General features: G+C 66.0%; 54 protein-coding genes and 2 tRNA genes (1 of these 56 only partly in view). 20 read left to right on the forward strand and 36 right to left on the reverse strand.

Features of this window, described 5'->3' with window-relative positions; translation table 11 throughout:
* The 7 genes from ACW7G2_RS02045 to ACW7G2_RS02075 form a co-directional block, all read left to right on the forward strand.
* The coding region (locus ACW7G2_RS02045) for a catalase-related domain-containing protein (protein WP_456972229.1) at positions 1-187 on the forward strand (187 nt) is incomplete at its 5' end.
* A gap of 76 nt (positions 188-263) precedes the next feature.
* Positions 264-395 carry a hypothetical protein gene (locus ACW7G2_RS02050; RefSeq protein ID WP_456972231.1) on the forward strand — a complete coding sequence of 44 codons (132 nt, stop codon included), beginning with the start codon at positions 264-266 and terminating at the stop codon, positions 393-395.
* Positions 371-922 (forward strand): pirin family protein, encoded by a 552-nt coding sequence (locus tag ACW7G2_RS02055; RefSeq protein ID WP_456972233.1) that lies wholly within the window; start codon positions 371-373, stop codon positions 920-922. Before ACW7G2_RS02050 ends, ACW7G2_RS02055 begins: the two co-directional genes overlap by 25 nt.
* A 103-nt stretch (positions 923-1,025) precedes the next feature.
* Positions 1,026-1,101, forward strand: a tRNA-Ala gene (locus tag ACW7G2_RS02060).
* Between the two features lie 52 nt (positions 1,102-1,153).
* Positions 1,154-1,229 (forward strand) — tRNA-Glu (locus ACW7G2_RS02065).
* A gap of 228 nt (positions 1,230-1,457) precedes the next feature.
* Positions 1,458-2,822 carry an APC family permease gene (locus ACW7G2_RS02070; RefSeq protein WP_456972235.1) on the forward strand — a complete coding sequence of 455 codons (1,365 nt, stop codon included), beginning with the start codon at positions 1,458-1,460 and terminating at the stop codon, positions 2,820-2,822.
* Entirely contained in the window at positions 2,819-3,475 is a 657-nt protein-coding gene (locus ACW7G2_RS02075) for an SAM-dependent methyltransferase (protein WP_456972237.1), read from the forward strand. Before ACW7G2_RS02070 ends, ACW7G2_RS02075 begins: the two co-directional genes overlap by 4 nt.
* Here the strand turns inward: ACW7G2_RS02075 and ACW7G2_RS02080 are convergent.
* Positions 3,448-3,957 (reverse strand): DUF1249 domain-containing protein, encoded by a 510-nt coding sequence (locus tag ACW7G2_RS02080; RefSeq protein WP_456972239.1) that lies wholly within the window; start codon positions 3,955-3,957, stop codon positions 3,448-3,450. The two genes, ACW7G2_RS02075 and ACW7G2_RS02080, sit on opposite strands and share 28 nt — an antisense overlap.
* Before the next feature lie 18 nt (positions 3,958-3,975).
* Complete coding sequence (ppsR, locus tag ACW7G2_RS02085; RefSeq protein WP_456972241.1) at positions 3,976-4,815, reverse strand: posphoenolpyruvate synthetase regulatory kinase/phosphorylase PpsR; 840 nt, start codon at positions 4,813-4,815, stop codon at positions 3,976-3,978.
* Between the two features lie 96 nt (positions 4,816-4,911).
* Here ppsR and ppsA point away from each other — a divergent pair, with 96 nt between their 5' ends.
* Positions 4,912-7,284 (forward strand): phosphoenolpyruvate synthase, encoded by a 2,373-nt coding sequence (gene ppsA / locus ACW7G2_RS02090; RefSeq protein WP_456972243.1) that lies wholly within the window; start codon positions 4,912-4,914, stop codon positions 7,282-7,284.
* Positions 7,285-7,296: 12 nt separating this feature from the next.
* A complete protein-coding gene (locus tag ACW7G2_RS02095; RefSeq protein ID WP_456972245.1) occupies positions 7,297-8,160 on the forward strand; it encodes a mechanosensitive ion channel family protein in 864 nt (287 codons plus the stop codon).
* Between the two features lie 159 nt (positions 8,161-8,319).
* On the opposite strand, the gene orn is transcribed toward ACW7G2_RS02095, so the two are convergent.
* The 6 genes from orn to ACW7G2_RS02125 form a co-directional block, all read right to left on the reverse strand.
* Entirely contained in the window at positions 8,320-8,886 is a 567-nt protein-coding gene (gene orn, locus ACW7G2_RS02100) for an oligoribonuclease (protein WP_456972814.1), read from the reverse strand.
* A gap of 69 nt (positions 8,887-8,955) precedes the next feature.
* Positions 8,956-9,465, reverse strand: coding sequence for a tRNA adenosine(34) deaminase TadA (tadA, locus tag ACW7G2_RS02105; RefSeq protein ID WP_456972247.1), 510 nt, complete (start codon positions 9,463-9,465; stop codon positions 8,956-8,958).
* Between the two features lie 36 nt (positions 9,466-9,501).
* Positions 9,502-10,305: an ABC transporter permease subunit gene (locus ACW7G2_RS02110; RefSeq protein WP_456972249.1), complete on the reverse strand. Its 804-nt coding sequence runs from the start codon at positions 10,303-10,305 to the stop codon at positions 9,502-9,504.
* Entirely contained in the window at positions 10,302-11,294 is a 993-nt protein-coding gene (locus ACW7G2_RS02115) for an ABC transporter permease subunit (protein ID WP_456972251.1), read from the reverse strand. The genes ACW7G2_RS02110 and ACW7G2_RS02115 overlap by 4 nt, the downstream gene beginning before the upstream one ends.
* Positions 11,291-12,448 carry an ABC transporter ATP-binding protein gene (locus ACW7G2_RS02120; protein WP_456972253.1) on the reverse strand — a complete coding sequence of 386 codons (1,158 nt, stop codon included), beginning with the start codon at positions 12,446-12,448 and terminating at the stop codon, positions 11,291-11,293. Before ACW7G2_RS02120 ends, ACW7G2_RS02115 begins: the two co-directional genes overlap by 4 nt.
* A 3-nt stretch (positions 12,449-12,451) precedes the next feature.
* The gene (locus ACW7G2_RS02125) at positions 12,452-13,597 is read right to left on the reverse strand and encodes a polyamine ABC transporter substrate-binding protein (protein WP_456972255.1); all 1,146 of its coding nucleotides are present in this window, start codon (positions 13,595-13,597) and stop codon (positions 12,452-12,454) included.
* A 129-nt stretch (positions 13,598-13,726) separates the two neighbouring features.
* Between ACW7G2_RS02125 and ACW7G2_RS02130 the strand changes: the two genes are divergently transcribed.
* The gene (locus ACW7G2_RS02130) at positions 13,727-14,467 is read left to right on the forward strand and encodes a TorF family putative porin (protein WP_456972257.1); all 741 of its coding nucleotides are present in this window, start codon (positions 13,727-13,729) and stop codon (positions 14,465-14,467) included.
* Positions 14,468-14,476: 9 nt separating this feature from the next.
* On the opposite strand, the gene ACW7G2_RS02135 is transcribed toward ACW7G2_RS02130, so the two are convergent.
* The 8 genes from ACW7G2_RS02135 to folD all read right to left on the reverse strand — a co-directional run bounded on the left by ACW7G2_RS02135 (position 14,477) and on the right by folD (position 21,138).
* Positions 14,477-15,091 (reverse strand): hypothetical protein, encoded by a 615-nt coding sequence (locus tag ACW7G2_RS02135; protein ID WP_456972259.1) that lies wholly within the window; start codon positions 15,089-15,091, stop codon positions 14,477-14,479.
* Positions 15,092-15,145: 54 nt separating this feature from the next.
* Positions 15,146-15,634, reverse strand: coding sequence for a CPBP family glutamic-type intramembrane protease (locus ACW7G2_RS02140; RefSeq protein WP_456972261.1), 489 nt, complete (start codon positions 15,632-15,634; stop codon positions 15,146-15,148).
* A gap of 37 nt (positions 15,635-15,671) precedes the next feature.
* Positions 15,672-15,869 (reverse strand): hypothetical protein, encoded by a 198-nt coding sequence (locus ACW7G2_RS02145; RefSeq protein ID WP_456972263.1) that lies wholly within the window; start codon positions 15,867-15,869, stop codon positions 15,672-15,674.
* A 351-nt stretch (positions 15,870-16,220) separates the two neighbouring features.
* A complete protein-coding gene (locus tag ACW7G2_RS02150) occupies positions 16,221-16,610 on the reverse strand; it encodes a PIN domain-containing protein (RefSeq protein WP_456972265.1) in 390 nt (129 codons plus the stop codon).
* Entirely contained in the window at positions 16,610-16,822 is a 213-nt protein-coding gene (locus ACW7G2_RS02155; RefSeq protein WP_456972267.1) for an AbrB/MazE/SpoVT family DNA-binding domain-containing protein, read from the reverse strand. Before ACW7G2_RS02155 ends, ACW7G2_RS02150 begins: the two co-directional genes overlap by 1 nt.
* 90 nt (positions 16,823-16,912) lie before the next feature.
* A complete protein-coding gene (gene guaA / locus ACW7G2_RS02160) occupies positions 16,913-18,481 on the reverse strand; it encodes a glutamine-hydrolyzing GMP synthase (RefSeq protein WP_456972269.1) in 1,569 nt (522 codons plus the stop codon).
* Between the two features lie 235 nt (positions 18,482-18,716).
* Positions 18,717-20,174 (reverse strand): IMP dehydrogenase, encoded by a 1,458-nt coding sequence (guaB, locus tag ACW7G2_RS02165; protein WP_456972271.1) that lies wholly within the window; start codon positions 20,172-20,174, stop codon positions 18,717-18,719.
* Positions 20,175-20,247: 73 nt separating this feature from the next.
* Positions 20,248-21,138 carry a bifunctional methylenetetrahydrofolate dehydrogenase/methenyltetrahydrofolate cyclohydrolase FolD gene (gene folD, locus ACW7G2_RS02170; protein ID WP_456972273.1) on the reverse strand — a complete coding sequence of 297 codons (891 nt, stop codon included), beginning with the start codon at positions 21,136-21,138 and terminating at the stop codon, positions 20,248-20,250.
* Positions 21,139-21,223: 85 nt separating this feature from the next.
* On the opposite strand from folD, the gene ACW7G2_RS02175 reads away from it, so the two are divergent.
* Together ACW7G2_RS02175 and ACW7G2_RS02180 are read left to right on the forward strand one after the other, a co-directional pair.
* Complete coding sequence (locus tag ACW7G2_RS02175; RefSeq protein WP_456972275.1) at positions 21,224-21,538, forward strand: DUF1244 domain-containing protein; 315 nt, start codon at positions 21,224-21,226, stop codon at positions 21,536-21,538.
* Positions 21,539-21,542: 4 nt separating this feature from the next.
* Positions 21,543-22,319: an alpha/beta hydrolase gene (locus tag ACW7G2_RS02180; RefSeq protein WP_456972278.1), complete on the forward strand. Its 777-nt coding sequence runs from the start codon at positions 21,543-21,545 to the stop codon at positions 22,317-22,319.
* Positions 22,320-22,350: 31 nt separating this feature from the next.
* On the opposite strand, the gene moeB is transcribed toward ACW7G2_RS02180, so the two are convergent.
* The 10 genes from moeB to ndk form a co-directional block, all read right to left on the reverse strand.
* Positions 22,351-23,484 (reverse strand): molybdopterin-synthase adenylyltransferase MoeB, encoded by a 1,134-nt coding sequence (gene moeB, locus ACW7G2_RS02185; protein ID WP_456972280.1) that lies wholly within the window; start codon positions 23,482-23,484, stop codon positions 22,351-22,353.
* Positions 23,485-23,537: 53 nt separating this feature from the next.
* Complete coding sequence (locus ACW7G2_RS02190) at positions 23,538-24,761, reverse strand: molybdopterin molybdotransferase MoeA (RefSeq protein ID WP_456972282.1); 1,224 nt, start codon at positions 24,759-24,761, stop codon at positions 23,538-23,540.
* Complete coding sequence (gene mobA, locus ACW7G2_RS02195; protein ID WP_456972284.1) at positions 24,758-25,327, reverse strand: molybdenum cofactor guanylyltransferase; 570 nt, start codon at positions 25,325-25,327, stop codon at positions 24,758-24,760. The genes ACW7G2_RS02190 and mobA overlap by 4 nt, the downstream gene beginning before the upstream one ends.
* Before the next feature lie 3 nt (positions 25,328-25,330).
* Complete coding sequence (gene der / locus ACW7G2_RS02200; protein WP_456972286.1) at positions 25,331-26,725, reverse strand: ribosome biogenesis GTPase Der; 1,395 nt, start codon at positions 26,723-26,725, stop codon at positions 25,331-25,333.
* A gap of 21 nt (positions 26,726-26,746) precedes the next feature.
* The gene (gene bamB, locus ACW7G2_RS02205) at positions 26,747-27,946 is read right to left on the reverse strand and encodes an outer membrane protein assembly factor BamB (RefSeq protein ID WP_456972288.1); all 1,200 of its coding nucleotides are present in this window, start codon (positions 27,944-27,946) and stop codon (positions 26,747-26,749) included.
* Positions 27,946-28,575: a YfgM family protein gene (locus ACW7G2_RS02210; protein ID WP_456972290.1), complete on the reverse strand. Its 630-nt coding sequence runs from the start codon at positions 28,573-28,575 to the stop codon at positions 27,946-27,948. The genes bamB and ACW7G2_RS02210 overlap by 1 nt, the downstream gene beginning before the upstream one ends.
* Positions 28,576-28,678: 103 nt before the next feature.
* Positions 28,679-29,527: a helix-turn-helix domain-containing protein gene (locus ACW7G2_RS02215; RefSeq protein WP_456972292.1), complete on the reverse strand. Its 849-nt coding sequence runs from the start codon at positions 29,525-29,527 to the stop codon at positions 28,679-28,681.
* Positions 29,528-29,535: 8 nt separating this feature from the next.
* Positions 29,536-30,342 carry a type IV pilus biogenesis/stability protein PilW gene (gene pilW, locus ACW7G2_RS02220; RefSeq protein ID WP_456972294.1) on the reverse strand — a complete coding sequence of 269 codons (807 nt, stop codon included), beginning with the start codon at positions 30,340-30,342 and terminating at the stop codon, positions 29,536-29,538.
* The gene (gene rlmN / locus ACW7G2_RS02225; RefSeq protein ID WP_456972296.1) at positions 30,342-31,520 is read right to left on the reverse strand and encodes a 23S rRNA (adenine(2503)-C(2))-methyltransferase RlmN; all 1,179 of its coding nucleotides are present in this window, start codon (positions 31,518-31,520) and stop codon (positions 30,342-30,344) included. The genes pilW and rlmN overlap by 1 nt, the downstream gene beginning before the upstream one ends.
* Before the next feature lie 28 nt (positions 31,521-31,548).
* Entirely contained in the window at positions 31,549-31,974 is a 426-nt protein-coding gene (ndk, locus tag ACW7G2_RS02230) for a nucleoside-diphosphate kinase (protein WP_456972298.1), read from the reverse strand.
* Between the two features lie 197 nt (positions 31,975-32,171).
* On the opposite strand from ndk, the gene ACW7G2_RS02235 reads away from it, so the two are divergent.
* The 3 genes from ACW7G2_RS02235 (at position 32,172) to ACW7G2_RS02245 (ending at position 36,500) form a co-directional block, all read left to right on the forward strand.
* On the forward strand, positions 32,172-32,822 hold the full coding sequence (locus ACW7G2_RS02235; RefSeq protein ID WP_456972300.1) for a TetR/AcrR family transcriptional regulator: 651 nt from the start codon (positions 32,172-32,174) through the stop codon (positions 32,820-32,822).
* A gap of 28 nt (positions 32,823-32,850) precedes the next feature.
* Positions 32,851-35,223 carry a 3-hydroxyacyl-CoA dehydrogenase/enoyl-CoA hydratase family protein gene (locus ACW7G2_RS02240; protein WP_456972302.1) on the forward strand — a complete coding sequence of 791 codons (2,373 nt, stop codon included), beginning with the start codon at positions 32,851-32,853 and terminating at the stop codon, positions 35,221-35,223.
* A gap of 71 nt (positions 35,224-35,294) precedes the next feature.
* Positions 35,295-36,500, forward strand: coding sequence for an acetyl-CoA C-acyltransferase (locus tag ACW7G2_RS02245; protein ID WP_456972304.1), 1,206 nt, complete (start codon positions 35,295-35,297; stop codon positions 36,498-36,500).
* 47 nt (positions 36,501-36,547) lie between these two features.
* Here the strand turns inward: ACW7G2_RS02245 and galU are convergent, their stop codons facing one another.
* From galU to cmk, 7 genes are all read right to left on the reverse strand, one after another.
* Positions 36,548-37,456: a UTP--glucose-1-phosphate uridylyltransferase GalU gene (gene galU, locus ACW7G2_RS02250; RefSeq protein WP_456972306.1), complete on the reverse strand. Its 909-nt coding sequence runs from the start codon at positions 37,454-37,456 to the stop codon at positions 36,548-36,550.
* The gene (locus ACW7G2_RS02255; RefSeq protein ID WP_456972816.1) at positions 37,453-39,360 is read right to left on the reverse strand and encodes a polysaccharide biosynthesis protein; all 1,908 of its coding nucleotides are present in this window, start codon (positions 39,358-39,360) and stop codon (positions 37,453-37,455) included. Before ACW7G2_RS02255 ends, galU begins: the two co-directional genes overlap by 4 nt.
* An 18-nt stretch (positions 39,361-39,378) precedes the next feature.
* Positions 39,379-40,389: a hypothetical protein gene (locus ACW7G2_RS02260; protein ID WP_456972308.1), complete on the reverse strand. Its 1,011-nt coding sequence runs from the start codon at positions 40,387-40,389 to the stop codon at positions 39,379-39,381.
* 1 nt (position 40,390) lies between these two features.
* Positions 40,391-41,575 carry a lipopolysaccharide assembly protein LapB gene (gene lapB, locus ACW7G2_RS02265; protein ID WP_456972310.1) on the reverse strand — a complete coding sequence of 395 codons (1,185 nt, stop codon included), beginning with the start codon at positions 41,573-41,575 and terminating at the stop codon, positions 40,391-40,393.
* A gap of 27 nt (positions 41,576-41,602) precedes the next feature.
* Positions 41,603-41,905 (reverse strand): integration host factor subunit beta, encoded by a 303-nt coding sequence (locus ACW7G2_RS02270; RefSeq protein ID WP_456972312.1) that lies wholly within the window; start codon positions 41,903-41,905, stop codon positions 41,603-41,605.
* Positions 41,906-41,970: 65 nt separating this feature from the next.
* A complete protein-coding gene (gene rpsA, locus ACW7G2_RS02275; RefSeq protein WP_456972314.1) occupies positions 41,971-43,659 on the reverse strand; it encodes a 30S ribosomal protein S1 in 1,689 nt (562 codons plus the stop codon).
* Between the two features lie 166 nt (positions 43,660-43,825).
* Positions 43,826-44,545, reverse strand: a complete 720-nt coding sequence (gene cmk / locus ACW7G2_RS02280) for a (d)CMP kinase (protein WP_456972316.1) — start codon at positions 44,543-44,545, stop codon at positions 43,826-43,828.
* A 210-nt stretch (positions 44,546-44,755) separates the two neighbouring features.
* On the opposite strand from cmk, the gene ykgO reads away from it, so the two are divergent.
* From ykgO to ACW7G2_RS02305, 5 genes are all read left to right on the forward strand, one after another.
* A complete protein-coding gene (ykgO, locus tag ACW7G2_RS02285; protein WP_333910734.1) occupies positions 44,756-44,881 on the forward strand; it encodes a type B 50S ribosomal protein L36 in 126 nt (41 codons plus the stop codon).
* Positions 44,882-45,117: 236 nt separating this feature from the next.
* Complete coding sequence (locus tag ACW7G2_RS02290; protein ID WP_456972818.1) at positions 45,118-45,402, forward strand: hypothetical protein; 285 nt, start codon at positions 45,118-45,120, stop codon at positions 45,400-45,402.
* 33 nt (positions 45,403-45,435) lie between these two features.
* Complete coding sequence (locus tag ACW7G2_RS02295; RefSeq protein WP_456972319.1) at positions 45,436-46,458, forward strand: agmatine deiminase family protein; 1,023 nt, start codon at positions 45,436-45,438, stop codon at positions 46,456-46,458.
* Between the two features lie 75 nt (positions 46,459-46,533).
* Positions 46,534-47,418, forward strand: coding sequence for a carbon-nitrogen hydrolase (locus tag ACW7G2_RS02300; RefSeq protein WP_456972321.1), 885 nt, complete (start codon positions 46,534-46,536; stop codon positions 47,416-47,418).
* 26 nt (positions 47,419-47,444) lie between these two features.
* Positions 47,445-48,653 (forward strand): TraB/GumN family protein, encoded by a 1,209-nt coding sequence (locus ACW7G2_RS02305; RefSeq protein ID WP_456972323.1) that lies wholly within the window; start codon positions 47,445-47,447, stop codon positions 48,651-48,653.
* Positions 48,654-48,799: 146 nt separating this feature from the next.
* Here ACW7G2_RS02305 and ACW7G2_RS02310 read toward each other — a convergent pair whose 3' ends face one another.
* The 3 genes in view from ACW7G2_RS02310 to ACW7G2_RS02320 are tightly spaced (each overlapping or abutting the next) and all read right to left on the reverse strand, a layout consistent with a single transcriptional unit that may run on beyond the window.
* The gene (locus tag ACW7G2_RS02310) at positions 48,800-51,880 is read right to left on the reverse strand and encodes an efflux RND transporter permease subunit (RefSeq protein WP_456972325.1); all 3,081 of its coding nucleotides are present in this window, start codon (positions 51,878-51,880) and stop codon (positions 48,800-48,802) included.
* The gene (locus ACW7G2_RS02315) at positions 51,877-55,320 is read right to left on the reverse strand and encodes an efflux RND transporter permease subunit (protein ID WP_456972327.1); all 3,444 of its coding nucleotides are present in this window, start codon (positions 55,318-55,320) and stop codon (positions 51,877-51,879) included. The genes ACW7G2_RS02310 and ACW7G2_RS02315 overlap by 4 nt, the downstream gene beginning before the upstream one ends.
* On the reverse strand, positions 55,317-55,941 hold the 3' portion of the coding sequence (locus ACW7G2_RS02320) for an efflux RND transporter periplasmic adaptor subunit (protein ID WP_456972329.1). It continues 506 nt past the right edge of the window; 625 of the gene's 1,131 nt are visible here — the last part of the coding sequence; its start codon lies off the right edge, out of view — the gene reads right to left on this strand; its stop codon occupies positions 55,317-55,319. The genes ACW7G2_RS02315 and ACW7G2_RS02320 overlap by 4 nt, the downstream gene beginning before the upstream one ends.

Below are 55,941 nucleotides of genomic sequence, written 5' to 3' on the forward strand. Positions count from 1 at the left end.
CGACGCCGATCGAGATGGCCTGGTGGAGACGGTGGCCGGTGCCCTGCTGGGCGGCGTGCGCAGTCCGGTGCTGGAACGCACGTTCGAATACTGGAAGTCGATCGATCCTGACGTGGGCCGCCGGATCGAGGAAAAGGTGCGTCACGGAAGCGCACCCGAGCCAGCCTCGGGCATGAGCGAAAGCTGATGCACCCTGCACCGCTGGCGGCTGTCGCCAGCGGTGCGCGGGCTGCCTTGATCGCCACGAGCACCGGAGGTTCGAGATGATCGAACTCATCATCCAGCAACGCCGTCGTGACCTGGGGGCGTTTGAAGTCGGGCGGGTGCTGCCGTTTGCCAAGCGCCGCATGATCGGTCCCTCGGCGGGCCCATGGATGGCATCCAGGCCTGGGTAGCCCTGCCCAATGAGCGTGAAGAAATGGATCCGGGTTTCTGGCACTACACCAGTGAAGCTCTCCCGGTGTTCAGCGGGGATGGCGTTGTTGGACGCCTGATCGCCGGGCGCCTGGCCGGCGTGGAGTCGCCAGTGAAGGTGGATTCGCCTCAGTTCTACGTCCATTGGCAGCTGCGGGGCGGCTCGCGGACATCATTGCCGCCCGAATACACCGAGCGCGCGGTTTACGTGGCCAATGGTGACGTCGAGGTGGCCGGCCAACGCGTGGAGGTCGGAAGCATGGCCGTCTTGGCTCCGGGAAAATCCGCCGACATCACTGCACTGAGCGACGCGGTGGTGATGGCTTTGGGTGGAGAGCCGGTTGGCCCGCGCTACATCGACTGGAACTTCGTTTCCTCATCCAGGGAGCGGATTGAACAGGCGCGTGCCGACTGGGCTGCCGGGCGTATGCGATTGCCTGATATGGATGACAAGGAGTTCATCCCCCTGCCCCCCAAGTTTGGTGCGGCCCCGGAACCCATGTCCTGATTGAAGCGTCTGTGCAGGCAGAAGACAGCATTTCCCGTGAGATGCGTCCAAGGTGTTGCGCTTAATCAAAACCCCCATTACAATTTCCGGCTCCACACGATGTGGGGCCATAGCTCAGCTGGGAGAGCGCCTGCATGGCATGCAGGAGGTCGGCGGTTCGATCCCGCCTGGCTCCACCAAAATTTGAAGGTATCCGGCCACAGGCCGGTCGGATATCATGACTGCATCAGCGTCCCCATCGTCTAGAGGCCTAGGACACAACCCTTTCACGGTTGCGACCGGGGTTCGAATCCCCGTGGGGACGCCACTTATTCAAGCAAAAAGGCTCGCTTCGGCGGGCCTTTTTGCTGTCTGTCATCCGCACTGCGCCTGTCTGCTGCAGTCTCCATTCGTGCGTTCCGCGGGCTCGTCTTCATCCATCGTCGTACCGGGTACCATCGGTCTGGTTCACGTCATCCGAAATCCCCCGGCTGTTCCAACGCCGGCCATTCCGGCGGTGCGGCCTGTGGCGCATCGCTTCGAATAGCGGAGTTTCATGGATCTGAAACGACAGCGGCCCGGCTCCTCCTTGGCCTCTGCCCTGCCCCGCCCCGTCCTGCGTCCCCGGGATGCGTTTGCGATCACGATTGGCATCGTGGTGGGTGCTGGCATCTTCCGCATGCCGTCACTGGTGGCCGGGGCGTCGGGCAGTGAAGCGGTCATGTTGGGCGCCTGGCTGGTGGGCGGCCTGCTGTCGATCATTGGCGCGCTCTGTTACGCGGAGCTTGCGACCACCTATCCCCAGGCCGGCGGCGACTACAACTACCTGCGCCGGGCTTATGGACCGCGGCTGGCGTTTCTGTACGCGTGGGCGCGGCTGGCGGTGATCCAGACCGGATCGATCGCGCTGCTGGCCTTCGTAGTGGGCGATTACATGTCGCAGGTGTTCAGCCTGGGAGCCGGGTCGGCCGCCCTCTACGCTGCGCTGTCGGTGGTGGTACTTACGGCCATCAACTGGCTGGGGATCCGCCAGGGTGCGGCGGCGCAGTTCTGGCTGACGGTGTTGGAGATCGGCGGCGTGGTGTTGATCATCGTGGCTGGATTGCTGCTGGCACCGGGAGATACCGCGGTTGCGGCGCCTGCCGGCGGGGACAGCGCCATGGGCCTGATCCTGGTGTTCGTGCTGCTCACTTTCGGCGGCTGGAACGAGGCCGTCTACATCACCGCCGAGGTGCGCGATCCGCAGCGCTGGATGCCGCGGATCCTGGTGCTCAGCCTGGTGGTGATCTCCCTGCTCTATCTGCTGATCAACTTTGCCTACCTGCGCGTGCTTGGGCTGGGAGGCATGGCGGACTCCGACGCAGTAGCCGCGGACCTGATGGCGCACGTGTTCGGTGACCGTGGGGCATGGCTGATGAGCGGGATCGTGGTAGCGGCGGCGCTGACTTCAGCCAATGCCACGCTGATCACCGGCGCACGCAGCGTTTATGCGGTGGGCCGGGATTTTCCGGCGCTGGCCTTCATCGGCCGTTGGGACGAACGCAGCGGGTCGCCGCGTACCGCCATGCTGGTCCAGGGTGGACTTGCCCTGCTTCTCGTGGGGCTGGGGGCAATGGCGCTGGATGGCTTCCGGATGGCGGTGGAATACACCGCGCCGGTGTTCTGGCTGTTCTTCCTGCTGGTGGGCATCAGCCTGTTCGTACTGCGCCGCCGTTCGCCAGGCATCGAGCGGCCGTTCCGGGTGCCGATGTATCCCCTGCTCCCGCTGGTGTTCTGCCTGACCTGCGCGTACCTGCTCTATTCCAGCCTGGCCTATACCGGCGCCGGGGCGGTGGCCGGCGTAGCGGTGCTGCTGGCCGGCGGGGTGTTGCTGCTGTATCTGAAACCATCCGATCCAATTGAACGGGAGAGCCGCGAATGAAAGTGATCAAAACCCTTGCCTGCCTGGTGCTGCTGGTGCCGCTGCTGTCGGCATGTGCGGACGAAGCCGTGGAGCCCCGCATGCACGCGGTGGAGGCAACCGGGCAGGACGACATCGGGACCCTGCCTCCGATCACGGCCGCGACCGGGCCGGAGTCACCGTATGAAGACGGCGCCCCGCCCCCGGCCCGCACGCCGGACGTGATCTACGTGCCCACGCCCGAGCCGGTGGTGGACGCCATGCTGGAAATGGCAGGAGTGGGTCCTGACGACGTGCTCTACGACCTGGGCTCGGGTGACGGCCGCATTCCGGTGACCGCAGCCAAGAGGTTCGGGATCCGCGCGGTGGGCATCGATATCAACCCGGTGCGGATCATGGAAGCCAATGCCAACGCCGAAGCGGCCGGGGTGACCGACAAGGTGACCTTCATCGAAGGCGACCTGTTTGACGCCCACATCAGCGACGCCACGGTGGTGACCCTCTACCTGCTGCAGAGCCTGAACGTGAAACTGCGGCCGAAACTGCTGAGCGAACTGCGCCCGGGGACCCGCATCGTCAGCCACTCGTTCGACATGGCCAACGAGTGGGAGCCGGAGCAGACCCGCGAGGTCAACGGCAGCATGGTCTACCTGTGGACGGTGCCCGAGCGCTGAACAGCGGGCAGAGGTGCCGCATCGTCACGCACCAGCGTGGCCACCCCGTGGCCACGTTCAGCCAGGTAGTGCAGCCACTTGCCGAGAAAGGTGTTCATGCGCATCCGGTGCCCCACCAGGCGCGCCGGCGGCGGGTGCATGCCGATCACGTCCTGCCAGCGCCGGCCGAGGTAGCAATGGGTCGCCTCCACCTGCTTGGCATCGTGGTAAAAGCGCAGGTAGGCGGAGGGATCGGGCTGGCCGGTGACCGGGTCGCACAGCCCGTAGCTCAGGCGAAGCTCGGTGGTGTAACGGTGGCACTCGATCACATCCAGCCGCAAGTCGATGCCATCCCCTGCGCGAGACAGATAGCTGCCGGGCAGCAGGTCGGCCGGCTCGAACAGCCGGGTCAGCAGCGCGTGGTTTTCCGCGTACAGCGCCATCAGCCAGCTCAGGCGGCTGAGCCCGGGAACACGCTTGGCGCGGGTGGCAACGTGTGACATGCAACCGATGCTACACGCTCAGAACTTTTCCCGATGAATGTCCAGATGGGACAGGATCCGGCTTGAAATCTCCTCGATCGAAGCGTGGGTGGTGCTGAGCGTGGGGACCCGTTCCATGCGCAACATGGTCTCGGCGGCGGCGACCTCGCGCTTGCAGGTTTCCAACTCGGCGTAGCGGGAATTGGGCCGCCGTTCCTGGCGCACCTGGTGCAGGCGCTGGGGATCGATGGTGAGTCCGAACAGCTTGCGACGGTGCTTGCGCAGCCGTGCGGGCAGCCGGTCCTGCTCCAGGTCTTCTTCGGTCAGCGGGTAGTTCGCCGCGCGGATCCCGTAGTGCAGCGCCAGATAGATGCAGGTGGGCGTCTTGCCCGCCCGTGAAACCGCGACCAGGATCACCTCGGCCTCGTCGTAGTTCACCGACATGCCGTCGTCGTGGCTGAGGGCGAAGTTCATCGCGTTGATACGGCGGTGGTAGGTGTCGAAATCCACCATGCCGTGGGCCTGCCCCACGTTGAGCTGACGCTTGGTGTCCAGCAATTCCTCCAATGGCTGGATGAACGGGGCAAATACATCCAGCATCAGCGCCCCGCTGCCGATCAGGATTTTGTTCAGCTCCGGGTTGACGCAGGAATTCACCACGATCGGACGCGTGCCGTGCGTTTCCCCCGCCGCGATGATCTCGGCGACCGCCTTATGAGCCTTCTCCTCGGTGTCGATGAACGGCATCCGATCGGTCTGGAAATTGACCTGGGCGAACTGGGTCAGCAGGCTGTGGCCGATGGTTTCGGCGGTGATTCCGGTGCCGTCGGAGACGTAGAACACCGGCCTGACGGGAAGTTGCGACAAATCAGTGGGCATGAAAGGGCCTTAAAGCGTGGAGGGTTGCTAAAATAGCGCGGTTTCCGCCGGACCGTGCCCGGCATCCCACTTCCAAATTCCTCCCGGAGCATCGCTTTGAGCGCCAATACCCTCTGGCTGCAAGACCTGCGGCTGAATGACCTGGCCCAGGTGGGCGGCAAGAATTCCTCGCTGGGCGAGATGATCGGCAACCTGTCCCAGCTGGGGGTGACCGTACCGGGCGGATTTGCTACCACTGCGGATGCATTCCAGGTATTCATCGCCCACAACACCTTGTACCAGCGGATCTTCGACCGTCTTGGTGCACTGGATGTGGAAGACGTGCAGGCGCTAACCGAGGCCGGCCGGGAAATCCGCGGCTGGGTGGTGGACGCGCCGCTGCAGCCCGAGCTGGACCGCGATATCCGCGAGGCCTACGCAAAGCTGTGCGCCGACAACGGCGGCGGCGACGTGGCGGTGGCGGTGCGGTCTTCGGCGACCGCCGAAGACCTGCCCGACGCCAGCTTCGCCGGCCAGCAGGAAACCTTCCTGAACGTGACCGGCGCCGATGACGTGGTGCTCAAGGTCAAGGAAGTCTTCGCCAGCCTCTACAACGACCGGGCGATCGCCTACCGCGTGCACCATGGCTTCAAGCACGAGGAAGTGTCCCTGTCCGCCGGCGTGCAGTTGATGGTCCGCTCGGGATCCGGCGCTTCGGGCGTCCTGTTCACCCTGGACACCGAGTCCGGTTTCCGCGACGTGGTGTTCATCACCGCCAGCTATGGCCTGGGTGAAATGGTGGTCCAGGGCGCGGTGAATCCGGACGAGTTCTACGTCTACAAGCCCACCCTGAAGAAGGACAAGCCGGCGATCCTGCGCCGTTCGCTGGGCAGCAAGCAGCTGCGCATGGTGTATTCCGATGTCCCCGGCGAGCGCGTGCGCACCGAGGACACCCCGGCCGAACTGCGCTCGAAATTCTCGATCACCGACGAGGATGTGCACGAGCTGGCCCGCCAGGCACTGACCATCGAAGAACACTACGGCCGCCCGATGGATATCGAATGGGGCAAGGACGGCGTGACCGGCCGGCTGTACATCCTTCAGGCGCGCCCGGAAACGGTGAAGTCGCGCGCCAAGGCCACCCAGATGGAGCGCTATCAGCTCGGCGAACGCGGCAAGGTGGTGGCTGAAGGCCGCGCCATCGGCCAGCGCATCGGCAGCGGTACCGCACGGGTGATCCGCAGCATCGACGACATGCACAAGGTACAGCCCGGCGATGTGCTGGTCGCCGACATGACCGACCCCGACTGGGAGCCGGTGATGAAGCGCTCGGCGGCGATCGTGACCAACCGCGGCGGCCGCACCTGCCACGCGGCGATCATCGCCCGCGAGCTGGGCGTGCCGGCGGTGGTCGGCACCGGCAACGCGCTGGAGCTGATCCAGGACGGACAGGAAGTGACCATCAGCTGCGCGGAGGGCGACACCGGTTTCATCTACGACGGTGCCCTGCCCTTCGAACGCATCACCACCGATCTGGACGCCATGCCCGAGGCGCCGCTGAAGATCATGATGAACGTGGCCAACCCGGAGCGCGCATTCGACTTTGGCCAGCTGCCCAACGCCGGCATCGGCCTGGCGCGGCTGGAGATGATCATCGCCAGCCACATTGGTGTGCATCCCAAGGCGCTGCTGGAATACGACCAGCAGGACGCGGCCATCAAGCGCCAGATCGATGAACGCACGGCCGGCTATGCCGATCCGGTGTCGTTCTACGTCGACCGCCTGGCCGAGGGCATTGCCACCCTCACCGCCTCGGTGGCGCCGAACCCGGTGATCGTGCGCATGTCGGACTTCAAGTCCAACGAATACGCCAATCTGATCGGCGGGCAGCGCTACGAGCCCGAGGAAGAGAACCCGATGATCGGCTTCCGCGGCGCCAGCCGCTATGTCGATCCGTCCTTCTCCGACGCCTTTGCCCTTGAATGCCGGGCCGTGCTGCGCGTGCGCGAGGAGATGGGCCTGGACAACCTGTGGGTGATGATCCCGTTCGTGCGCACCCTGGATGAAGGCCGTCGTGTGATCGAAGTGCTGGCCGAAAACGGACTGCGCAAGGGCGAGAACGACCTGAAGATCATCATGATGTGCGAAGTGCCCTCCAATGCCCTGATGGCCGACGAGTTCCTCGACATCTTCGATGGCTTCTCCATCGGCTCCAACGACCTGACCCAGCTCACCCTGGGCCTGGACCGCGATTCCTCGATCGTGGCCGGCCTGTTCGACGAGCGCGATCCGGCGGTGAAGAAGCTGCTGTCGATGGCTATCAAGGCCGCCCGCGCCCGCGGCAAGTACGTGGGCATCTGTGGCCAGGGTCCGAGCGACCATCCGGACCTGGCCCAGTGGCTGATGGACGAAGGGATCGAATCGGTCTCGTTGAACCCGGACACCGTGGTGGACACCTGGCTGCGGCTGGCCAAGTCCAAAGCGGGCTGACCGGAGCCGGCAATGGCAATCGATTGGGGCCGCTACCTGCACTGGCTGGAACAAACCAGCCTGAAACTGCTCGGGGCGGCCCTGATCCTGCTGGTAGGCGTCTGGCTGGCACGCCGGCTGAGCCAGCGTCTGGAGCTGGTGCTCAAGCGCATCGGCGCGGAAAGCACGGTCTCCAGCTTCCTGCGCTATCTGTCGTACGCCGCCATGCTGGTGGTGGCGGTGGTTGCCGCCCTGCAGCAGTTCGGGGTGCCGGTGGCTTCCATCGTGGCGGTGCTTGGCGCCGCCGGCCTGGCGATCGCGCTGGCAATGAAGGACTCGCTGTCCAACATCGCCGCCGGGATCATGCTGGTGGTGCTGCGTCCTTTCCGCGAAGGTGATGTGGTCCAGGTGGCTGGCCAGGAAGGTACGGTGGAACACATCCGCGTGTTCCAGACCCGCCTGCGCACGGCGGACAACCGGGTGGTGGTGCTGCCCAACAGCAGCATCACCACCGCAGCGATCGTCAACTTCACCGCCTACCCCCGGCGCCGCTTCGAGATTCCCCTGCTGCTCGATTACCGGGACGACCCGGAGCAGGCGCGCGATGCGCTGCTGGAGCTCGCCGGTGCACACCCCGGCGTGATCGACGATCCAGCGCCGGCAGTGGTGTTCAATCGCCTGGGCGAGAACGGCGTGGAGCTGACGTTGTTCGCCTGGGCCAAGTCCTACGAGCTGGGCAGCACACGCAGCGACCTGTTGCTGCGCGTGCACAGCCGCCTGCAGGAGATGGGCATGAATCCCGGCTCGGCGCCACGCGACGTGCGCGTGTTCCACCACGACCCCCAAGGCGCGCCCCTGCCCCAGGCTGACCGCCCCAAAGCCCCGCCCCACCGGTAATCCCCGCCGCCGGATGGATACCCCCCGGTAGGAGCGCGCCATGCGCGCGAAACCGCGTGAATCATGTCCATGCCGCGAAGGGCCGGATGGAATGGACGTTCCCGCCAAAACCGCGTTCCATGGCGATGCGTCACGCGGTTTCGCGCGCGTGGCGCGCTCCTACGAGGTGCCGGCCAATTGCGCCATGTGTTTGCGGTAGTGACGCAGCTCCGCAATTGAATCGTGCACATCGCTCAGTGCGGTGTGGGCGGCGTTCTTTTTCACCCCGGCAAACACCTCGGGTGCCCAGCGGCGGGCAAGCTCCTTGAGCGTGCTCACGTCGAGGTTGCGGTAATGGAAATAGCGCTCCAGCTGCGGCATCCGGCGGTACAGGAAGCGCCGGTCCTGGCAGATCGAGTTGCCGCACATGGGAGACACCCCGGCTGGCACCCATTCGCGCAGGAAGGCCAGGGTCTGCTGTTCGGCTTCATCCATCCGCACTCCCTCTTCCAGCACCCGGCGCCAGAGGCCGGAACCACCGTGCTGATTGCGGTTCCAGTCGTCCATCGCCTCCAGTACGGCGGAATCATGGCCAATGGCGAACACCGGGCCTTCCGCCAGAATCTCCAGCTGCGAATCGGTCACCACCGTGGCGATCTCGAGGATGGAATCACGCCGCGGGTCCAGCCCGGTCATTTCCAGGTCGAGCCAGATCAGGCGGGTTTCAGCAGCATCGGGGGAGACAATATTCATACGCGGGTCCGGCAGGGTCAGCCGGTCATGATAGCGCAGCGACGGCGCCGGACCCGGTCGCTTTCAGAGCGGCGCCTTGCCCCGCTTGCGCCGGAAATAGTTGGTCAGCCGCCGGCCCGCTTCTTCGGCCAGCACCCCGCGCACCACCTCAACGCGGTGGTTGTGGCGGGGATCCTCCAGCAGGTTGAACACCCCGCCGGCCGCGCCGGTCTTGGGATCCGGGGCTGCATAAACGACACGCGCAATGCGCGCATGCACCATGGCCATCGAGCACATGGCGCAGGGCTCCAGGGTCACGTACAGGGTGCAGCCGAGCAGGCGGTGATTGCCCAGCGCCCTGCCCGCCTGGCGCATGGCGATGATCTCCGCGTGGCCGGTGGGATCGTGATCGGTGATGTTGCGGTTCCAACCCTCGCCCAGCACATCTCCGTCCGGCCCCAGCAGCAGCGCACCGACCGGGATCTCATCGAACTCGCGTTCGGCGTGCTCGGCCAAGGCCAGGGCGCGACGCATCCAGGCCTGGTCCGGCCCATCGGCATCACTGCCAGCGATCAAAGGTGCTTCGGGCTGCATGGCCGCATTCTACCGTTCCGCTCCGAGCGCCCCGCCCTAGGTATCCGCCGGGGTGCGCCGATGCATCAGTATTCCGGCCAGGCAGACGCCCAGTGCCACCAGCACCACGATGATCGTGGCCAGGGCATTGATCTCGGGCGTCACGCCCATCTTTACCTTGGAATACACCACCATCGGCAAGGTGCTGGAGCCCGGGCCCGAGGTGAAGCTGGCAATCACCAGGTCATCCAGCGACAGGGTGAACGCCAGCAGCCAGCCCGCCAGCAGCGCGGGCGAGATCAACGGCAGGGTGATCACAAAGAACACCCGCCAGGGTTTGGCGCCCAGGTCCATGGCGGCTTCTTCCAGGCTGTCGTCCATGCCCGCCATGCGCGATCGCACCACCACGGTCACGTAGCAGGCGGTGAGCGTGATGTGCGCCAGGGTGATGGTGACCATGCCCCGGTCAGGCCAGCCGAACGCCTGCTGCAGGGTCACGAACAGCAGCAGCGAGGACAGGCCCATCATCACGTCGGGCATCACCATCGGCGCCGAGTTCATCAGGCTCAGCAGGCCGCGGCCGGGAAACTTGCCGAAGCGCGACAGCGCCAGCCCGCAGGCCGTGCCCAGCATCACCGCCGCGCTGGCGGTCAACGCGGCGATCAGGAAGCTGCGCTGCACCGCGTCCAGCAGTTGCTGGTTGCCGAGCAGTTCCACGTACCAGCGGGTGGAGAACCCGCCCCATACCGTGGAGATCCGCGAGGCGTTGAACGAGTAGACGATCACCGAAATGATCGGGATGTACAGGAACGCATATCCCGCCACCATGGCCGTGTACAGCAGCGTCGGGTTGCGCCTCATGCCTCGGCCTCCCGCTCGTTGCGCCGGTTCTCGAAGTACTCGAACAGCAGCGTTGGCAGCACGATCAGCACCAGCATGGCGATGGTCACCGCGGCCGCCAGCGGCCAGTCGCGGTTGGTGAAGAACTCGATCCACAGCACCCGGCCGATGGTCAGCGCATCCGGCCCGCCGAGAATGTCGGGGATCACGAACTCGCCCACCGCGGGGATGAACACCAGCAGCGCGCCGGCAATGATGCCCGGCATCGACAGCGGCAGCGTGACCCGCAGGAACGCCTGCCAAGGCCGGGAGCCCAGATCCTCCGCGGCTTCCAGCAGGGTGAAGTCCAGCCGCATCAGCGTCGCGGTCAGCGGCAGGATCATGAACGGCAGATAGTTGTAAACGATGCCGATATACACCGCGATATCGGTATGCAGCAGCGCGAAATCAGGGCCCACCAGGCCCAGCGCCGACAGCGCCTGGGCCAGCAACCCATTGGTCTTGAGGATGCCGATCAGCGCATAGGTGCGCAGCAGAGAGCTGGTCCAGAATGGCAGGATCACCAGCACCAGCAGCAGCATCCGCACCGTCGGGCGTGCGCGGGCGATGCCATAGGCGATCGGGTAGCCCAGCAGCAGGCAGAACACCGTGGACACGGACGCGAACAGCAGCGATTTCACGTAGGCCGATACATACAGCGGATCGGACAGCAGCATCGCGTAGTTGGAGACGTGCAGCCGCAGCGAGGCCGCCCCATCGGCGGTGTGCTCGATGAGAGCGGTGTACGGCGGTGCCTGCCCGAACACGGCCTGGGCGAAGCTGATCTTCAGCACGATCAGGAACGGGACCAGGAAAAACAGCCCCAGCCACAGCATCGGCAACGCGGTCACCAGGAAGCGGCCGCGGCGGGTGCGGAATTCCTGCCCGACCGCGCGGAACCAGCCGAACAGGTTGCGCACCACGTCGAACCAGAAGTCCCACAGGCCGGCGTTGCGCCCCCGGCTGCTCATGTGGTCAGCACCACCGCGCTGGCCGCCTCCCAGGACAGCCACAGCGTGTCATCCCAGTCGTAATGCGGCTCCGAGCTGCGCGCCACGTGGGTTTCCTGCACCCGCACGATGGCGCCGGCTTCCGTCTCCACCCGGTAGATGGATACGTCGCCCAGATAGGCGATGTCACGCACCTTGCCCACCACCACGTTCTCGGTGGCGGCGGTGCCGCGCTGCGGCTCGGTCTCGTGCACGTCCACTTTTTCCGGACGCACCGCGACGCTGACCGCCGTGCCTTCGGGCAGCGGGTCGGTATGGCGGGCCAGCAGTTCTGCATCCAGCGCATCACACTGGATCCGCACCTGGCCGGACGCCTCGTCCATGCCCAGCACCCGGCCCTCGAAGATGTTGATGCCGCCAATGAACTCGGCCACGAAGCGCGTGGCCGGGTACTCGTACAGCATCGCCGGCGTGGACACCTGCACGATGCGCCCGGTATCCATCACTGCGATCCGCGACGACATGGTCATCGCCTCTTCCTGATCATGGGTGACCATGATGAAGGTGGTGCCGACCCGCTCCTGGATGTTCACCAGCTCGAACTGGGTGTGTTCACGCAGGCGCTTGTCCAGCGCGCCCAGCGGTTCGTCGAGCAGCAGCAGCTTGGGCTGCTTGGCCAGCGCCCGGGCCAGCGCCACGCGCTGGCGCTGGCCGCCGGAGAGCTGGTGCGGCCTGCGGTTGCCAAGCTGGGGCATGCGCACCAGCTCCAGCATTTCCTGCACCCGGTCGCGGATCTCTGCGGACGGCATGCGGTCCTGGCGCAGGCCGAAGGCAATGTTCTGCGCCACGGTCATGTGCGGAAACAGCGCATAGCTCTGGAACATCATGTTCACCGGCCGCTGGTAGGGCGGCAGGTTGGTCACGTCCAGGCCGTCGATCAGGATCCGTCCCTGGTCGGGCTGTTCCAGCCCGGCCAGGATCCGCAGCAGCGTGCTTTTGCCGGAGCCCGAGCCGCCGAGCAGCGCGAAGAACTCGCCGCGGTAGATATCCAGCGAGATGTCATCGCAGGCGTAGGTCTGGCCGAACACCCGGGTGACGCCCTCGATGCGGACGAAAGGCTGTGCACCCGGATCGCGCCAGGGTTCGGCAATCACGCTGCGCGCTGGAACCGACATTGCCTAGCGGCCGCTCTTGATGCCGGTCCAGGCGCGCACGCGCTGGCGCTGCACGTCATCGGGAAGTGAGACCGGATCCACCAGCCGCTCGCGTACATCCTCAGGCGGATAAACACCCACATCAGCGGCGATGCCGGGATCGATCAGCTCCGTGGCCGCCAGATTGGCGTTGGCATAGGCCACGTGGTCGGTGATGGCGGCGATCACCGCCGGCTCCATCAGGTAGTTCACGAACGCGTGGGCGTTGCCGGGGTGGCGGGCGTCCTTGGGAATCGCGATCACGTCCATCCAGCGCACCGCCCCCTCCTTCGGGATCACGTAGCGGATGTCGGGTGCGGTGCGACCGGTGGCTTCCGCGGCCTCGGTAGCCACATCGCGGGCCTGGCCGATATCGCCCGAATAGCCCATCACCAGGCAGGCGTCGCCGTTGGCCAGCGCGTCCTTGTATTCAGCGTTGTTGAAGGTGCGGATATGCGGACGGATGGCGGCATAGGCCTCCCTGACCGCGTCGATCTCATCGGCGGAACCGGCATTGGGATCGCGGCCCAGCCAGATCAGGGCCGCGCTGAACGCTTCCTGGTCATCATCAAGCACATGGATGCCGCAGGAGGCCAGCTTCGCCGCGTTGGCCGGATCAAACAGCAGGCTCCAGGAGTCCAGCGGCGCATCCGCCCCCAGCGCCGCGGTCACCTTCCCAACGTTGATGCCAAGGCCCGTCGTTCCCCACATATAGGGCACCACATGGGCGTTGCCCTCGTCGATGTCGGTCAGCCCTTCCATGATGTCCGGGTCCAGATGCTCGAGGTTCGGCAGCTGCGCCTTATCCAGCGGTGCGTACAGGCCGGTGCGGATCTGGCGCTGCGCGAACGGGCGCGCCGAAGGAAAGACCACGTCATAGCCCGAACCGCCGGCCACCAGCTTGGTTTCCAGCGTCTCGTTCTCGGCGTACACGTCGTAATTGACCTTGATGCCGGTCGCCGCCTCGAAGTTGGCGATCGTGTCCGCGGCCACATAGTCCGACCAGTTGTAGACGTTGAGGACCTTTTCCTCGGCGCCACCGGTTGCGCCGGAACCATCGGCACCGGGCTGGCTGCCACCGCAGGCGGCGAGGATCAGGGCGCAGGCAAGGGGGGCAAAGCGCAGGGACACGGCATTCTCCGGGGAAATTTCGGGGCAGGCATGGTGGGAGCGTACCCTGCCCTGTCAACGCGAATTTACGCAGGGGCCGCTGGCGTATATTGTCGCCCGGTTTGCCCGTCCGGGGCTGGAGTCCAGGAAATGATGAAGTCCACGATCTGCGCCGCGCTGACGGCCGCTTTTGCCGTTGCCGCCCTGCCCGCCCACGCCCAGGAGGCCGGCGGGGATACCGCCTGGTCGTTCGGCGGCGAACTGGTCGCCGCCAGCGACTATGTGTGGCGCGGCGTCTCGCAGACCATGGAAGATCCGGCGCTGCAGCTGGACCTGATGGTTGAGCATGCCAGCGGGTTCTATGTGGGAGCCGCCGGCTCGAACGTGGATTTCGGCGATCCCGATGACGGGATGGATTACGAAGTCAGCGCCTATCTCGGCTGGGCCGGGGAACTGGGTGCCGGTACGGAACTGGACGTGGCCATCTCGCACGTGGCCTACCCCGGCCACAACGGCGCCGATTACGATATCGACTACACCGAAATCGAGGCCAACCTGGCATTCGCCGATTACTACAACGTCGGCGTCGCCTACTCGCCCGACATCTTCAACCTCGGCGCCAAGGGCTGGTACTACTACGCCGGCGCCGACTTCCCGCTGGGCGAGACCGGCTTCACTCTGGGCCTGCAGGCCGGCCACTACGACCTGGACGACGCCGCTGGCGACAGCTACAGCGACTGGCTGGTGGGCCTTGACCGCGACTTCGGGCCGATCAACGCCCGCCTGCAGTACAGCGATACCTCCAGCTACAGCGAGCTGGTGGCGGCGTCGGTGGGTGATGCGCGGCTGGCGGACGGGCGCGTGGCGCTGGTGTTGAGCTGGGGGTTTTGAGCCTGCGGCTCAATCGGGTCGGCAGGCCGAGCCATAAGCGTCGTTGTAGGGCTTGCCGAAGCAGTTGAGCAGGCCCTCGACCACATCGATGTTCGGCGGCCAGCGCAGCCTCATCGGTGGCTGGCCCGGCTGCGTCGGCAGCACGATATAGCCCTCGACCAGAGGCGGCAGGCCTGATGTCTCGTCATGGGGCACTGCGGCCAGCCGGTCTCGCGCCCGTTCCAGACCTTCCCTGTCGCCAGCAAGGAAAGCGATCGTCGCGTCGACGTAGTGGTTCCACCCGGCGCCATCCAGGACTGGATCCTTCCTCGCGCTCTCCAGTGCCGGAATCGCCTGCTCATGCAGGCCGGCAGACGCCAGCATCTGGCCTTCGTGCCACGCCACCGTGGAAGACGATCCCGGGTGCCGCGCCCGATAGGCTGCGATCAGCTCCGCCGCCGCCACCTCGCACCCCGGGATGTTGCCGATCTTCCGCCAGCCCCCGTCAGGAAGGTCCTGGTCAAAAGCCGCCTCATCGAGGGCGAGCATCGCTTCCTGGTCGTATGAACACCTTGCATCTGGCGGCTGCCCGGCAGTAGCAGCCCAGGAAGTGAGGCACAGCACGATCGTAAGTAACAGTCGCATCAATACTCCTGTCAGCCCTGCGGGACCTGGGTTTTCTCGATGGTCATTCCGTGGTCAACCTGTTCCGCCGGCCCAAATCGCAAGCGCCACGCAGTTGACGATGACATGGGGCACGGCCGCCGCCACAAAGCCATGTTTGAACGAGCGCTGTCCCCAGAGCAGGTAGCCAAAGCCGAAAACGAAAAAACTCCAGACTGAACCGGCGAAACGGATGGGCTCAAGCAGACCGTGCGCGAGGCCCCAGATTACCGCCGAAACAACGCAGGACCGCAAGGGCCCCAAACCCGACAGCAGTTTCAACAGCCCGGCGAACAGGAAGGTTTCGACAACGGGAGCAAAGATGAGTGTTCCTACAACGTCTGCGACGCCCAACGACCCTCCAGGGCCGTCTGGCATGGCATCCACTCCGAAGACGCCGGCCACTAAAACGACTCCGGCAACAAGCGCGAATGACCCGATCAGCGCGGCGACTCCTGCGACAAGGCAGTAGGCCGCAAGTGGAAGCTCTTCCACGCGCCGCTTGATCGCAAGGAGAATGCTCATCCGGTCGCGCGGCTGATCATACGACGTGTCCAAGCCACTACCCCGCGCGTTCCTGATCGCCGCTGCCACGCTGACTTTTAAACCGCTGGACCACCAGAATGGCCAGCCCGACGGCCCATACGAGCCAACCTGCCAGGGCCAGGTCAAGATTCGGCGCAGTCGGTGAGAACTGGTTGTAGTACAGCGCAATCAGAAGGCCACCGAAAGTGAGTACGAAACCAAGGATCTTGGCCACGGACCATCGAACTCGGGTTTGTTGCGGACTCCACGTCATCGAGGATTTGTCTGCGGTCATCGAAGAGAAACCACCACAAGGTTCGCGAAGAGCAACATGATCGACAGCACGAGAAATGAGGAGCCCAGTGGCTTGCCCTTGTCCAGCTTGCTGCCCCGGTTGATGAGCCAGCATACGCCAAGTGACACGAGCCCGACGCCCATCAACGCGTCTGAAATGTCACCGAGTTTGAAGACGCGGAAGAGGTACGGGAGCCCAAAAAGGATGGCGGCGAAGGGGTGATTCCTTCAACGCGCGAGCCGTTGCGGCCTGCGACTTCCCGCTCATGGCGCACCGGTGTTATCCGTATCTTCAAGCGGTCTTGGCGAACAATGCCACGTCGGGCAATCCCTGGAAATGGGCATCACAGGTGAGCAGCTCCGCTCCCTCGTGCCGGGCTGTTGCGTAAACGATGGCATCGGCGGTGGTCAATTTGTGCTCACGGTGCAGGTCCGCTGCGAGCAGAGCGATGGTCGTATCCAGAGGCACCACGACACACTTCTGGGTATAAGCGATCATCTGATCGGCTTGGTCATCGCCGAGTTCACGCACCAGCCATTTCGAGAGTTCGAGCTGGACGATCGTCGGTACGATGCATTCCTGCTTGTCCGGGATCTGCTTACCCAGGCGCTTGCCCAGTGCGCTGCCGACCAGCCACTCGATCCAGGCCGAGGTGTCGACCAGACGCAGCGCCGCCGCCATCAGTAGCGATCCCCGCGGTCGCGGTATCCGTCAGTGCGAGCGCCCTTGGCAATTCCGGCCAATTGTTCCAGCTCGGGCACCGGTATGACCAGAACACCCTTACCCTTTGGAATGAACACAAATTCCTGCCCGGCTTCCCAGTTCTGCTCTTCCCGCACGGCCTTCGGGATGGAAATCTGGTACTTGCTGGAAAGAGTGGTTGTCGCGTTCATTCTCATACTCTCATCGCATCGATCAGGACTTGGTAAGAGTGCGTCATTGCGGCTGCGAAAGCCAGCGGCTCCGCGCGGGCGGTTTTATCGTCACTCCCACTCAATGGTGGCAGGCGGCTTCCCACTGATGTCATAAACTACGCGAGAAACTCCGCGCAACTCATTGATAATCCTGTTGGATACGCGCCCCAGGAACTCATGTGGCAGGTGCGCCCACCGGGCGGTCATGAAGTCCACCGTTTCCACCGCGCGCAGCGCGATCACCCATTCGTAGGCACGGGCATCGCCCACCACGCCCACCGACTTGATCGGCAGGAACACGGCAAACGCCTGGCTGGTCTTGTCGTACAGGCCGGCGCGGAAGAGTTCCTCGATGAAGATTGCATCGGCGCGGGCCAGCAGTTCGGCGTATTCGCGCTTCACTTCACCGAGGATGCGGACGCCAAGGCCCGGGCCGGGGAACGGATGGCGGTTGACCATCTTCTCGGGCAGGCCGAGCTCCACGCCCAGACGGCGCACTTCGTCCTTGAACAGCTCGCGCAGCGGCTCCACCAGGCCGAGGTTCATGTGCTCAGGCAGGCCGCCCACGTTGTGGTGGCTCTTGATCATGTGGGCCTTGCCGGTGCGGCTGCCGGCCGACTCGATCACGTCGGGATAGATGGTGCCCTGGGCCAGCCAACGGGCGTTCTTCAGCTTGTTGGCCTGCTCTTCGAAGATCTCGATGAACAGGTTGCCGATGATCTTGCGCTTGGCTTCCGGGTCGCTGACTCCGGCCAGTGCGCCGAAGAAGCGGTCGGCCGCATCAACCTTGACCACGCGCACGCCTAGGTGGTCGGCGAAAGTGGCCATTACCTGGTCCGCCTCCTGAAAGCGCAGCAGGCCGGTATCGACGAACACGCAGGTGAGCTGCTTGCCGATCGCCTGGTGCAGCAGCGCGGCCACCACCGAGGAATCAACACCGCCGGACAGACCCAGGATCACCTCGTCGCTGCCCACCTTGGTGCGCACCTGGCCGATCTGGTCTTCGATGATGTTGGCCGCGGTCCACAGGGTCTGGCAGCCGCAGATATCGACCACGAAGCGCCGGAACATCGTCTGGCCCTGGGTGGTGTGGGTGACTTCCGGATGGAACTGCACGCCGTACCAGCGCTTGTCGTCATTGGCGAAGGCGGCCACCGGCACGCGATCGGTGCTGGCGGTGACCACGAAGCCCGGGGGCTCCTTCGAGACGTGGTCGCCGTGGCTCATCCACACATCCAGCCGCGCGGGCGTGCCGGGATGGTCGGCCAGTCCGGCCAGCAGCCGGTCTTGGGCCAGGCGCTCGATCACGGCGTGGCCGTATTCGCGCTGGTCGGCGGATTCGGTCTGCCCGCCCAGCTGGCGGGCCATGGTCTGCATGCCGTAGCACACGCCCAGCAGCGGCACGCCGCTGTCGAAGACTTCCTGCGGCGCGCGCGGCGAGCCTTCCACCGTGGTCGACTCCGGGCCGCCGGAGAGGATGATCCCCTTCGGCGCGAAATCGGCGATCTCGGACGGGTCGTGGTCCCATGCCCAGACTTCGCAGTACACGCCGATCTCGCGGATCCGGCGGGCGATGAGCTGGGTGTACTGCGCCCCGAAATCGAGGATCAGGATCTTGTCGGCATGGATGTCGGTCATTGGCAGGTTCTCGGCCCGGGGTGCGGGGAACGGTGGATCCGTTGGCGGGCGTGGGTGATCCGGGGGGTGTCTGGGTTGGTCGCTGAACGCGGGATGGGGGAAGTCACGCGGTTTCGCGCGCATGGCGCGCTCCTACAACATCGCCAGCCGAAAGGGCCACGTGGGCAAAACGGGCCGCCTCCGTAGGAGCGCGCCATGCGCGCGAAACCGCGTGAAGACCGGGCACCCGCCTTCTTCACCCCATGCGGTAGTTCGGTGGTTCCTTGGTGATCTGCACGTCGTGGACGTGGCTTTCGCGCTGGCCTGCGCCGGTGATCTTCACGAACTGCGGCTTGGTGCGCATCTCTTCAACGGTGGCGCAGCCGACGTAGCCCATGGTCGCGCGCAGGCCGCCGATGAGCTGGTGGATCACGCCTGCCAGCGGGCCGCGGTAGGGCACGCGGCCCTCGATGCCCTCGGGCACCAGCTTGTCGGCGGTCGCGGCCTCCTGGAAGTAGCGGTCGCTGGACCCCTTCTCCATCGCCGCCAGGCTGCCCATGCCGCGGTAGCTCTTGTAGCTGCGGCCCTGGTAGAGCTCGGTCTCGCCCGGGGTTTCCTCGGTGCCGGCGAACAGGCCGCCGATCATCACCGTGGAGGCTCCAGCGGCCAGCGCCTTGCCGATATCGCCGGAATAGCGGATGCCGCCATCGGCGATCAGCGGGATGCGGTCCTGCAGTGCTTCGGCGACCATGTCGATCGCGGTGATCTGCGGCACGCCTACGCCTGCCACCACGCGGGTGGTGCAGATCGAACCCGGCCCCACGCCGACCTTGACCGCGTCGGCACCGGCATCCATCAGCGCCAGAGCGGCATCACCGGTAACGATGTTGCCGCCCACCACCTGCAGCTGCGGATAGTGCTTCTTGGCCCAGGACACGCGGTTGAGTACGCCCTGGGAATGGCCGTGGGCGGTATCAACGATGATCACGTCGACGCCGGCCGCGGCCAGGCGCTCGATGCGCTCTTCGGTGTCGCCACCGACGCCAACAGCGGCACCCACCAGCAGGCTCTCGGAGTTGTCCTTGGCCGCGTTCGGGTTGTCCTGGGCTTTCTGGATGTCCTTGACGGTGATCAGGCCGCGCAGCTGGAACTGGTCGTTGACCACCAGCACCTTTTCAATCCGGTGGCGATGCAGCAGCTCGATCACTTCCTCGTCGCTGGCGCCCTCGTTCACCGTGACCAGCTTGTCCTTGCGGGTCATGATGTTCTTCACCGGATCGTCGAGCTTCTTTTCGAAGCGCATGTCGCGCCCGGTGACGATGCCCACCAGCTGGTCGCCTTCGACCACCGGCACGCCGGAGATGTTGCGCGCGCGGGTGAGTTTGAGCACCTCGCCGATCGAGGTCTGCGGGCTGACGGTGAACGGCTCGCGGATCACCCCGGCCTCGAAGTTCTTCACCTGCAGCACGTGCGCGGCCTGGCGCTCGGGGCTCATGTTCTTGTGCATGATGCCGATGCCGCCGAGCTGGGCCATGGCGATCGCCAGGCGCGCCTCGGTCACCGTGTCCATGGCAGCGGACACGATCGGCAGGTTCAGGTGCAGGTTCCTGGTCAGCCGGGCGGCGAGCAGGACGTCCTTGGGCAGGACGGTGGAATGCGCTGGGACGAGGGAAACATCGTCGTAGGTGAGCGCTTCGGCCTGGATGCGCAGCATGGGCGGTCCGGATCTGGGGAAGCACGCCATTGTACCTCCTCCGGAGGGCAGCGTGCGCCAGGAACCCTGCGTTCTAGCGGGCCGCGCTCCAGCGGTTGGCGTCATGGTTCTCGGCCGCTTCGGCGGCTTCCAGGGTGTTCTGCATCAGGGTGGCCACGGTCATCGGCCCTACCCCGCCCGGCACCGGGGTGATCCAGCTGGCGCGCTGCGCTGCGGCTTCGAATCCAACGTCGCCCACCAGGCGGCCATCGTCGAGCCGGTTGATGCCCACGTCGATCACCACCCCGCCGGGCTTGACCCATTCGCCCGGCACCAGATCCGGCCGGCCCACTGCCACTACCAGGATGTCGGCGTTGGCCACACTTTGGCGCAGGACCTCGCGCGGGGTGAACTTGTGGCAGCAGGTGACGGTGCAGCCGGCGATCAGCAGCTCCAGCGCCATTGGGCGGCCCACGTGGTTGCTGACGCCCACGATGGTGGCGTTCTGGCCGCGCACCGGGCGGTCGGTCCAGGCAAGCAGCGTGGTGATGCCGCGCGGCGTGCAGGGCCGCAGGCCGAACTGGCGCAGGGCCAGGTGGCCGACGTTTTCCGGATGGAAGCCGTCCACGTCCTTGCGCGGGTCGATGCGATGGATCAGGCGGGTGGCGTCGGGGATGCCCGGCAGCGGCAGCTGCACCAGGATGCCGTGCACGCCCGGATCGGCGTTCAGGCGGTCGATCAGTTCCAGCAGCTCGGCCTCGGTGGTGCCGGCCGGCATGTCGTAATCGAGCGCGCGGATGCCGACTTTTTCGGCCGCGCGGCGCTTGTTGCGCACGTAGGATTGCGACGCTGGGTCACTGCCCACCAGCACCACGGCCAGGCCGGGAGCAGGCTTGCCATCACCCAGCCGGGCCTCGACCTTGAGGCGGAGCGAATCGAGCAGGCTGTCGGCAATGGCCCTGCCGTCGAGGATGCGTGCGGTCATGCGGAAAGAGGTGCGCTGCGATAGAGTCGAAGCCCCTATTCTCGCCGTTTCATCCCGTGGGCGAAAGCACCGGGATTCCCCACACATGACCGAAGCAGATCGCACCACCACCGAAATCGAAGCCGCCGTGTTCCGCCGCCTGCGGGATCACCTGCTGCGGCAGCGCCCGGATGTGCAGAATATCGACCTGATGATCCTCGCCGGCTTCTGCCGCAACTGCCTGGCCGACTGGTACGGCGAAGCCGCTGCCGAACACGGGATCGAGATGGATCGCAGCGCGGCCCGTGATCATTTCTACGGCATGCCTTTCAGCGAGTGGAAGGCGCAGCACCAGCGCGAGGCGACACCGGAGCAACTGGAAGCTTTCCAGGCCCTGCAGCGCACCCCGGACAAGGGCTGAGCCTTTGCGGGCCGTCGGCGTCCTGGTCGCGGTCCTGGCACTGGCCTATCTGGCCCTGTGCCTGCTGATGTTCCTGCAGCAGCGGAGCTTCGTTTATCTGCCGGCGCAGACGCGCGCGGATGCGCCCGGAACCGACTTCGCCATCGAACGCGATGGCGTCATCCTGCGCGGTTGGATCGTCAATGAAAGCCTCGGTCCGCCGGTGCTTTATTTCGGCGGCAACGCGGAGAGCGTGGAGCACAACCGCGATGATTTCCGTGCGTGGCTGCCGCACCGCAGCGTGTACCTGTTGGCCTACCGCGGCTATGGAGCCAGCGAAGGCGTGCCGCGGGAGCAGGACCTGAAGGCCGACGCGCTTGCGCTGTTCGACCACGTCAGCGCGCTGCATCCCGGCGAGCCGGTGGGCGTGATCGGGCGCAGCCTGGGCAGCGGGGTGGCCGCCCACGTGGCCGCGCATCGCCCGGTGGCCGGATTGGCCCTGATCACTCCTTTCGACAGCATGGCGGCGGTGGGCCAGGCGCACTTCCCGTGGCTGCCGGTGCGCTGGCTGCTGCGCGAGCGCTACGACTCGGCGCAGGCGCTGCGCGACTTCACGCAGCCGGTGCTGGTGCTGCGTGCGGCGAACGACGAGATCATTCCTGCGCGCAACACGGACCGGTTGATCGCCGCCCTGCCCCGGCCGCCGCAGGTGGTCGATATTGCCGATGCCGGACATAACGACCTGTCGCTGGATCCGCCGTATGGGCACGCTCTGTCGGAGTTCTTCGGCGCGGGCGAGTAGGCCGGCCCTACGTGGTCGACGGGGACCGCAGCTACGCGCCGGAGCAGAAAGCGGCGTAGTCGATGTAACCGGGGAATGGACGGCCCGGCGCACACAGCGGGCAGTCCGGATCCGGTCCGAGCCGGGTTTCACGGAAACGCATTCCCATGGCATCGAAATGCAGCAGGCGCCCGCGCAGCGGCTCGCCGATGCCCAGCAGCAGCTTGATCGCTTCGGTGGCTTCCAGCAGCCCCACCACCCCTGGCAGGATCCCCAGCACCCCGGCTTCGGAGCAGTTGGGAGCGAATTCCGGCGGCGGCGGCTCCGGAAACAGGCAGCGGTAGCACGGCTGGGTGCCGCGGTTGCGGCCGGCGTCGAACACGCTCACCTGGCCTTCGAAGCGGTGCACCGCGCCGTAGACCAGCGGCTTGCCGAGCTTCACGCAGGCGTCGTTGAGCAGGTAGCGCACCGGGAAGTTGTCCGCGCCGTCGATCACCACGTCGATCCCCTCCAGCAGGGATTCCACGTTGTCGCTGGTCACCAGCTCGGCCACCGCCTCGATGCGGGTGCGCGGGTTGAGCGCGCCCAGCGTGGCCGCCGCGGAGGCGACCTTGGGCGTGCCGATCGAGGCCTCGGTGTGCAGGATCTGGCGCTGCAGGTTGCTGCGGTCCACCACGTCCGGATCGGCGATGCGCAGGGTTCCAACGCCCGCCGCAGCGAGGTAAAAAGCGGCCGGTGAACCCAGGCCGCCCGCGCCCAGCATCAGCACGCGCGACGCTTCCAGCCGCTGCTGGCCTTCCACGCCGATCTCCGGCAGCAACAGGTGGCGCGAATAGCGCTCGTGGAAGTCGGCATCGAAGTCCGCGCGCGGGCCGCTCATGGGCAGGCCTTCCTCCTGCCAGCGGCCGGTGCCGCCGAGGACCGAATCGACGTTGGCATAGCCAAGCGCGGCGAGCGCCTCGGCCGCCTGGCGGGATCGCCCGCCCATCTGGCAGATCAGGATGACCTCATCGCCGGGTGCCGGAATATGCGCGGTGGGGGCCCGCTCCAGTTCGGCCCGGCTCACCCCAAGCGCACCTTCAGCCATGCCGGCAGCGCGCTCGTGGTCATCGCGGATGTCGATCAGCCTTGCGCCGCGGGCAACACGGCGCTGGGCTTCGCGGGGAAGAATTTCATGGATTGACATGCCGGCATTATCCCGTGTCCCGCCTGTGCCTGCGCGGAACGCCGGCCAGCCGGTCAGTAGGGAATGATCTCCACGACCTCGCCAGCGGCGTAGTCGCGCGCGCCTTCCTGCAGGACCAGCAGCGCATCGGAATCGGCTGCCGCGCGCATCCGGTGGGAACCGTCGGCGGGATTGGGCTCGATGGTCAGCACACCATCTGCGCCGCAACACAGCCGCCCGCGCAGGAATTCCAACCGCTCGTTGCGCTTGCGCCAATCGGTCGTCAGGCGTGCGTACATGCGCTGGCGTGGCTCGCGGCCGCGCATGGCATCCACCAGCGGCCGTCCCAATGCCAGCCAGGTGGCCAGCACCGACACCGGGTTGCCCGGCAGGCACAGGAACAGCGCATGGCCCAGGCTGGCGCCGTCGGCCAGCAGCACCGGCATGCCGGGCTTGAGCCGGGACTTCCAGAACAGCACCCTGCCCTGGGCCTGCATGAGCGCGGGCAGGTAATCCTTCTCGCCGGCGGAGACGCCGCCGGTGGTGATCACCAGGTCGAATGCGTGGCCGGCGTGGCGCAGCGCAGATTCCACCTGGGCTGGTTCATCGGCGAGGTTCGGCCACGCCACCGGGTCCAGGCCGTCGTTGCGCAGCAGGCCCATCAGCTGTTCGCGGTTGGAGTTGTAGATCTGCCCCGGTCCCAGTGGCAGGCCCGGTTCGATCAGCTCATCACCGGTGCTGAATACCGCCACCGTGGGCACGCGGGTCACTTCCAGTTCGGCCAGCCCCTGCATGGCGCACAGGCCGATCCGCGCAGGGCTGAGCACATCTCCGGCCCGCAGCAGCAGATCACCGGGCGCGGTGTCCTCGGCAGCGTGGCGCACGTTGCGCCCTGCCGTCGGTGCCACCACCACATGGACGGTGTCACCTTCGACCCGGGTGTTCTCCTTCATGACCACCGTGTCGGCGCCCGGCGGCATCGGCGCGCCAGTGGTGATCCGCACACACTCGCCCGGCTGCAGTGGCGGCTGGCCGGCAGTGCCGGCGAACTGCTCGCCGGCCAGGAGCAAGGTGGTTTCCCCTTCCGCGTCGAGGTCGGCGTGGCGCAGTGCAAACCCGTCCATGGCCGAGTTGTCGAACGGCGGCTGGGCCACCGTGGCCACTACATCGGCGGCCAGCACCTTGCCATGGGCCCGCTGCAGCGCGCAGCGCTCAACCGGCATGCGGTGGGTGGAACCAGTGTCTTTGATAATCGCTGAAGCTTCAGCGTAGGAAATACGGGTAGGAAAATCGGTCATCCAGTTTCAATGCCGGCGTCGGCCAGGTCCTGTGGGGTATTGAGATTACCGAAGCGTACCCCTTCCAGCCGAAGCGGAGTCATGCCCAGCTTTGCCTGCAACGCATGGACGGCCAGCTGGCCAGATTCGATCGCGGTAGCGAGCGCCGGCCGCAGCCGGTCAACCGGCCACAGTGCAACCAGCGGCTGCGGACCGTCATCGTCCACCACCCAGGCGCCCTGGTCGCCACAGGCCAAGAGCCTGCGCAGCAGGCAGTCGTTGATGTTCACCACGTCCACCGGCACGGTCAGCAGCCACTCACCCGAGCAGGCTCGGGCCAGGGCATCCAACCCGCCGAGCGGACCGATGCCGGCCACCCGATCCGCCACCGTGGCCAGGCCTATGCGTGCATAGGCGTCGTGGTTGCGGTTGGCGCTGACCAGGACCTCTCCGACACCGTCGGCCAGCCGCGCGGCCAGCCGCTCCACCTGCGCGATCCCGCCGCGCTGCAACCAGGCCTTGTCCAGACCACCCAGACGCAAGGCCTGCCCACCAGCCAGAATGCCAAGTGTCGTTGCCGCCTGCATGGTTCAGCCCTTGCGTTTGACGTGTCGGATCATGCGCTTTTTCTTGCCTTCCTGCCGCGTGGTAAGCACGTTCTTGCGGTCCTTGTAGGGGTTTTCCCCCTCCTTGAAAAAGAACCGCACGGGCGTGCCCACAAGCTTGAAGCGCTTGCGGAAGAAGTTTTCCAGGTAGCGCTTGTAGCTGTCCGGCAGGGTCCGCAGCCGATTGCCATGAATCACGATGGTGGGCGGGCTGATGCCACCCGGATGACCGAAGCGGAGCTTGGGCGCATGCCCACCCCCCGCCGGTGGCGGGTTCGCTTCACTGGCGATTTCAAGCGCCAGGTTGATTTCCGAAGTGCTGAGCTGGCGGGTGGTGGCCGCATGCGCCCGATGGATGGCGGCAAAGAGTTCCTTCAGCCCGGATCCGTGCAGCGCGCTGATGCGCACCGACTCCGCCCACGGCACGAAGGCCAGCTTGCGCGAGAGCAGCGCTGCCGTCTGTTCGCGCTGATAGGTGCTCAGCCCGTCCCATTTGTTGACCGCGATCACCAGCGCCCGGCCGGCATCCAGCACTGCGCCCAGCACGCTGGCGTCCTGGTCGGTGACGCCCTCGCTGGCGTCCAGCATCACCACGGCCACCTGGCAGTGCTCGATCGCCTGCAGGGTTTTGATGATGGAGAACTTCTCCACCACCTCATCCACACGCGCCTTGCGACGGATGCCGGCGGTATCGATCAGAGTGTACTTATGGCCCTCACGTTCCAGCTCGGCGGAGATCGAATCGCGAGTGGTGCCCGGCACGTCGGAAGCGATCATGCGCTCCTCGCCCAGCAGGCGATTGACCAGGGTGGACTTGCCCACGTTGGGACGACCGATGAAGGCCACCCGCTTGCGCTCCGGATCATCCTCGAGCTCAACGCCCTGGGCCGGTAGCATCGACAACACCTGGGCCAGCAGCGGATCGATACCCTGCCGGTGCGCTGAAGACACCGGGAACACGTCCTTGAAGCCGTAGCGCGAAAATTCGGCCTGCGCAACGCGGGCGTCGATGCCGTCGGTCTTGTTGACCACCAGCAACACCGGGCGGCCGCTCTTGCGCAGCCAGCCCAGGAGCTCGTCATCCAGCGCAGAAGCGCCTTCGCGGCCATCGACCACGAACAGCACCAGGTCGGCTTCTTCCGCCGCGGTCCTGGACTGGCGCGCGGTGGCGCCGGCCAGCCCTTCTTCCTCGTCGGTGATGCCGCCGGTATCGACCAGGGCGAAAGGTCGCTCCGGATCCAGGCGGCAGATACCGTAGTTGCGGTCGCGGGTTACCCCCGGCTGGTCATGGACCAGCGCGTCGCGGCTGCGGGTGAGTACGTTGAACAGGGTCGACTTGCCCACGTTGGGGCGTCCGACCAGGGCAACCAGGGGGAGCATTGGGGGTTTGCGCCTGTCGTATCAGTGCTGCAGCCGGTAAGCGCTCAGGTCGCCGCGGACCGTTTGCACTACCAGAATGCCGTCGGCGACCAGCGGTGCGCCTTTGATCGGATGGCGTCCGGCACGGACACGTGCTGCCAGCTCACCGTTGTCCATGCGCAGCCAATGCAGGTAACCATCGAAGTCGCCTACGACGGCGTGGTTGTCATGGATCGCCGCCGAGGTCAGGTTGCGTCGCGCCAGTGCCGCCTGCTGCCACAGGCTGGAGCCGCTGTTCTTGTCCAGCGCCCACACCGTGCCATGACGATCGGCGATCACGAGCCGGTCGAAACCCTGGCCCAGGCGACCCGGGCCGCCGCGATCGCTGACCCAACGCGGCCGGCCGGACGGTGCGTCGATTGCCATCGTCTGCCCGCGGTAGCTGCTGGCATACAGGGTGACGTTGTCGAGCACGGGGCTGCCATCAATATCGGCCATGCGCTCGAGCTCGGTGCGTCCGTCGGGCATGCCAACCTGCTGCTCCCAGATCGGCTGGCCATCAGCCATGCTCAGGGCGATCACGGTGCCGTCGTCATTGCCGACGAACACATATCCGGGACCGATCGTGGGTGCATCATTGCCGCGCACGGTCAGCGAGGGCAGCTCCTGCACCCAGAACCAGCGCTCTGCTCCGCTGCGGGCATCGAACGCGGTAATACGGCCATCGTTGGAACGAACCACTACCAGCCCCTGGCCGATGGCGGGCGGTGCGATGACTTCGTTGCCGAGCTGGGCGGTCCAGAGCTCTGCGCCGGTTTCAGCGTCAAGCGCAACCACCTTGCCTTCCAGGCTGCCCACGGCCACAAGACCCTCGCCCACGCCGGGCGTACCGGCGAGCTGGAGATCGGAGTCGTAATGCCACAGCGTGCTGCCGCTCTGCAGGTCCAAGGCGCGCACGCCTTTGGTCAGCGCTGCCGCATAGACCCGGCCGTTGGCGATAGCCGGGCCCTGGCGCGCACCGATCCGGCGCTCGCCCTTGCCGACCCCGGTGCTCCAGATCCGTTGCACTGACGCGCTTTGGGTGAAATCCTGCAGCGGCATCGGTTCGGTTGCGCTGGGCTCATCATCACTACTGCCAAACCAGCCGCGGACCGTGCCGCAACCGGCCAGGGCCACGGCGCAGGACAGCACCACCGCTCCGCGCAGCAGCGCCGTTCCCATGCCTGTGTTCACTGACTTCATCAAATTGCCCCGGCTTGCGCCGGCTTGCCGCCAGCGTCGATGAGTTTGAGTTCGACCAGCCCGCGCTGCGGCGCTGCCACGTCCAGGTTGCGCAGGGCGGCCTGGTAGGACTCGCGTGCGTCTTCGCGGCGATCCAGGATCACCTGGGCATCGCCCAGCGTTTCCAGCGAAGCCGGATCCTGGCTGTCCACCAGAAGGTCGACGGCTTCGGCGGCCTGCCCGGTTTCGATCAGAAGCTGGGCCAGCCGGTGCTGGCGGATCGGCTCGAGTGCCGGATCGGAACTGCCGGCCCCGCGCAGCGTCGCGATTGCAGCTTCGGCGTCTCCGGTTTCGAACTGGGCCTTGGCCAGGCTGAGCGCGGCCAGGATGGTATAGCTGTCCGAGTCCAGCGTGTCCGCATGCGCGCCGGCCTGCTCCAGATCGCCCGCGGCGATGGCATCCACCACCGCCTGATACCGCTCGCCCTCAGCCACGCGCTGGCCGTGCTGGTGCTTGTTCCACCACTGCCAGCCGCCGATCAGCGCGAGTCCGATCGCAATGCCACCGGCCAGCCCGAGGCTGTTGCGCCGGAGCCAGTCGCGGACGCGCTCGCCCTGTTCGTGATCGTCGTAAACATCGTCAATTGCCATGCTTTCTCCCACCCGGCGCGCAAGCGCGGGCAGCTCCTGTCATCTGGATATGTGTGGCCCGCGACCAGTGGCCGGCCGGCCTTCGCCCGCGCTGCGGGCGACGTCAGTCGGCCAGCGGAGCGAGCGAACCGTCGGAGGATACCGTAAAGCGCGCCACGTTCGCCCGCTGGAACGGCTGGATATCCTGAACATCGCCGAACCGGATCACCTCCACCGCGCCCGCATTGCCAAGCACGATGCGGCTGACTTCACCGGCTGCGTAGCTGCGCTCCTCGCCGGCGCGGAGCAGTGCCTGCTCCAGCTGGCGGCCGTTGCGGCCGCTGATCTCCACCCAGCTGTCTTCGTTGAAGCGCAAGGTCAGGACGGGTGCCCCGGGCGTGCTCCCCTCAACCGCCGCAGGCGGCTGGGCCCGGCGGGTCTGGATGGGGGTCATGGAGGCTGCCAGCGGGCGCTGTTGCCGCTGGGCGGAGTCATTCAGCGCGGTAGTGCCCTGCCCTTCGTCCAACGGCCCGCGAGCCAGGTCCAGCGAAGCGACTTCGGCGGGCGAACCCTCCATGTGGCCGCGGGTCACCATCCACACCGGGACCACCAGGGTTGCTGTGATTACCACGTACACCATGCGCCGTGCAGCCTGCTCGGCAATGCGCCGATAGCGCGGCGTGAAAGTACGCGGCTGGAGTGCGGGCGGTGCAACCGGGGGCAGCTCATCGGCCACCGGAAGATCAGCCTCGGCAAGGCCGACGATGCGGGCATAGCTGCGCAGATGGCCACGGACGAACACAGCCGCACCCAGGTGTTCCCACCGCCCTTCTTCAAGCGATGACACAACACGCGCGGGAACGTGCATTTGCGCTGCTACTTCGGCGATACCCAGTCCGGCGGCCTCGCGCGCCTGTCTGAGGCGAAGACCGGACCCCTGCTGGGGAACGCCTGCATTCGCTGCGGATGACATGTGGACTGCTATCCCCCGGGGGTCTGCTGCGACGCGTGAGGGAATTCCGTTCCCAGCCGCTGACGATAACGTTCTGCGGCGACACTGTCGCCCATTCTCTCTTCAATCTGTGACGCAAGCATTAAAGCCTCGCCGGTTGCCGGTGCTGCTGCCAGCCGCCGCTGCGAGAAAGCCCGCGCTTCCAGGTACCGGCCGTTACGGTACTGGTATTCAGCCATCGCTGACAATGCCACGCTGTTTTCAGGATCGAGTTTGAGCGCGGCACGAAGGTAAGCCTCGGTGCGATCGCCGCGACCGGCGGTCTCTGCGCAGGCGCCCGCATTGGCCAGGGCATCGGCCCGGGCCGCGTAGCCGGGGTCGGCTACTGCCCGCTCGAAATAGTCCATCGACTCGGCTGCCCGACCCTGCCGGCACAGCCACGCACCGTAGTTGTTCTGGATCGCGCCGTTTTCAGGAGCGTGTTCGGCGGCGCTGGCGTAATAGCGCCCGGCCTCTTCGCTGCGGCCGCGGACCATTTCCACCAGGGCCATCATGGTCAGTGCCCGGGGGGCGTGGCGATCGATCTTCAGCGCGGCGCGTGCCGACTCCTCCGCCTTGTCGATCTGGCCGGCATCCAGGGCGCGCCCAGCCGCTGCTATGTGATTGTGTACCTGCGAGAGCCGACGGCTCTCCGCGGAGTCGCCGAAACGGTAGTCGGGCGCAACCTGGTCGTAGTGGCCGCGCTCCGCACTGGGCTTGACGAAGGTGAGGCGTGAACAGGCCGTGGCCGCCAGGGCCACCACCGCTGCCAGCAGCAGCGCGCCACGCACGCCCATCAGCGCTTTTCCTGTTCGGCCAGGTGTTTCTGGAAGTCCGCCTGGCGGCGGGTGCGGTCCATCACCTGGCCCTTGAGCTGACCGCAGGCGGCATCGATATCATCACCGCGCGGACGACGCACCGGGGCGATCCGGCCAGCGTCGTTCAGCAGTTTCTGGAAACGCCGCACGGCGACGTCGTCGGGGCGCTCATAGCGCGTACCGGGGAACGGGTTGAACGGGATCAGGTTGATCTTGGCCGCATCCTTCATCTGCAGCCGGTTGTCGAACTCGCGCATCAGCTGCACCAGCTCGCGGGCCTGTTCGGGCTGGTCGTTCACGCCCTTCATCAGGGTGTACTCGAACGTCACCGACTCGCCCTTCTTGCGCTGGGCGTAGCGCACGCAGGCGTCCATGAGTTCGGCCACGGGATACTTCTTGTTGAGTGGAACCAGCTGCGTGCGCAGCTCATCGTTGGGCGCGTGCAGTGATACCGCCAGCGAGACGTCGCTCTCCTGCCCCAGCCGGTCAATCATTGGCACCAGGCCGGCGGTGGACAAAGTAACGCGCCGGTTGGCCAGGCCGTAACCCAGGTCGTCGCGCATCACGCTCATGGCCCGCACCACGTTGTCGAAGTTCATGAGCGGTTCGCCCATGCCCATCATCACCACGTTGGTGAGCCTGCGCTGCTTGTGCGGCACGTTGCCCAGGTGTTTGGCCGCCACCCACACCTGGCCGATGATCTCGGCGGTGGACAGGTTGCGGTTGAAGCCCTGGGTGGCGGTGGAGCAGAAGGTGCAGTTGAGCGCGCAGCCGACCTGAGAGGACACGCACAGGGTGCCGCGGCCCTTGTCGGGAATGTAAACGGTCTCGATGGCGTTGCTGCCATCCATTGCCAGCAGCCACTTGTGGGTGCCGTCCACCGAAGGCTTTTCGAACTGGATCTGCGGCACGTGCACTTCGGCAAGCTCGTGCAGCTTGGCGCGCAGGGTCTTGCCCAGGTCCGTCATCTCATCGAAGTCGGTGACGTGGCGGTGATGGATCCACTTCATCACCTGGTGCGCGCGGAAACTCTTTTCGTCCAGCGCTTCCACGAAGAAACGCTCCAGGCCTTCACGGTCCAGGTTAAGGAGGTTCTGCTTGGCGGCTGTTGCAGTCACTTCGGTCGGGATTCCTGATTGGAGGTGGCCACGGATCACGCGCTGGCGCGGATCCGTGGCCGGCAGATCAGCGTGCGTAGACCTCGTTATCGCCAAAGAAGTACTTGATCTCCTCGGCAGCGGTCTCGGCGGCATCGGAGCCGTGCACGGCGTTGGCATCGATGGAGTCGGCGAAGTCGGCGCGGATGGTGCCCGCCTCGGCTTCCTTCGGGTTGGTCGCACCCATCAGCTCGCGGTTCATGGCGATTGCGTTCTCGCCCTCCAGCACCTGGATCATCACCGGGCCGCTGATCATGAACTCTACCAGCGCGCCGAAGAACGGACGTTCACGGTGCACGGCGTAGAAGCCCTCGGCCTCTTCGCGGGTCAGGTGTTTCATCCTGGCGGCAGCGACCTTCAGGCCGGCCTTTTCGAAACGCGAATAGATTTCGCCGATGACGTTCTTGGCGACGGCATCGGGCTTGATGATGGACAGGGTGCGCTCAAGCGCCATGGGGAGGTCTCCGTTAGCGGGCCCGCCACCACGTGGCGACCCAGATTAGCATGTAAAAACCCGCGAAAGGACGCGGGTTTGGCCAGTTCAGCTGTCGCCAATTCTATAGGAATCCGGGCCCGGTTGACAGCTTCGTTTGACCGCCGGTGTGGATCCGCTTAGCATCCAAACAAACGTTTGAACCGGCCTTGCAACAGATGTCCAGCACCCGTTTTTCCACCAAGGAGCGCATTCTCGGCGCCGCAGAAGAGCTGTTTGCACAGCAGGGCTTCAGTGGCACGTCGCTGCGCCAGGTCACCTCCCGCGCCGAGGTCAACATTGCCGCGGTCAACTATCACTTCGGCAGCAAGGAAAACCTGGTCAACGAGGTGTTCCGGCGGCGCATGGACGAAATGAGCGCGCAGCGCCTGGACATGCTGCGCAAGGCGCAGGAGGACGCCGCCAGCCTGGAGACGATCCTGGCCGCGTTCGTGGAGCCGGCGCTGGCCCTGGCAGCCAACCGCAACGGGGGCGGCGCTTTCATCAGGGTCATCGCCCGCGCCTATGCCGAGACCAATGACGGCCTGCGGGCTTTCCTGTCCGAACGCTACGGCCACGTGCAGCGTGATTTCGCCCGTGCACTCGCCGCCTGCCTGCCGGAGTTGTCAAAGGAAGAACTCTACTGGCGGCTCGATTTCCTGGGCGGGGCACTGACTTACGCAATGGCGGATTTCGGCCTGATCAAGCGTCCTTCGGGTGTCAGCGAAGTTGAACACAGGCGGCGGGCGGGGAGCGAGCTGATCCGCTTCGCTGCAGCCGGTTTCCGCAGCGCGGGATTGGCAAAGAGCCATCATTCCGTAACTGAATAAAATCCATTCGATCATGGAGTTGCAGCACATGTCTGAGAAATTGCTTGTACGGCGCGCGGCAGTACTTGGCGCCGGCGTCATGGGTGCGCAGATTGCCGCCCACCTGACCAACGCCGGCGTTGACACGGTGCTGTTCGATCTGGCGGCGAAAGACGGCCCTCCCAGCGCCGTCGTCGCCAAGGCCATTGCCAACCTGGGCAAGCTCAGCCCTGCGCCGCTCGCAGACCGGGCGCTGGCCGCACGGATCGTGGCTGCGAACTACGACACCGACCTGGCGCTGCTTGAAGAGTGCGACCTGGTGATCGAGGCGATCGCCGAGCGGATGGACTGGAAACAGGACCTCTACCGGCGGATTGGGCCGCACATTGCCGCGCACGCGGTGCTGGCTTCCAACACCTCGGGCCTGGGGATCAACAAGCTGGCCGATGTGTTGCCGGACGGACTCAAGCCGCGCTTCTGCGGCGTGCACTTCTTCAACCCGCCGCGCTACATGCACCTGGCCGAGCTGATCCCGGCCGAAGGAACCAACAAGGCGGTGCTGGAGGGGCTGGAAACCTTCCTCACCACCCAGCTCGGCAAGGGCGTTGTGTATGCGCGCGACACGCCGAACTTCATCGGCAACCGCATCGGCGTGTTCTCGATCCTGGCCACGGCGCACCACACGCATGAGTTCGGACTGGGCTTTGATGAGGTGGACGCGATCACCGGCCCCCTGATCGGCCGGCCGAAGTCGGCCACCTACCGCACTTCCGACGTGGTGGGCCTGGACACCATGGCCCACGTGATCGGCACCATGGCCGACACCCTGCCCGACGATCCTTGGCACCCCTACTTCAAGTCGCCTGCCTGGTTGACCGCGCTGGTCGAAAAGGGCGCGCTGGGCCAGAAGACCCGCGCCGGCGTATTCCGCAAGGTCGGCAAGGACATCATGGTCCTGGACGTGGAAAATCAGGACTACCGCCCGGCCGACCGCAAGGCCGCCGACGAGGTGGTGGAGATCCTCAAGACCAGGAACCCGGCGGAAAAGTTCGCCAAGCTGCGCGCCAGCGAACACCCGCAGGCGCAGTTCCTGTGGGCGATGTTCCGCGATCTGTTCCACTACAGCGCCTACCATCTGGCCGACATCGCCGATACCGCGCGCGACGTGGACCTGGCCATCCGCTGGGGCTACGGCTGGTCGCTGGGGCCGTTCGAGACGTGGCAGGCCGCGGGCTGGCAACAGGTTGCGCAATGGATCGACGATGACATCAAGGCCGGCAAGGCCATGAGCGATGCGCCGCTGCCCGGCTGGGTGCTTGATGGCCGCGAAGGCGTGCACAGCGCCGCGGGCAGCTACAGCCCCGCGTCCGGCAACCTGGTGCCCCGCTCCACCCTGTCCGTCTATGCGCGACAGCGTTTTCCCGACCCGGTGCTGGGTGAGCGCTTCGACCAGGGCCAGACGCTGTTCGAGAACGACGGCATCCGCCTGTGGACCGACGGGGACGGCGTTGGCGTGATCAGCTTCAAGACCAAGATGCACACGGTCAGCGACCAGGTGCTGGATGGCATCCAGGAAGCGATCGGCATCGCCGAACGCGATCTTCGTGCCGTGGTGATCTGGCAGCCGAAGGAGCCCTTCTCCGCCGGTGCCGACCTCGCCGGGGCGCTGGGGCTGTTGCAGGACGGCAAGGTGGATGCGTTCGAGGAGATGGTGGCCAACTTCCAGCGCACCAGCCAGCGCATCAAGTATTCGCTTGTGCCGGTGGTGGCAGCGGTACGCGGGCTGGCCCTGGGTGGCGGCTGCGAATTCCAGATGCACAGCGCCCGGACGGTTGCCCACCTGGAAAGCTATATCGGCCTGGTAGAGGCCGGCGTGGGGCTTCTCCCGGCCGGTGGCGGGCTGAAGGAACTGGCGGTACGCGCTGCGCAGGCGGCAGGTCCGGGTGGCGACGTGCTGGCAGAGCTCAAGCGCGGCTTCGAGACCGTGGCGATGGCCAAGGTCTCGACTTCTGCCATGGAGGCGAAGTCGCTGGGGCTGCTGCGCCAGGACGACGTGGTGGTATTCCATGCCCACGAGCTGCTGCACGTGGCGCGCCAGCAGGCGCTGGCGTTGGCCGAAGCCGGCTACCGCCCGCCCCTGCCCGCACGTGCCATCGAAGTGGCCGGCGACGTGGGCATTGCCACGCTGAAAATGATGCTGGTGAACATGCTGGAAGGCCGCTTCATCAGCCCCCACGACAACGAGATTGCCGAACGCATCGCCGACGGGCTGTGTGGCGGCGAGGTCGACCGCAGCGCGATGGTGGATGAGGACTGGCTGCTGCGGCTGGAGCGCGAGCACTTCGTTGCCCTGGCGCAGATGCCCAAGTCGCAGGAACGCATCGCGCACATGCTCAAGACCGGCAAGCCGCTGAGGAACTGAGGTCCGCCCGCGCCGTTCGGCGCGGGGCACCGAGACCCTTTTCCCGAATCAGGACCCATGGAGTTCAAGAGATGACCAGACAGATCCAGGACGCCTATATCGTCGCCGCCACCCGCACCCCGGTGGGCAAGGCGCCGCGCGGCATGTTCCGCAACGTCCGCCCCGATGACATGCTTGCCCACGTGCTCAGGTCCGTGGTGGCCCAGGCCCCGGGCATCGACGTCAACCGCATCGAAGATGCCGTGATCGGCTGCGCCATGCCGGAAGGCGAGCAGGGAATGAACGTGGCGCGCATCGGCGTGCTGCTGGCCGGCCTGCCCGATACCGTGGCCGCGCAAACCATCAACCGCTTCTGCTCGTCCGGCCTGCAGGCGGTTGCCCTGGCGGCCGATCAGATCCGCCTGGGCACCGCCGACCTGGTGCTGGCCGGCGGCACCGAGAGCATGAGCATGGTGCCGATGATGGGCAACAAGATTGCGCTGTCGCCCAGCGTGTTCAAGGATGACCACGTGGCCATTGCCTACGGCATGGGCATCACCGCCGAGAAGGTTGCCGAGGAATGGAAGGTGTCGCGCGAGGAGCAGGACGCGTTCGCGCTGGCCTCGCACCAGAAGGCGATCGCCGCCATCCAGGCCGGCGAGTTCAGTGACGAAATCAGCCCGTATGAAATCGTCTCCCATCAGCCGGACCTGGGCGATAACGTGGTTCGCGTGCACAAGCGCTTGGCGGACACCGACGAGGGTCCGCGCCCGGACAGCTCACTCGAGGGCCTGGCCAAGCTGCGCACGGTGTTCCGCAACGGCCAGTTCGGCGGCACGGTGACCGCGGGCAACTCCTCGCAGATGAGCGACGGCGCCGGTGCGGTGCTGCTGGCCTCCGAACAGGCAATCAAGGACTACGGCCTGACGCCGCTGGCCCGCTTCGTCAGCTTCTCGGTGGCCGGAGTCCGGCCCGAAGTGATGGGAATCGGCCCGATCGCGGCGATTCCGAAGGCGCTGAAGCAGGCGGGCTTGAGCAAGGACCAGCTGGACTGGATCGAGCTCAATGAAGCCTTCGCCGCGCAGGCGCTCGCCGTGATCCGAGATTCGGAGCTGGATCCGGCCAAGGTCAACCCGCTGGGCGGCGCGATCGCGCTCGGCCACCCGCTGGGCGCGACCGGCGCAGTGCGGACCGCCACCCTGGTGCACGGCATGCGCCGCCGCCAGCAGAAGTACGGCATGGTGACGATGTGCATCGGCACCGGCATGGGCGCTGCGGGAATCTTCGAGGCCCTGTAACCCCGGCATTCGTAGGAGCGCGTCGTACGCGCTCCTACAGGGGCAGATCAGTCGTTGTCGGCGGCTGCGAGTTCGTCCAGCGCCTGCTGCATGCTCGCGCGGGCAGGCCCGCTGAGCTGCTCGTGATCGAGGGCAAAACGGATGGTCGCCTCGATCAGGCCGATGTGGGTGCCGCAATCGAAGCGGTCGCCTTCAAACCGGTAGGCATCAAAGCGCTTGCCCTGCCCCACCATCGCCGCGATGGCATCGGTGAGCTGGATTTCCCCGCCGCTGCCGCGGCCGGTGCTTTCCAGCGCGTCGAAGATGCCCGCCGGCAGCACGTAGCGCCCCACTACGCCCAGCGTGCTCGGGGCGTCTTCCGGACTGGGCTTTTCCACCATGTTGCGAATGACGCCGTGGCGGCCGTCGAAGTCGCCGGTATCCACGATGCCGTAGCTGGAAGTGCGTGCCCGTGGGACATCCTGGACCGCAATCACGCCGCCTCCGGCCTGCTCCGCATGATCAGCCATCTGGCGAAGAGCGCCGGGACCTTTCCTGTTCCAGATCAGGTCGTCCGGAAGCAGGACGGCGAACGGTTCATTGCCAACCACCGGCTTGGCACACAGCACTGCGTGCCCGAGACCCAGCGCTTCGTGCTGGGTAACAAAGACGGCGCGCACGTGGGAAGGCAGCGGGTTGCGGATGAGTTCGAGCAGCTCGGTCTTGCCGCTTCGCTCCAGCCTGTCCTCCAGCTCGTAGGCCTTGTCGAAGTAATCGGCTACCGCGTGCTTGTAGCGGTTGGTGATGAACACCAGCGTGTCACAGCCCGCATCGATGGCTTCATCCACCGCGTACTGGATCAGCGGCCGGTCGACGATCGGCAGCATCTCCTTGGGGACGGTCTTGGTGACGGGCAGAAAACGGGTGCCCAGGCCGGCGACGGGAAAAACTGCCTTGCGGATACGCTGTGTAGTCATGTCTTCCTTGCGTGACGGGCGGGGAACTCGACGACCGTAGCCACCTGCGGCGGGCGTGGAGCAGCCTGGGGGCAGAACTCCGGCACCGAATCACGCAAAAGCTGCGCAAGCCGGTCCAGGTCGTAATCGGCCACCGCTTCACGCATCTGGCGCACCGCCTGGAACACTTGCTCGGTGGCGATCTCGCGGGCTTCAGCCTGCAGGATCTTCGGATGGGCGGTGGGGCGGTAGCGCTCGTCGGCGTGGAACAGGGTCTCGTGCAGTTTTTCACCCTGGCGCAGGCCGGTGTAGACGATGGCCACGTCGCGCTCGGGGTGCTTTCCGGCCAGGCGGATCATCTGCTCCGCCAGCAGGCGGATCAACACCGGTTCGCCCATGTCCAGGGTGTAGATCGCGTGCCGCGATCCAATGGCCGCGGCCTGCAGGATCAGCTGGCAGGCCTCGGGGATGGTCATGAAATACCGGGTCACCTCGGGGTCGGTGACCGTCACCGGCCCGCCGTTGCGGATTTGCTCGCGGAACAGCGGTACCACGCTGCCGGCGGAGTCCAGTACGTTGCCGAAACGGACGGTGACAAACCGGGTTTGCCCGGGCCTGGCGGTGGCTTGGCAGATCATCTCGCCCAATCGCTTGGTGGCTCCGAGCACGTTGACCGGGTCAACCGCCTTGTCGGTGGAAATCAGCACGAAGGTGCCAACGCCCGCTTCCAGGGTTTCGGACACCACGGTTTCCGTGGCCACCACGTTGTTGCGCACGGCTTCGCGCAGCTGTGTCTCCAGCACCGGCACCTGCTTGTAGGCAGCGGCATGGAACACGGCTTCCGGAGAAGACAACTTCAAGGCGTAGCGGATCACGGCCGGATCGCCGCAGTCGCCAAGCACCGGAACGCACTGGATGTGGGGGAAATCACGCCGCAACTGCATTTCGATGGTGGCCAGGGCGAGCTCGTCCATCTCCACGATGGCGATCTGGCGGGCGCCGTGGCGGGCGCACTGGCGACACAGCTCGGAGCCGATCGAACCGCCACCGCCGGTAACCAATACGCTGCGTCCGCCCAGCCAGCCGCGGATGCCCTTCCAGTCGGGCGTGACCGGCTTGCGGCCCAGCAGGTCCTCGATTGCGACTTCCTTCAGTTCGCCCGGCAGCGAGCGCCCTTCAAGCAGGTCGTCGATCCGCGGCACGGTGCGGAACGGCAGCCCGGTCTCCTCGCAGGCGGCCACCACCTGGCGCATCTTCGCCGCATCCAGTGACGGCACGGCGATGATCAGCAGCTTGGCCGCGGTTTCGGGTGCAATCCGGGCCACGTCCGCAATCCGGCCCAGCACCGGCACGCCCTGGAGATGGCTGCCATGCAGCTTCACTGCGTCATCGAGGAATCCGACTGCCTGGTAGGAGCCCGTGCGGCGCAGGTCACGCAGCAGCGCCTCGCCGGCCTGGCCAGCCCCCAGGATCAGCACCCGCACTGCCGACTGGTCGGTGCGGTTGACGCTGTAGTCCTTCCAGCTGCGATACAGCAGCCGCGGCATGCCCAGCAGCGCGGTCAATACCACCGGGTACATCACCAGCACCGTGCGTGGCACCGGATCCAGCCGGTTGTACAGGAACAGGACGAAAACGATGGCCAGCAGCCCGAACAGGCTGGCCTTGAGGATGTTGATCAGATCGGGAACGCTGGCGAACCGCCACACACCGCGATACAGCCCTACCCGCCACAGCACCAGGGCCTGGGCGGCAAGGATCAGTGCGATTTCACCCGACCACCAGGGAATCTGGGGCGCGAAGGGCTGCATGGACAGGCGGAACTGGTGCAGCCCGATCCAGCACAGCCAGACCATGGCCAGGTCATGGGCAATGATCGCCAGGCGCGGCAGCGCGATGATCGCCCGATCCTTCCAGTGCTTCATTGTCGGTGCGCCCATCCCTTAGCTTTTCCGCGATGCCGATTGCAGGAGTGTCCAGACCAGACACCCGGCAAGACACCAGCCGACCGCTGCAATCGTCGCAATGATAAACGCATGGCCCGCGTCCGTCATGCCGGACATGAATGCCACTCCAATCAGGGACCAGCCTGCGTAGGCCAGCGTCACCGGTACGTGACGGCCCAGTGTGCGCGCCCACGCCTGATACGCATGCTGAACGTGTGGCTGCCACCAGGCTTCGCGGCGCAGGATACGCCGCCCCAGAGTGAGCGATGCATCGACCAGAAATGCGGACAAAGGAAGCACAAACAGCGGCCACGAGCCGGCCGCGAAGCCCGTCTGCGGGCTGGTCATCAGCAGCACAAGCAGCAAGGCCAGCGCCTGTCCGAGCGCGCCGCTGCCCACGTCCCCCAGGAAAATCCGCGCCCGGGGAAAGTTGTACGGCAGGAAGCCGCAGCACGCGCCGGCCAGCGCCAGCGACAACCACTTGGCCGCGCCCGGCTCTGCCAGCAGCGCATAGCCAAATCCGGCGATTGCTGCCTGGGTGGCGGCCAGGCCGTCGATGCCGTCCATGAAATTCCACACATTGACCAGCACCAGCACGGCACCGAAGGCGAACAGGGCTGGGAGCGCGCCATGGCCGGACATAAGGAGCGCGACGGCCAGCAGACAGGCGGAGAGTGCGTGGGCGGCAAGGCGCAGCAGCGGCGACAGCGGGCGGTGATCGTCGATCCAGCCGACCGTGGCTACTGATACCAGTCCCAAGGCGCCCGCCAGCAGCACTGGGCGCAGCCCCGGCTCGGTGTACCCCAGGGCCAGGATCGCCAGCAGCAGCGCCGCGACGATGGAAATTCCCCCGCCTCGCGGCGTTGCCACGGCATGGCTGCGACGCTCGCCAGGCTGGTCGAAAAGTCCCCGTCCCCGCGCGTAGCGCAACGCCATCCAGGTACCGGCCATGGCAATGGCCAGCGGGATCAGGAACCAGGCTGTTGCAGAGGTCGCCGCCGCCGGCACGTCAGACCACGGCGAAGTTCAGCAGCGGCTTGATCGTGCCCCATTCCTTGCAGCTCGGGCACTGCCAATGGTGGCTGCGTGCCCCAAAGCCGCAGCGGCTGCATCGGTAGCTGGGGTTGCGCACCAGCAGCTGGTCGGTGATCACCTTCAGGTCCTGCAGGGTGGCCATCGGGTCGCCGGACTCTTCATCGGCCAGAGTCAGCTCTATCAGCGCTGCCTCGCCCCGGACCGACGGCCGGTCCTTCAGCTGTTGGGTCAGATAGGTGCGTGCTGCGGAAGTGCCCTTCTCCAGCTCCAGCAGACGGGTCAAGGCCAGTACCGGTGCGATGCCGCGGTAGTGCTCGGTCATCTCGGCGAGGAAGTTGCGGGCGCCGGTGTCATCACCCATGCGCTCGTAGGCGGAGCGCAGCAGCGGCAGGATCTCCGGGAGGAAGTCCGTGTCGTGCCGCGCGGCCTGCTCAAGCGCACGGATTGCGGCCGCGTCGTTGCCGGCATCGATCTCCACCCTGCCCTCCAGGATACCGGCCCGTACCGACTTGGCATCGGCGGCGTACGCACGGCGCACGGCTTCCCGTGCTTCGTCGATGGCACCCGTGGACAGATGGCGCTCGGCCAGCTCGGACTCGAAGTGCGCGATCAGCCGGCCCATGGGCTCGCCGGTGGCGGCCTCAAAGCGGGTGGCATTCTCGATCGCCTTGGCCCAGTCGCGTTCGGACTGGTAGATGCTGATCAGGTGGCGCAGCGCCTGCGGGGCGCGCTGGTCCAACTGTGCCAGCTCGGTGAATACGGTCTCAGCCCGGTCCAGCAGGCCGGCCTTCATGTAGTCCTCGCCCAAGGCCAGCAGCGCCTGCACCTTCTGCGCATCGCTCAGGTCGCCGCGTTGCACCAGTCCCTGGTGCAGGCGGATCGCACGATCCACCTCGCCGCGACGGCGGAACAGATGGCCCAGCGCTATCTGGGTTTCAAAGGTGTCCTTGTCCAGCTCGGCGATATGCAGGAACAGCTCGATCGCCTTGTCCGGCTGTTCGCTGAGCAGGTAGTTCAGACCCCGGAAATAGGTGGTCGACAGGCGGCTGACCTGCGTGTCGCTGTGGCGTTCCCCACCGCGCCGGCCAATCACCCAGCCCGACAGGGCCGCGATCGGCAGCAGCAGGAAAAACCAGAACCATTCGGTTACAAAGGCCATGCGGTCATGCTCCCGGCATCCGGCCCATCAATCTTCGTTGGGAAGCGGCAGGACTTCGCGCACGCGCTCGCGCAGCTCCTTGCCCGGCTTGAAATGTGGCACGTGCTTGCCCGGCAGCGCTACTGCGGCACCGGTCTTCGGATTGCGGCCGGTACGTGGCGGCCTGTAGTGGAGCGTGAAGCTGCCAAAACCACGGACCTCGATACGGTCCCCCTCGGCCAGTGACGCGCCCATGATCTCCAGCAGCGACTTCACTGCCAGATCCACATCATCGGCCTTCAGGTGGGCCTGGCGACCGGCAAGAATTTCGATCAATTCCGATTTGGTCATGGCCCCCTGCGCCCCCTGCAGTCGAAACCGGCGGCCCGGGTCATCCGGGCCGCCGGCGAGTGGATTCACTCCGACTTGCCTTCCAGCTGTTCACGCAGCAGCGCGCCCAGCTTGGTGGTGCCGCTGGAAGCATCGGCCGCGACCTTGTTGTACTCGGCCAAGGTGGCAGCGGTCTCGGCTTCGTCCTTGGCCCGGATCGACAGCTGCAGGGTGCGGCCGCGACGATCCATGCCCGTGAACTTGGCTTCGATGGTGTCACCAACCTTCAGGTGCTGGCTGGCGTCCTCGATGCGCTCATCGCTGATGTCGCGCGCCATCACGTAGCCTTCCACGCCCTCGGCCAGGTCGATGGTGGCGCCCTTGGCGTCCACTTCACGCACGGTACCGGTGACCTTGGAACCCTTCGGATGGCCGGCCATGAACTGGCCGAACGGATCCTGCTCCATCTGCTTGACGCCCAGGCTGATACGCTCGCGCTCCGGGTCGACCGCAAGCACCACGGCCTGCAAGGTGTCGCCCTTCTTCAGCTCGCGCGCCAGGTCTTCGCCATCGGTGTTCCAGCTCATGTCCGACAGGTGCACCAGACCATCGATGCCGCCGTCCAGGCCGATGAACACGCCAAAGTCGGTGATCGACTTGATCTGGCCTTCCACCTTGTCGCCCTTCTTGTGGATGGCCGCGAAGGTCTCCCACGGGTTGGAGCTGACCTGCTTCATGCCCAGCGAGATGCGGCGGCGCTCCTCGTCCACGTCCAGGACCATGACCTCGACATCGTCGCCAACCTGCACGACCTTCTGCGGGTTGACGTTCTTGTTGGTCCAGTCCATTTCCGAAACGTGCACCAGGCCCTCGACGCCCGGCTCGATTTCGACGAACGCACCGTAATCGGTGACGTTGGAGACCTTGCCGAACACGCGGGTGTTGGACGGGTAGCGACGCGAGATGTTGTCCCACGGATCCTCGCCCAGCTGCTTGAGGCCCAGGCTGACGCGGTTGCGCTCGCGGTCGTACTTGAGCACACGCACTTCCAGCTCGGCGCCCACTTCCACCACTTCGGACGGATGGCGCACGCGCTTCCATGCCATGTCGGTGATGTGCAGCAGGCCGTCGATGCCGCCCAGGTCCACGAACGCGCCGTAATCGGTGAGGTTCTTGACCACGCCCGGCAGCACTGCGCCCTCGACCAGCTTCTCCATCAGCGCCTCGCGCTCTTCGGAGTGCTCGCTCTCGACCACTGCGCGGCGGGACACGACAACGTTGTTGCGACGGCGATCAAGCTTGATGAGCTTGAACTCCAGGTCCTTGCCTTCCAGGTACGCGGGATCGCGCACCGGACGCACGTCGACCAGGGAGCCCGGCAGGAACGCGCGCACGTCCTTGATGTCGACGGTGAAGCCGCCCTTGACCTTGCCGCTGATCTTGCCGGTCACGGTCTCGTCGTTTTCCATGGCTTCTTCAAGCTCGTCCCACACCATGGCGCGCTTGGCCTTCTCGCGCGACAGTACGGTTTCGCCGAAGCCGTTTTCCAGCGCGTCCAGCGCCACCTTGACGGTGTCGCCTTCGGCAACGTCGATCTCTCCGTCGTCGTTACGGAACTGTTCGATGGGCACGATGCCCTCGGACTTGAGTCCGGCGTTGATGACGACCACGTCGGTGCGCACCTGGACAACGATGCCGCTGACAATGGCGCCTGGCTTGAGCTTGGCCAGGTCGGTCTGACTGGCTTCGAACAGCTCTGCAAATGATTCGGTCATTAATGGATATCCGGTTGATGACACATACCGCGCGGTACAAAGCAGGTTCAGTGGAACTCTGACTGCGCGCGGCGGTCCACCCGTTTGGTCGGCCGGCGCGGGATTGCGCATGAGCCGCTGAGTGTTGTGGTTGAAATGGACAATCCGCCGGTTTCCCGGCGGGGCTTTATTCTGCTGTTGCCTGACCCTGGCCCGTGGGGCGTGACGGCAACAGGGCCAACACGCGCCCTACGACCGTTTCGATGTCCAGCCCGGTGGTATCGATGTGGACGGCGTCTTCGGCCGGCCGCAGCGGCGCCACCGCGCGACTGGCGTCACGGGCGTCACGGGCGAGGATCTCGCGCAGCAGACCAGCCAATGTAACCGAAACCCCCTTGTCCCTCAACTGTTTATAGCGTCTCTCAGCGCGCTCGTCGGCGCTGGCGGTCAGGAACACCTTGTATGGAGCGTCCGGAAATATCACCGTTCCCATGTCGCGCCCGTCCGCCACCAAGCCCGGCGCGCGCCTGAATGCGCGCTGGCGCTCCTTCAGCGCCTCGCGTACCTCGGGGATGGCGGCGATCGCCGAAGCGGCCGCCCCGGCGGTTTCGGTGCGCAGCTCGGTCGTTGCATCCACGTCGTTGACCAGGACCCGCGGTTCCTCGTTCGCACCGCCTCTGAAACGCACCTCGGTGTCAAAGGCGCATCGAACCAGCGCGGACGCATCGGAAAGGTCCAGGTTGGCCCAGCCTGCCGCCACGCCCACTGCCCGATAAAGCGCGCCGGAATCCAGGTAGTGCCAGCCCATCCGGGCGGCCACCGCCCGACTGATCGTGCCTTTTCCTGATCCGGAGGGACCGTCAATGGTGAGTACCGGCAGGGTGGATCCAGGAGCAGTTTGGGTCATGGTGACGGAATGGTGGGATGATTCAGGGCTGGCAAGTGTACTGCCGCCTGCACTGCCCGCCGCAGATCCCCCGGCGGATCCAGCACCCCGCGGCGCGCGGGCTTCCATTCGCGTGCAATAAACGCTTGCCTCCGGCGTGTGAAAACGCTACGATTGGCGGCTTATTTCCGCGTGCTCCAATTCCGCCGCCCCAATTTTCAGAGGTTTGTCATGAAGGTCCTGTCCTCCCTGAAGTCGGCGAAGACCCGCCACCGCGACTGCAAGGTCGTTCGCCGTCGCGGCAAGGTCTTCGTGATCTGCAAATCCAACCCGCGTCTCAAGGCGCGTCAGCGCTGAGTTTCGCGCCGTGCGGCCCTGTGCCGCACCGGCCGGTTGTGAGTTCGGGGTCGCAGAAATGCGGCCCCGAATCTTTTCCGGCCCCTGGAAACCGCGCGCCCCCGCCGCTTCTGCTTACAATCGGCCGTTCACATCGAGGGGAGAATCGCGCCATGAGCCGTCATGTCCAGAAACACCACGCCAACCGTGCCCGCATCCGCACCGCGCTGGCGTTGCCGGCCGCAGCGCTGCTTGCGATGGCGGGATCCGCATCCGCCGACGTATTGCTGATCGAACGGGTCGAAGCACAGTCCCAGGTTGCCCTGCCCGCCCGTGGCCTGAGCATGGCCCAGGTGGAGCAGCAGTTCGGCTCACCCGGCGAACGGCTTGACGCCCGCGGCGGCCAGAAGAGCCAGTGGCCCACGATCCATCGCTGGGTGTATCCGCAGTTCACGGTGTATTTCGAGCGCGATCGGGTAGTCAACGCCGTGCTGAACCAGGCGACCGCGAACGAAACCGGCCCCAAGCCGGCCATCCGCTGATCCATGGTTGCAGGTCAAATGGTTGAAGGTCAGATGCGTTTCCCCGCGGAGTGGGAATCACAGTCCGCGGTGCTGCTTGCGTGGCCTCACGCCGGCACCGACTGGGCCGATCGGCTGGCTGAGATCGAGGAGTGCTACATCTGTCTGGTGGAGGCGATCGCCCGTTTCCAGCCGGCGGTGATCTGCGTTGCAGACGCCGATGTGGAAGCCTACGCGCGAGCCCGACTGGCTTCGGCCCGGATCGACATGTCGCGGGTCCATTTCGTGGAAGTGGAATACGACGACACCTGGCTGCGTGATACCGGCCCGGTGACCTTGCGCGATGGCGAAGGCTTCCGCCTGCTGGATTTCCGCTTCACCGGCTGGGGCGGGAAATTCGGTGCCGCCCGTGATGACCGCTTGATCAGCCAGCTGCATGCAGCTGGAATCTTCGCGAACAATACCCTGCAAGAAATTGATTTTGCTCTGGAAGGCGGCGCCATCGAGACGGATGGCGAGGGAACGTTGCTGAGCACCCTTCGCTGTCTGCAGGAGCGCCATCCCACCCTGTCGCAGGCTGAACTGGAGCAACGGCTGGGAGAATGGCTGCGGCAGGATCATTTCCTGTGGCTGCGCCATGGGTACATGGAAGGCGACGATACCGACGCCCACATCGACACCCTCGCCCGCTTTGCCGCGCCGGGCGCGATCGTCTACCAGTCCTGCGACGATCCGGCCGACAGCCACCACGCCGAACTGCAGGCGATGGCCGACGAGCTTGCCGCCATGCGTACCCGCGATGGTGCCCCGTACCGCCTGTTCCCGCTGCCCTGGCCGGCGCCGGTGCTGGACGACGGTCGCCGCCTGCCGGCTTCCTACGCCAACTTCCTGATCATCAACGGCGCGGTGCTGATGCCGGCCTACGATGACCCCGCCGACGATCAGGCCGCTGCAGTCCTGGCAGAAGCCTTCCCCGGCCGGGAGATCGTCCAGGTTCCCTGCCGCCCGCTGGTATGGCAGAACGGAAGCCTGCACTGCCTCACCATGCAGATGCCAAAGGGCAGCCTGGCGGTGTGAACCGCATCCTGCTGGGGCGGGTACACGCGCCCCCGCACTCGCACGGCAAAACGCAGCGCACCCTACAATGGGGCGATGAAAAACAAGACTCTTCCCGTCGCGCTGATCCAGGAGCGCAGCCACGGCGATGCCGAGGAAAACCTGGCCGTCATTGAAACCCGCGTCGCCGAGGCCGCAGCCGCCGGCGCGAGGCTGGTGATGCTGCAGGAGCTGCACAACGGCCCCTACTTCTGCCAGCACGAATCGGTGGATGAGTTCGACCGCGCAGAATCCATCCCCGGACCCAGCACCGAGCGTCTATCCAGGCTGGCGAAGCAGCACAACGTGGTCATCGTCGGCTCGCTGTTCGAGCGCCGGGCGCCCGGCCTGTATCACAACACGGCAGTGGTGCTGGAAACCGATGGCACCCTGCTCGGCAAGTACCGGAAGATGCACATTCCCGACGACCCGGGCTTCTACGAGAAGTTCTATTTCACCCCGGGCGACATGGGCTTCACCCCGATCGACAGTTCGGTCGGCAGGCTGGGCCTGCTGGTGTGCTGGGACCAGTGGTATCCGGAAGCCGCGCGCCTGATGGCATTGGCGGGCGCCGAGATCCTGCTCTACCCCACTGCCATCGGCTGGGATCCGGACGACGACCAGGACGAGAAACAGCGTCAGCGCGACTCCTGGATCATCAGCCATCGCGGCCACGCCGTTGCCAACGGTCTGCCGGTGCTGTCCTGCAACCGGGTCGGGCATGAAGCCTCCCCGCTGGGCGCCTCAGGCGTCGACTTCTGGGGCAACAGCCACGTGCTGGGCCCGCAGGGTGAATTCCTGGCCGAGGCAGGTGGCGATCCGGAAGTATTGCTGGCCGAGATCGACATGGCCCGCAGCGAGGACGTGCGCCGGATCTGGCCGTTCCTTCGCGACCGCCGCATTGACGCTTACGCCGATCTGCTTCGCCGCTACATCGATTGAACCCAGACAGCAGGCCCGGCCCCCCGATGACAGATACCCAGCCCTCACTGTGGCAGGAACAGCCGCATGCCGTCGTTGAACGCGATGGCGTGCGTTACACCCTGCTTGGAACCGCCCACGTCTCCCGCGCCAGCGTGGACGCTGTGGAAGACGCGATTGAAACCGGCGGTTTCGACACCGTCGCGGTGGAACTCGACGAAGCCCGGTTGCAGGCACTGACCAACCCTGATTCGCTGGCCAAACTTGACCTGGTGCAGGTGATCCGCAAAGGCCGCGTGGCGATGTTTGCCGCCAACCTGGCATTGGCCGCCTATCAACGCCGCCTGGCTGAACAGCTGGGGATCGAACCCGGGGCCGAACTGAAGCGGGCCGCCGCGGTCGCCCAGGAGCGCGGTCTCGCCCTGGAGCTGATCGACCGCGATGTCGGCCTGACCTTCCGCCGCGCATCGGGCAGCCTGGGCTTCTTCGGCAAGATGAAGCTGGCCAGCGGCCTGTTTGCCGGCCTGCTCAGCAGCGACGAAATGGGCGAGGAGGAGATCGAGAAGCTCAAGCAGGGTGACATCCTCGAATCAACCTTCGGCGAGTTCGCCCAGGCCAGCCCTGCCCTGTATGCAAGCGTGATCACCGAGCGCGACCGTTACATGGCAGCGCGCCTGCGCCAGGTGCCGTCTGGGTCCAGGGAAGTGCTGGCCGTGGTCGGGGCCGGCCATCTGGCGGGCCTGGCACGGCATCTGGCCGAAGACCAGGATCGCCCGGAAGACACCCGTGAGGCGCTTGAGCATGTGCCACCGACACGCGGGCTGCGCTGGATTGGCACCGCGATCATGGTGCTGATCCTGGCCATGATCGGCTGGGGCTACTGGCAGGGTGGCGCCGAGATGGGCCGTCAGCTGGTGCTGGAATGGGTAGTGATCACCGCGGGTTTTGCAGCGCTGGGGACGATCCTGGCTGCCGGGCATCCGCTCGGCGTCATCGCAGCGGCGGTCTCGGCGCCGCTCAAGCCGTTCCGTCCACCGGGTGTCTCGCCGGGGCTGTTCAGCGGCCTGGTCGAAGCCCATTTCCGCAAGCCCGCCTACGGGGACTTCCTCGCCCTGCGCGACGATGCCGCCACGCTGCGCGGCTGGTACCGCAACCGCGTCTCGCGGACCCTGCTCAACTTCATCCTCACCAACCTGGGCTCCAGCTTGGGGGTGTGGGTGGCCGGCCTGCGGATCGCCGGCAAGCTGATGGCCTGACCAGCGATCCGCACTCCGGTAGGAGCGCGCCATGCGCGCGAAACCGCGTGACATCGATCGGCGCCGCGTGGCTTCGGCTCCAACGTAATAACCGAAGCTCCTCCGCAACGCCAGGATTCACGCGGCTTCGCGCGTACGACGCGCTCCTACTGCGGGGCGGTTGCCGGGTCGCGTCGGGCGTCCACGCCGCGGGTGCGGCGCAGGACCCGCCTGGTGCCGTTGGCCAGGTCGTCGAGGATGGCGTAGATGGTCGGCAGGAACAGCAGGCTGACGATGGTGGAGAACGCCAGTCCACCAGCCACTGCCCGTGCCATCGGCGAATAGGCCAAGCCGCCCAGCACTACCGTCTCACTCAGCGAGATCGGCACCATGGCCAACACCGCCGTGCCCATGGTCATCAGGATCGGGCGCAGGCGTTCGCGGCTGCCGGCCACCAGCGCATCGATGCGGCTCATTCCGGTGCGGCGCAGGTTGTTGATGTGCTCGACCATGATGATCCCGTTGTTCACCACCACCCCCATCAGCACCAGGATGCCGATGAAGGCCATCACCGTGAACGAAGTGCCGGTGAGCCAGAACAGCCAGAACACGCCCAGGATCGAGAACAGCACGCAGCTCATGATCGCCGCGGGAAACAGCAGCGATTCGAACACCGCGGCCATGACCACGTAGATCATGACAATGGCCAGCAGCAGGTTGAACATCATCTGGCCCATGGCCTGCTGGTCTTCTTCAAACCCGCTGCCGGCGAAGCTGTAGCCGTAGCCGGCCGGGAGCGCCACCGCGCCCAGGGTCTGTTCCATCGCGGCGCGGGCCTCGGCCATGGTGGCCTCGCCGCCCAGGTTGGCCTGGATTGCCAGCGAGGTCTGCCGATCGGTGCGGGTGATGCGGTTGGCGGCGGGGTCGATCGAGATGTCGACCATGGCCATCAGCGGCACCGTGCGACCGTCCGGCGAGCGCACGGTGAACGTGGCAATGTCCTCGGCGCTGTATTCCTCGGCGCCGGCAAAGCGCACCCACACCGGCACCTCGTTGTCGCCGCGGCGGAACTCGCGCAGCTGGTTGCCGCGCAGCGCCAGGCCAACGAAGGTGGAGACCTGCTCGGCACTGAAGCCGAATGCGGCCGCACGCTCGCGGTCCACCCGCACGCTCAGTTCGTTGGCACGGTCCCCTGCTTCGATACGCACGTCGCGCAGCTCCGGCCGCTGGGCAAGGATCGGCACCAGGTCCTGGCCCAGGTCGCGCAGCACTTCCATGCTGTCGCCGACCAGCTGCACCTGCACGTTCTGTCCCAGCCCCCCGCCCTGCTCACCGCTGCCGCGCACGCCGATATCGGCCCGTGCCGAAACGGGCAGCCCGGCGCTGATCGCTTCAGCGATCGGCCTGCTGTCGCGCACGCTGCTGTCCACGGTGATCATGGTGCCGGCGTCGCTCTGCTCGCCGAACCAGGAATACACCTGGGTGATGCGGAAGCGCTCGCGGTTCTCATCCAGGTAGCGTTCCACCCGCAGGACCTCATCGGAGACCTGGTCCAGCGTGTAGCTGCCCTTCCACTGGTAGTAGAGCTGCAGCTCGCCCGCCTCGCCGCCGCCAAACATGTCGAATTTGGTTTGCGTCATCGGCACCACGCTGACGGCGATCACCAGCAGGATCCCGACCACGCTCCAGCCGCGGTGCTCCAGGCTCCAGCGCAGTACACGGGCGTAGCGCTGCTGCATGCGCGGGATCAGGCCGCCCGGACGCTGCACCGCGGCCGGCGTCTTCATGCGCGCGGACAGCATCGGGATCAGGCTCACCGCCACCAGCCACGAGGCCAGCAGCGACACCGAAATGGTGATCGCGATCTGGGCCATGAAGATGCTGATGTTGTTGGTCTCGCCCAGCAGATTGGGCAGGAACACGATGCAGTGGCAGATGGTGCCCGCCGAGAGAGCAATGGCCACGTTGCGGGTGCCCACCACCGACGCGCGCCAAGGCTGGTCGGGCACCTTCTCGCGTTCCTGGTAGATGCTCTCCACCACCACCACGGCGTTGTCGACCAACATGCCGACCGCAAGCAGCAGCCCCATCAGGCTGAGAACATTCAGGGTCACGCCGAAGAAGTGCATGAAGCCCAGGGTCATCACGAAGCAGATCGGGATTGCCAGGGTGACCATCAGCGTCGACGGCCAGTGCCGCAGGAAGAAGAACAGCACCACGATCGAGAGCAGCAGGCCGATCAGCCCGGCCTCGGCCAGCTCCAAAAGTGAGTCGGTGACCTCATCACCCATGTTCTGGGTCACCCGGAAATCGATGCCGCGCAACGCGGGGTTCTCACGTGCCTCCTCCAGCGCCGCAAGCGCCTCGCGCGAGACCTCCACGAGGTTGGCATCGCGCTCCTTGTAGACCTCAAGGCCCACCGCTGAACGGCCGTCCAGCCGGCGACCGTAGTCCATCCGCGAAGGCTTGAAGCGGACGTCGGCCACGTCGCCCAGGCGCAGGCCGCGTTCGTTGAGCGGCAGGTCACGCAGCTCCTGCAGGTCGTTGATTTCTCCCAGCGGCTGGACCCGCAGGCGCTGCCCGCCGTCTTCGATCAGGCCGGCGGAAACAGAGAAGTTCACCGTCTGCAGGCGCGAGGCCAGGGCATTCAGTTCCAGCCCATGCGCGCCCAATCGATCAGGATCGATCGCGATCTCCACCTCGTTCGGAGGCGCGCCGCTGATCTCCACCCGCGCCACCCCCGGCACCCGTTCGATGCGCCGCTTGAGCTGGCGGTCGAGCAGATCGTAGGCGCCGGTCAGGTCGGTGTCGGCGGCCATCCGCACCCGCAGCACCGGCTGGTCGCTGGTGGACCATTTGTGCACGAAGTAGCGGCGGAAGTCGTCCGGCAGTTCACCACGCACCGCATCCACGCGTTCGCGCGCCTCGGAAGCGGCAATGGCGGTGTCGCGGTCCCAGTCGGAAAACTCCAAAAACACGCCGGCGCTGTCAGCGGTGGCGTTGGATTGCATGCGCTTGATGCCGGTCATGGTGGCCAACGCCTCCTCCACCGGCCGCAGCACGTTGCGCTCCACCTCTTCCGGCGTCGATCCCGGATAGGGCAGCTGCACGTACAGGAACGGGGCCGACACGTCCGGCAGCGCTTCCAGCGGCAAACGGAACGCGGAGATCAGACCCACCACGAACAGCGATACAAACAGCATCACCGTGGTGACCGGGCGCTTGAGGCTCAGCTCGGCGACGCTCATGCCAGCTGCTGCTCCGTGTCGCCCTGCTCTGTGCTGCCCTGCTCCGCTGCCGCGCCCAGGCGCGCGCGCCGGCCGCGTTCGGCATACCAGGCATCGCCGCGGCGATCGAGCAGGTCGTACACCACCGGGATCACCAGCAGGGTCAACAGCGTGGACACCAGCAGCCCGCCGATCACCGTAATCGCCATCGGCGATCGCACCTCGGCACCTTCGCCGAAGGCCAGCGCCAGCGGCAGGAAACCGAACAGCGTGCTGAGCGTGGTCATGGCGATCGGCCGCAGACGCGAGCGCGCGCCCTCGACCAGCGCCTCGCGCTTGGCCACGCCGGCCTCGCGCAGCTGGTTGACCTTGTCGATCAGGATGATCGCGTTTTTCACCACCAGACCGACCATCAATATCAAGCCGATGAACACCACCACCGAAATCGTGTTGCCGGTGACCAGCAGCGCCAGCACCGCGCCGACCATCGCCAGCGGAATGGTGAACAGGATCACGAACGGATGCAGCAGCGACTCGAACTGCGAGGCCATCACCAGATAGACCATGAAGATGGCCAGGCCGAAGGCGAACATCAGCGAGCGGATTGATTCACCCAGCTCCTCGCCCTGCCCGCCGATATGCATGGAGATGTCGGCACCCAGCGGGTCGGCAGCCACCATCTGCTGGACTTCGGCCACTGCGGTGCCCAGGTCGATGCCGGCCAGGTTGGCCGAGACCATCGCCACCCGTCCCTGGTCGGCGCGGTGGATTTCACTCGGGCCAACGGTCGCCACCACGTCTGCAACCGCCGCGAGGCGGACAGGCCGGGCGGCGGCGGGATTGACCACCAGGTTGCGGATCCGCTCCACCGAATCGCGTTCGCTTTCCTGCGCCCTGACCAGCACGTCGATCTTGCGATCGCGGAAGTTGTAGCGGGTGGCGACTTCACCGCGAACCGAGCGCACCACGGCGTCGGCGATCTCGCGTGTGGTCAGGCCCAGTGAGCCTGCCCGCTCCTGGTCGAACACGATCTGGATCTCCGGCGCCCCCTGCTCACCGGTGGATTTCACGTCCGCGTAGTTGGGGTTGGCGCGCAGCATGGCAGCCATCTTTTGCCCGGCAGCGGCCAGTGCGTCCAGGTTCTGGCCCTGCAGTTCGATCTCCAGCGGCGTGGAAAAGCTGAACAACGATGGTCGACTGAAATCCACCTGCACGCCGGGGTAGACGCTGACGGTCTGACGCAGGCGCTGGATCAGCTCCGCCTCCAGGGCGCGGCTACCACCTCCCGCCATCACCACGCTCAGCTTGCCAACGTTCTCGCCGCTGTCGGTGGGGCTGGCGTCCAGCCGCGTGCCGGTACCGCTGACGCCGAACAGCACCTGGATGCCGGGATCATCGGCATGCCGGGCCTGCACCTCACGCACCACGCGGTCGGTTTCCCGCAGCGGCGTGCCCGGCGGCAGCTTGACGGTCATCTCAAAGCGGTCCTGGGCGAGCTGGGGGATCAGATCCGTTCCCAGCATCGGCGCCACCAGCAATGCCAGCGCGAAGGCGCCGGCGGCGATCCCGAGCACCAGGCCCGGCCGGGCGATCGCACGCGGCAGCGTCCGCAGGTAACGCTCTTCCGCGTGGCCGTACAGATGCATTGCCGCCCCGCTGGCGCGGTCCGCTACGGGAGACACCACGGCTGTCAGCAGCCGCCACCCGCGCACCACGAGCCACGACACGAGGTACAGCGCCCCCCGCACCGCGGCACTGACCCAGCGGCCCACTGCGGCAAACGGCTTCTGCCACAGTCGCTGCGGCCGCCACGGCTGGCGGACGGCTTCGTCCGGAAATGCCAGCGGCGGCCTGCCCTTGAGCGAGCTGAGCATCGGGATCAGGGTGACCGCCACCAGCAGCGATACACCGACCGCGATCGCAATCGTGAGCGCCTGGTCACCAAACAGCTGTCCGGCGATTCCTTCCACGAACACCAGCGGCAGGAACACGGCAATGATCGTCAGCGTGGATGCCACCACTGCCATGCTGACCTCGCGCGTGCCCTCGATCGCCGACGCCAGGATGCCCAGCCCGCGCTCGCGCGCCTTGGCGATGCTTTCCAGCACCACGATGGAATCATCCACCACCAGGCCCGCCGCCAGCGCCAGGCCGCTGAGCGACATGACGTTCAAGCTCAGGCCCAGCTGGTCCATGAAGAAGAAGGTGGTGATGATCGAGATCGGCAGCGACAGCCCCACCACCAGCGTGCTCCAGCCGCTGCGCAGGAACAGGAAGATGATCAGGATGGCCAGCGCGCCGCCAATCACCGCGTCCACTTTGACGTCGCTGATCGCAGCGCGGATGAACTTGGCCTGGTCGTCGACCACGGTCAGGTTGATGTCCGCCGGCAGCCGCTCACGGATCTGCAGGATGCGTGCGTGCACCGCGTCGGCGGTGGCCACGGTGTTGGCATCGCCTTCCTTGTAAAGCGCCAGCTCCACCGCTTCGCGCCCATCCAGGCGGATGATCGCCTCACGCTCCTTGTAGCCTTGGGTGACCGTGGCGATATCGCCCAGGCGCACCGGGCGGCCATCGGCAACGGCACGATTGCCGGCGGAAGCCGCGCTCTGCGCGGACATGGCTGCCGCCATCACCGAAGCATCGCCGGAGGCGGCGGCAATCCGCGCCACCTCTTCCGCCCCGCCACCGCCGGAGCTGGCGGACTGGGTGGCCACCAGCATGTTGCGGATCTCGTCGACGCTGGAGAACTGGTTGACCGTGCGCACCAGATAGCGCTGGTTGCCCTGCTCCAGCCGTCCACCGGACAGGTTGATATTTTCCTGCTGCAGCCGCTGGATCACGCTCTCGATGGGCAGTCCGATCCGCACCAGCTGCTGGGTGTCCAGTTCCACCTGGATCTCATCTTCCAGGCCGCCGCCAACCCGCACCGCCGCGACCCCGGGAACCGACTCCAGCCGCCGCTTGAGGTCGTCGTCGGCATAGCGCCGCAGAGAATTGAGCTGCCCAACCTCGTTACCTTCGGCTGCGGCCGACAGCGCCACGCGCAGGATCGGCTCGGTGGAAGGATTGAAACGCAGCAGCACCGGCGGCTGCACTTCAAATGGCAGCTGCAGCGTCTCCAGTTTGTCGCGCACCTCCAGGCTGGCCTGGTCCATGTCGGAGCCCCAGGCGAACTCCAGCACCACGTCACTTTGGCCCGTGCGCGACACCGATTTGAGCTTGCGCAGGCCCTTGACCACGCCCAGCGCTTCCTCCACCGGCTCGGTGATCAGGGTTTCCACCTCCATCGGTGCCGCGCCGGTGTACTCGGTACGCACGGTCAGGGTGGGATAGCTCAGGTCGGGAAGCAGGTTGACCCGCAGGTTGCCCAGCGCGATCAGGCCGAACAGCAGGAAGCTGATCGTCACCATGGCCACGGTGACCCGGCGCCGGGTGGCGAATTCCACCACGCCGCTCATTGGCTCTTACCGTCTGCCTGCTGCGCGCCTTCTTCGGCGACTGCCGGCCCGGGATCGACCGCCCTGTCGCCGATCACCTGCACGGTGCTGCCATCGCGCAGCGCAGCCTTGCCGGCGATGACCACCCGGTCGCCCACTGCCAGGCCGCTGACCACTTCGACAAAGCTGCCGTCCACGTGGCCGGGCTCCACCGGCGTGCGGTACGCCAGCCCATCGCGGACCAGGTAGACCATCGGATCGCCTTCATCCTCCAGCAGTGCCAGGCGCGGAATCGTCAGCACGTCGGCGCGCTGGTCGTAATCGATCCGGAAGCGGCCGAACATGCCCGGCTGCAATACCTGCTCGCCTTCGAACACGCTGATCACCCGGAAGGTGCCGCTGCCCGCGTCCACCACCGGTGCGACCCGGTCAACGCGGCCTTCAAACACCTGGCCCGGCAATGCATCCACCTGCATCTTCACCGGCTGTCCGGCCTTGAGGGTGGCCAGCTCGCGCTCGGGTACGTTGAGCGTGGCCTCCAGGCGGGAGTTGTCCACGATCCGCATGATCGGAGTGTTGATCTGGACGAAGTTTCCGGTCTTGATCGATCGCGAGGCGATGACTCCGGAGATCGGCGCGGTC

The sequence above is a fragment of the Luteimonas sp. A277 genome, from assembly GCF_054052045.1.

What these genes read in the sequence shown, in the direction of transcription:
- ACW7G2_RS02050 (WP_456972231.1), top strand. Translation starts at nt 264, where the DNA reads ATGATCGAACTCATCATCCAGCAACGCCGTCGTGACCTGGGGGCGTTT.
- ACW7G2_RS02055 (WP_456972233.1), top strand. Translation starts at nt 371, where the DNA reads ATGGATGGCATCCAGGCCTGGGTAGCCCTGCCCAATGAGCGTGAAGAA.
- ACW7G2_RS02070 (WP_456972235.1), top strand. Translation starts at nt 1,458, where the DNA reads ATGGATCTGAAACGACAGCGGCCCGGCTCCTCCTTGGCCTCTGCCCTG.
- ACW7G2_RS02075 (WP_456972237.1), top strand. Translation starts at nt 2,819, where the DNA reads ATGAAAGTGATCAAAACCCTTGCCTGCCTGGTGCTGCTGGTGCCGCTG.
- ACW7G2_RS02080 (WP_456972239.1), bottom strand. Translation starts at nt 3,957, where the DNA reads ATGTCACACGTTGCCACCCGCGCCAAGCGTGTTCCCGGGCTCAGCCGC.
- ppsR (WP_456972241.1), bottom strand. Translation starts at nt 4,815, where the DNA reads ATGCCCACTGATTTGTCGCAACTTCCCGTCAGGCCGGTGTTCTACGTC.
- ACW7G2_RS02095 (WP_456972245.1), top strand. Translation starts at nt 7,297, where the DNA reads ATGGCAATCGATTGGGGCCGCTACCTGCACTGGCTGGAACAAACCAGC.
- tadA (WP_456972247.1), bottom strand. Translation starts at nt 9,465, where the DNA reads ATGCAGCCCGAAGCACCTTTGATCGCTGGCAGTGATGCCGATGGGCCG.
- ACW7G2_RS02110 (WP_456972249.1), bottom strand. Translation starts at nt 10,305, where the DNA reads ATGAGGCGCAACCCGACGCTGCTGTACACGGCCATGGTGGCGGGATAT.
- ACW7G2_RS02115 (WP_456972251.1), bottom strand. Translation starts at nt 11,294, where the DNA reads ATGAGCAGCCGGGGGCGCAACGCCGGCCTGTGGGACTTCTGGTTCGAC.
- ACW7G2_RS02120 (WP_456972253.1), bottom strand. Translation starts at nt 12,448, where the DNA reads ATGTCGGTTCCAGCGCGCAGCGTGATTGCCGAACCCTGGCGCGATCCG.
- ACW7G2_RS02130 (WP_456972257.1), top strand. Translation starts at nt 13,727, where the DNA reads ATGATGAAGTCCACGATCTGCGCCGCGCTGACGGCCGCTTTTGCCGTT.
- ACW7G2_RS02135 (WP_456972259.1), bottom strand. Translation starts at nt 15,091, where the DNA reads ATGCGACTGTTACTTACGATCGTGCTGTGCCTCACTTCCTGGGCTGCT.
- ACW7G2_RS02140 (WP_456972261.1), bottom strand. Translation starts at nt 15,634, where the DNA reads ATGAGCATTCTCCTTGCGATCAAGCGGCGCGTGGAAGAGCTTCCACTT.
- ACW7G2_RS02150 (WP_456972265.1), bottom strand. Translation starts at nt 16,610, where the DNA reads ATGGCGGCGGCGCTGCGTCTGGTCGACACCTCGGCCTGGATCGAGTGG.
- ACW7G2_RS02155 (WP_456972267.1), bottom strand. Translation starts at nt 16,822, where the DNA reads ATGAACGCGACAACCACTCTTTCCAGCAAGTACCAGATTTCCATCCCG.
- guaA (WP_456972269.1), bottom strand. Translation starts at nt 18,481, where the DNA reads ATGACCGACATCCATGCCGACAAGATCCTGATCCTCGATTTCGGGGCG.
- guaB (WP_456972271.1), bottom strand. Translation starts at nt 20,174, where the DNA reads ATGCTGCGCATCCAGGCCGAAGCGCTCACCTACGACGATGTTTCCCTC.
- folD (WP_456972273.1), bottom strand. Translation starts at nt 21,138, where the DNA reads ATGACCGCACGCATCCTCGACGGCAGGGCCATTGCCGACAGCCTGCTC.
- ACW7G2_RS02175 (WP_456972275.1), top strand. Translation starts at nt 21,224, where the DNA reads ATGACCGAAGCAGATCGCACCACCACCGAAATCGAAGCCGCCGTGTTC.
- moeB (WP_456972280.1), bottom strand. Translation starts at nt 23,484, where the DNA reads ATGTCAATCCATGAAATTCTTCCCCGCGAAGCCCAGCGCCGTGTTGCC.
- ACW7G2_RS02190 (WP_456972282.1), bottom strand. Translation starts at nt 24,761, where the DNA reads ATGACCGATTTTCCTACCCGTATTTCCTACGCTGAAGCTTCAGCGATT.
- mobA (WP_456972284.1), bottom strand. Translation starts at nt 25,327, where the DNA reads ATGCAGGCGGCAACGACACTTGGCATTCTGGCTGGTGGGCAGGCCTTG.
- der (WP_456972286.1), bottom strand. Translation starts at nt 26,725, where the DNA reads ATGCTCCCCCTGGTTGCCCTGGTCGGACGCCCCAACGTGGGCAAGTCG.
- bamB (WP_456972288.1), bottom strand. Translation starts at nt 27,946, where the DNA reads ATGAAGTCAGTGAACACAGGCATGGGAACGGCGCTGCTGCGCGGAGCG.
- ACW7G2_RS02210 (WP_456972290.1), bottom strand. Translation starts at nt 28,575, where the DNA reads ATGGCAATTGACGATGTTTACGACGATCACGAACAGGGCGAGCGCGTC.
- ACW7G2_RS02215 (WP_456972292.1), bottom strand. Translation starts at nt 29,527, where the DNA reads ATGTCATCCGCAGCGAATGCAGGCGTTCCCCAGCAGGGGTCCGGTCTT.
- pilW (WP_456972294.1), bottom strand. Translation starts at nt 30,342, where the DNA reads ATGGGCGTGCGTGGCGCGCTGCTGCTGGCAGCGGTGGTGGCCCTGGCG.
- ndk (WP_456972298.1), bottom strand. Translation starts at nt 31,974, where the DNA reads ATGGCGCTTGAGCGCACCCTGTCCATCATCAAGCCCGATGCCGTCGCC.
- ACW7G2_RS02235 (WP_456972300.1), top strand. Translation starts at nt 32,172, where the DNA reads ATGTCCAGCACCCGTTTTTCCACCAAGGAGCGCATTCTCGGCGCCGCA.
- ACW7G2_RS02240 (WP_456972302.1), top strand. Translation starts at nt 32,851, where the DNA reads ATGTCTGAGAAATTGCTTGTACGGCGCGCGGCAGTACTTGGCGCCGGC.
- ACW7G2_RS02245 (WP_456972304.1), top strand. Translation starts at nt 35,295, where the DNA reads ATGACCAGACAGATCCAGGACGCCTATATCGTCGCCGCCACCCGCACC.
- galU (WP_456972306.1), bottom strand. Translation starts at nt 37,456, where the DNA reads ATGACTACACAGCGTATCCGCAAGGCAGTTTTTCCCGTCGCCGGCCTG.
- ACW7G2_RS02255 (WP_456972816.1), bottom strand. Translation starts at nt 39,360, where the DNA reads ATGAAGCACTGGAAGGATCGGGCGATCATCGCGCTGCCGCGCCTGGCG.
- lapB (WP_456972310.1), bottom strand. Translation starts at nt 41,575, where the DNA reads ATGGCCTTTGTAACCGAATGGTTCTGGTTTTTCCTGCTGCTGCCGATC.
- ACW7G2_RS02270 (WP_456972312.1), bottom strand. Translation starts at nt 41,905, where the DNA reads ATGACCAAATCGGAATTGATCGAAATTCTTGCCGGTCGCCAGGCCCAC.
- rpsA (WP_456972314.1), bottom strand. Translation starts at nt 43,659, where the DNA reads ATGACCGAATCATTTGCAGAGCTGTTCGAAGCCAGTCAGACCGACCTG.
- cmk (WP_456972316.1), bottom strand. Translation starts at nt 44,545, where the DNA reads ATGACCCAAACTGCTCCTGGATCCACCCTGCCGGTACTCACCATTGAC.
- ykgO (WP_333910734.1), top strand. Translation starts at nt 44,756, where the DNA reads ATGAAGGTCCTGTCCTCCCTGAAGTCGGCGAAGACCCGCCACCGCGAC.
- ACW7G2_RS02290 (WP_456972818.1), top strand. Translation starts at nt 45,118, where the DNA reads ATGGCGGGATCCGCATCCGCCGACGTATTGCTGATCGAACGGGTCGAA.
- ACW7G2_RS02295 (WP_456972319.1), top strand. Translation starts at nt 45,436, where the DNA reads ATGCGTTTCCCCGCGGAGTGGGAATCACAGTCCGCGGTGCTGCTTGCG.
- ACW7G2_RS02300 (WP_456972321.1), top strand. Translation starts at nt 46,534, where the DNA reads ATGAAAAACAAGACTCTTCCCGTCGCGCTGATCCAGGAGCGCAGCCAC.
- ACW7G2_RS02305 (WP_456972323.1), top strand. Translation starts at nt 47,445, where the DNA reads ATGACAGATACCCAGCCCTCACTGTGGCAGGAACAGCCGCATGCCGTC.
- ACW7G2_RS02310 (WP_456972325.1), bottom strand. Translation starts at nt 51,880, where the DNA reads ATGAGCGTCGCCGAGCTGAGCCTCAAGCGCCCGGTCACCACGGTGATG.
- ACW7G2_RS02315 (WP_456972327.1), bottom strand. Translation starts at nt 55,320, where the DNA reads ATGAGCGGCGTGGTGGAATTCGCCACCCGGCGCCGGGTCACCGTGGCC.